Raw genomic sequence first — 55,675 nt, 5'->3', positions numbered from 1 at the left:
GGGACCGGCGTCGTCGCCGAGGCGGCGCTTCTTGTCCTCTTCGTACTCGCGGTAGTTGCCCTGGAAGAACTCCACGTGCGAGTCGCCCTCGAAGGCGATGATGTGCGTGGCGATGCGGTCCAGGAACCAGCGGTCGTGCGAAATGACGAAGGTGTTGCCCGGGAACTCCAGCAGCGCGTCTTCCAGCGCGCGCAGGGTCTCGATGTCCAGGTCGTTGGACGGTTCGTCGAGCAGCAGCACGTTGCCGCCCTGCAGCAGGGTCTTGGCCATGTGCAGGCGGCCGCGCTCACCGCCGGACAGCGAGCCGACCATCTTCTGCTGGTCCTGGCCCTTGAAGTTGAAGCGGCCGATGTAGGCGCGCGACTGGATCTCGACACCGTTGATGTTGAGGATGTCCAGGCCGCCAGCGATTTCCTGGAACACGTTGTGGTTGCCCGTCAGCGCGTCGCGGCTCTGGTCCACGTACGACAGCTTGACGGTCGGGCCGACCACGATCTCGCCCGAATCCGGCTTTTCCTGGCCGGTGATCATCTTGAACAGGGTCGACTTGCCGGCACCGTTCGGGCCGATGATGCCGACGATGGCGCCCGGCGGGATGATCATCGACAGGTTGTCGATCAGCAGGCGCTCGCCGAACTTCTTGGAGACGTTCTTGAACTCCATCACCGAGTTGCCCAGGCGCTCGCCCGGCGGGATGAAGATTTCATTGGTCTCGTTGCGCTTCTGGTAGTCGACGCTCTGCAGCTCTTCCAGGCGGGCCAGACGGGCCTTGCCCTTGGTGCGGCCACCCTTGGCGTTCTGCCGCGACCACTCCAGTTCCTTCTGGATCGCCTTCTGGCGGGCCTTTTCCTGGTTGTCTTCCTGTTTCAGGCGCTCGTCCTTCTGCATCAGCCATTCGGTGTAGTTGCCCTTCCACGGAATGCCGCGGCCGCGGTCCAGTTCCAGGATCCACTCGGCGGCGTTGTCCAGGAAGTAGCGGTCGTGGGTGACGGCCACCACGGTGCCGGTGTAGCGCGCCAGGAACTGCTCCAGCCATTCCACCGACTCGGCGTCCAGGTGGTTGGTCGGTTCGTCGAGCAGCAGCATGTCCGGCTTCTGCAGCAGCAGGCGGCACAGGGCCACGCGGCGCTTCTCGCCACCGGACAGGTTGCCGATCACCGCATCCCACGGCGGCAGGCGCAGCGCGTCGGCGGCCACGTCCAGCTGGTTCTCCAGGGTGTGGGCGTCGCCGGCGGCGAGGATCGCCTCCAGCCGTTCCTGTTCCTTGGCCAGCGCGTCGAAATCGGCGCCTTCCTCGGCATAGGCGTCGTAGATCTTGTCCAGCGCGGCCTGGGCCTGGAGCACTTCGCCCACGCCTTCCTCGACCGCTTCACGCACGGTCTGGGCCGGGTCCAGGCGCGGCTCCTGCTCCAGGTAGCCGACCTTGATGCCGGCCTGCGGGCGGGCCTCGCCCTCGAAATCGGTGTCCACGCCGGCCATGATCTTCAGGACGGTGGACTTGCCGGCGCCATTCAGGCCCAACAGGCCGATCTTGGCGCCCGGGAAGAACGACAGCGAGATGTCCTTGATGATCTGCCGCTTGGGCGGGACCACCTTGCTGACGCGGTTCATGGTGTAGATGTATTGCGAGGACATGAAGTCTCCGTAGCGCACGCCCGCGCCCGGTCCGCGAATGCAGACGGGCCCGTGGTTGAGGGAATGGGCGATTATAGCGGGAAGCGGCCCGGCGCCGGCGGTGGGCCGCGGCTGGCCGCCGGATGAATGGCGCCGGCGGTAACCGTTTCCAGCCGGAAACCGTTCAGATCGCGTGAGCATGATGGAAAGCGTCCATCAACACCGCGAGGGCCACCATGAAGATGCACCGACTTGCAGTCGCCGCGATGACCACCCTGCTGGCCTTCGGCGCCACCGCCCCGGCTTTCGCCGCCGGCGACCGGGACCACGATGACCGCGGCCGCCATGGCTGGGACGATCGCGGCCGCGGGCATGGCCATGACCGCCGCGACTGGCGGGATGACCGCCGCGACGACCGCCGGCATTACAGCGCCGGTTACCGCGAGGGCTACCGCGACGCCCGCCACAACGACCGCCGCTACTACGCCCCGCCGCCGCGCGTGGCCTACCGGCCGTATGGTTTCGAGCGCGGCTACCGTTACAACAACTACTACGGCGGCCCGGTCTACGTGGTCAACGACTACGACCGCTACCACCTGCGCCGCCCGCCGCACGGCCACCGCTGGATCCGCGACGACCGCGGCAACCTGCTGATGGTGGCCATCGCCACCGGCATCATCGCCGACATCGTGTTCAACCACTGAGCCGGCTGCGGTTGCGGAAAAGGCAGGGCGCCCATGGGGCGCCCTTGCTTTTTCCGGGCGCGGCGCGGGCCGGCCGGGGTGGGGCGGTGACGGAAGCGCTACAATCGGCCCTTCCCCCGCCCACCCTTCCAGGAGCCGAGATGTTCCCGCGTGACGCCCGTATCGAGTCCTACGACCCCGAGTTGGCCAAGGCCATCGCCGCCGAATGCCAGCGCCAGGAAGACCATGTCGAGCTGATCGCCAGCGAGAACTACGCCAGCCCGATGGTGATGGAGGCGCAGGGCAGCCAGCTGACCAACAAGTACGCCGAAGGCTACCCGGGCAAGCGCTACTACGGTGGCTGCGAGTACGTGGACATCGCCGAGAAGCTGGCCATCGACCGCCTGAAGCAGCTGTTCGGCGCCGATTACGCCAACGTGCAGCCGCACAGCGGCTCGCAGGCCAACCAGGCCGTGTACTTCGCGCTGCTGCAGCCGGGCGACACCATCCTGGGCATGAGCCTGGCCCACGGCGGCCACCTGACCCACGGCGCCAAGGTCAACGCCTCCGGCAAGATCTTCAACGCCGTCCAGTACGGCGTGAACGAGCAGGGCCTGATCGATTACGACGAAGTCGAGCGGCTGGCGCTGGAACACAAGCCGAAGATGGTCGTCGCCGGCTTCTCGGCCTATTCGCAGATCGTCGACTGGGCGCGCTTCCGCGCCATCGCCGACAAGGTCGGCGCCTACCTGTTCGTGGACATGGCGCACGTGGCCGGCCTGGTCGCCGCCGGCGTCTACCCGAACCCGATCGAGCACGCCCATGTGGTCACCTCGACCACCCACAAGACCCTGCGCGGCCCGCGCGGCGGCATCATCATCGCCAAGGGCGCCGGCGAGGAGATCGAGAAGAAGCTGCAGTCGATCGTGTTCCCGGGCATCCAGGGCGGCCCGCTGATGCACGTCATCGCCGCCAAGGCCGTGGCCTTCAAGGAAGCGCTGGAGCCGGAGTTCAAGGCCTACCAGCAGCAGGTGGTGAAGAACGCGCAGGCGATGGCCGATACGCTGATCTCGCGCGGCTACAAGATCGTCTCCGGCGGCACGCAGAACCACCTGATGCTGGTGGACATGATCGGCAAGGACGTGTCCGGCAAGGATGCGGAAGCCGCGCTGGGCAAGGCCCACATCACCGTCAACAAGAACTCGGTGCCGAACGACCCGCGTTCGCCGTTCGTGACCTCGGGCCTGCGCCTGGGCACCCCGGCCATCACCACCCGCGGCTACAGGGAACCGGACTGCGTGGCGCTGGCCAACTGGATCGCCGACGTGCTGGACAACCCGAACGACGACAACGTCATCGTCGGCGTGCGCGAAAACGTCACCCTGCAGTGCAGGCAGTTCCCGGTCTACGGATAAGTGCGGATGGCCAGCGACCGGTGGCACCGCAGGGTGTTCCTGGTGCTGATCCTGGTATTGGGCCTGCCCACGCTGGTCGTGGGCGGCCTGCTGGCCGTATTGAGTGCCGGCATGGGCACCGCCTTCTGGGCGATGGGAAGCATCGAGGCCAGTGACGGTGCTTTCTTGACGGCCTGGGGTGGTCTGGGTGCAGCGGGACTGCTCGGTGGCGCGCGGCTGTCCGCAGCGATGGTGGCCGGGAGTGTCGCCGCCCTGTCGCGCGTCCGCTGGCCGTGGTGGTCGATGCTGGTTGCAGGCATCGTCGCGGCATTGCCGTTGGCCGTACTGCTGGTCTATCTGACCTGGACAGGCGAATTTTCCACCGGTTTTCCGTGGCCTGCGCTGTTTGTCGGGCCATTGATGCTTGTCCCTGCGCTGCATCTGCTGTATCTGCGTATTACCTGCCATCGCCGGATCGCGCCTGGTACGCCCGAAAAGGCCTGACGTCCAAGGTTGTTCGAATGCACTGCCCTTTCTGCCAGCACACCGACACCCGCGTGATCGACTCGCGCGTTTCCGAGGATGGGGCGACCATCCGCCGCCGGCGTGGCTGCGAGGCCTGCGGCGAGCGCTTTTCCACGCTGGAGACCATCGAGCTCAAGCTGCCGGTCATCGTCAAGAGCGATGGCGGGCGGGAGGCGTTCGACGCGCGCAAGCTGCGGGTCGGTTTCGACCGCGCGCTGCAGAAGCGGCCGGTGCCGGAGGAGCGGATCGAGGCGGCGGTGCGCGCGGTGGTGCACCAGCTGCGGATGAGCGGCGAGCGTGAAGTGGCGTCGATCCGCGTCGGCGAATTCGTGATGGACGAACTGCGCAAGCTCGACCACGTCGGCTATGTGCGCTTCGCCTCGGTCTACCGCAGCTTCGAGGACGTGGCCGATTTCCGCGATGAGATCGAGAAGCTCGAGCGCGACCATCCGGCCGGCGACGGCCAGTTGCCGCTGCTGGACGCCGGCGTCGAGCGCCGCGAGCGCAAGGCGCCGCGCTGAAGCCGTTGCGCTTCGCCGGACTGCAGGCGCGGCCCGCGCTGGTCTCCGAGCTGGCGCAGGCGCATGTGCAGGCGTTCGGCGCGCTGCTGCCGGAGTGGACCGTCGAACAGGCCGAAGCCGAGCTGCGTGCGCAGCGCGACGGCGCCATTCCCTGCACCTGGGTGGCGGAGGACGATGCGGGTTGGCTGGGGTCAGTCAGCCTGCTGCACGACGACCACGAGCAGATCCGCGGCTGGTCGCCGTGGCTGGCGTCGCTGTACGTGCGGCCCGAGGTGCGTGGGCATGGCGTGGGCGAGCGGCTGGTCGGGCATTGCGTGGCGCGCGCCGCGCAGCTGGGCGTGCCGCGCCTGTATCTTTACTGCGAGGCGGCGATGGTGCCGTGGTACCGCGCACTGGGCTGGGAAGCGCATGCCCGGCTGCAGCTCGGGCCGCTGGCCGTCACCGTGATGCGGGTCGATCCGCCGCCGCCCTGAGAGCGCGGCACCTGTTTTCCAAGAGGTTCTGCATGCAGGAATTCACCGCCACCGACCACCAGATGATGGCGCGCGCGCTGCGCCTGGCCGAACGCGGGGCATGGACCACGCGGCCCAATCCGATGGTTGGCTGCGTCCTGGCCCACGGCGACGAGGTTGTCGGCGAAGGTTTCCACCAGCGTGCCGGCGGCCCGCATGCAGAGGTGTTCGCGCTGCGCGCAGCGGGCGGACGCGCACGCGGCGCCACCGCTTACGTCACCCTGGAGCCCTGCGCGCACTATGGGCGCACGCCGCCCTGCGCGCTGGCGCTGATCGAGGCCGGCGTGGCGCGGGTGGTGGCGGCGATGGGCGATCCGTTCCCGGATGTCGACGGCGGTGGTTTCGCGCTGTTGCGGCAGGCCGGGATCGAGGTGGCGGTGGGGCTGATGGCGGACAAGGCGCGCGACCTCAATCGCGGTTTTCTCTCTCGCGTCGAACGTGGCCGGCCGTTCGTGCGGGTGAAGCTGGCCGCGAGCCTGGACGGGCGCACGGCGATGGCCAGCGGCGAATCGAAGTGGATCACCGGGGCGGCCGCGCGCGCCGACGTGCAGCGCTGGCGCGCCCGTGCCGGCGCGATCCTGACCGGCGCGGCGACGGTGCTGGCCGACGACCCGGCGCTGACCGCGCGCCCGGAGGCGGGCGATTTCCTGCCGCCGCTGCGGGTGGTGCTCGATGCGCGGTTGCGCACGTTGTCCTGCGCGCGGGTGCGTGAAGGCGACGCCCCCACGCTGTACCTGCACGATCCTGCGTTGACGCCGCCGGTGCTGGAGGGCGCGGAATTCGCCGCCGTGCCGCTGCAGGCCGATGGCCGTTTCGATCTGGCGGCAGTGCTGGCGATGCTGGCCGGGCGTGGTGTCAACGAGGTCCACGTCGAGGCCGGGCCGACCCTGTGCGGGGCGCTGCTGCATGCCGGCCTGGCCGACGAACTGCTGCTGTACATGGCACCGCTGCTGATGGGCGAGGGCGCCCGCCCGCTGTTGGCCGGGCTGGGAATCGAGGCGATGGCGCAGGCGCGGCCGCTGGAGGTGTGCGACCTGCGCATGGTCGGCAAGGACCTGCGCCTGCTGCTGCGTCCTGTCGCCCCGTAGAGCGGAGCGCAGCCCCGCTGGAGCATTACCGGGCCAGCCCCGCCGGGCGCTGCAGCCCCCCGCCACCTTGTAGAGCGGGGCAACGCCCCGCTGGGGTTTTCCCGGCAATGCACCGGCAGAGGCGATGCCGCGCTCCACGGAACACTGCCATCCATCCGCCAGACAGGTCCGCCGGGAGCCGGCTGGTACAATGCGCGGGCCGGTTCGCCGGCAACCACGAACGTCTTCAGGGCGGGGTGTAATTCCCCACCGGCGGTAGGTGCGCGGTTCCCCCGGGAACCTGCACGAGCCCGCGAGCGCCGAGGCCGATACGCGAGTCCGCCCGCAGGAATGCGCGCCATGCGGATTCCAACAGCCGAGGGTCAGCAGATCCGGTCCGATGCCGGAGCCGACGGTTGGCGACGCCGCGAACGCGGTGCCGCCTAGAGTCCGGATGAAAGAAGACGGCCCGCGCGCGGCCCCGCCGTGCGTGAGCCTGTTTGCCTTGTGGCGTTTTTCGCTCTCCAACCGCGGGAAACGTTCATGAAAACCCTCTCCATCTTCCTGCCGGTCTCCCGGCCCACCTCCACGACGGAGGTGGGCTGATGTTCACCGGCATCATCGAAGGCGTCGGCCGCCTGGCCGCGCATGAGCCCGTCGGCGGCGATGTCCGCTTCACCTTCGAGGTCGGCAGCCTGCCGTTCGACAACGTGCAGCTGGGCGAGAGCATCGCGGTCAACGGCGTGTGCCTGACCGTGATCGCGTTCGACGCCGCCTCGTTCCAGGCCGATGCCTCGACCGAGACCCTGGGCCTGACCACGCTCGGCCAGCTCGCCGCGGGCGCGGCGATCAACCTCGAACGCGCCATGCGCCCGACCGACCGCCTCGGCGGCCACCTGGTCAGCGGCCATGTCGACGGCATCGGCCGGGTACTGTCGATCGTCGATGACGCCCGCGCGCAGCGCTGGCGCTTCGCCGCGCCGACGCCCTTGCTGAAGTACATCGCGAAGAAGGGCTCGATCTGCGTCGACGGCGTCAGCCTCACCGTCAACGAGGCCGACGACAAGGGCTTCGAGGTGGCGCTGATCCCGCACACCGTCACCCATACCCGTTTCGCCCATACCGGCGTCGGCGACGCCGTCAATCTGGAAATCGACCTGGTGGCGCGCTATGTCGAGCGCCTGCTGGGCCAGGGAGCTGCCGCATGAACTTCGCCCCCGTCCCCGAACTGCTGGAAGAAATCCGCGCCGGCCGCATGGTGGTGATCGTCGACGACGAGGACCGCGAGAACGAAGGCGACCTGATCATGGCTGCCGAGCTGGTCAAGCCGTCGGACATCAATTTCATGGTCACCCATGCGCGCGGACTGGTGTGCCTGTCGGTCAACCGCGAGCGCGCCGGCCAGCTCGGGCTGGCGCCGATGGTGCGCAACAACACCGCGCAGTTCCAGACCAATTTCACCGTCAGCATCGAAGCCGCCGAGGGCGTGACCACCGGCATTTCCGCCTATGACCGCGCCCACACCATCCGTACCGCGGTGAAGCCGGATGCGAAATCGTCCGACCTCACCCAGCCCGGGCACATCTTTCCGCTGATCGCCCAGCCCGGCGGCGTGCTGACCCGCGCCGGCCACACCGAAGCGGCATCCGACCTGGCCATGCTGGCGGGCATGGAGCCGGCCGGCGTGCTGGTGGAAGTGCTCAACGCCGACGGCACCATGGCGCGGCGCCCGGAACTGGAAGTGTTCGCGCGCGAGCACGGGTTGAAGATCGGTTCCATTGCCGACCTGATCGCCTGGCGGCTGGCCACCGAACATACCGTCGAACGCATCGACGAGCGTGAGATCGACACCGAGTTCGGGGCGTTCAAGCTGGTCACCTACCGCGACCGCATCGCCCACGACCTGCATTTCGCGCTGGTCAAGGGCCAGCCGGACAAGGCCACGCCCACCCTGGTGCGCGTGCAGGTGGAAAATCCGCTGGCCGACCTGCTGCACTGGCGCCGCGACGATTTCGGCGTGGCCGCCACCGATGCGCTGCGCGTCATCGCCGCCGAAGGCCAGGGCGTGATGGTGGTGCTGTCGGCCCCGCGCGATTCCGACGCGCTGCTGGCGCGCCTGCGCCGCGAGCCGGAGCTGCGCCCGGCGGGCAAGGACAAGGACGTGGGCCAGTGGCGCCGCAACGGCGCCGGCGCACAGATCCTGGCCGATCTGGGCCTGGGCAGGCTGCGCGTGCTCGGTACCCCGCGCCGCCAGATCGGGCTGGCCGGCTATGGCCTGGAAATCGTCGAGACCGTCCAGCCCTGAGCGCCGGAGCGGGTGCGGGGTCGTCCCGCGCCCGCCGCGTCGCCGTCGTGCGCGGGGCAAGCCCCGCACCTAACACGGTAAACTGACCCACCTTTTGGATCGCTACGCCCCATGAGCCACTACGAAGGCGACCTCCGCCCGGCCGGAACGGCCCGTTTCGTCATCATCGCCAGCCGCTGGAACGCCCGCATCACCGATGTGCTGGTGGCCGGCGCGCGGCAGAGCCTGGCCGGCAATGGCATCGGCGAGGACGCCGTCGACGTGGTGCGCGTGCCCGGCGCCTGGGAGATCCCGCTGGTCGCCGCCCGCCTGGCCGCCGCCGGCCGGCACGCGGCCATCATCACCCTGGGCTGCGTGATCCGTGGGGACACCCGGCATTACGAGCACGTGGCCGACCGCTGCGCCGAAGGCCTGATGCGCGCGCAGCTGGATTTCGGCGTGCCGGTGCTCAACGGGGTGCTGGCGGTCGAACGCGTGGAGGATGCCGAGGCCCGCGCCGGTGGCAGCCACGGCAACAAGGGCGAGGAAGCCGCGCTGGCGGCGTTGGAAATGGTCAATCTTCTGGAGCAGCTGCCATGAGCAACAAGAACCACGGTAAGCCTGCCGGCAAGCCCTTCCGCCGCGACGGCGTCGACCCGGTGCTGCGTTCGCGCGCGCGCCGCCGCGCGCTGCAGGCGATCTACGCCTGGCAGATTTCCGGTGGCAACGCCGAGTCACTGCTGGCCCAGTTCGCCCACGAGCAGGCGCATGAAGTGGCCGACCTGGCCTACTTCGAGAGCCTGCTGCGCGGCGTGCTCGACCACCGCCGCGAACTGGACGAGGCACTGCTGCCGTTCCTCGACCGCCCAGTGGAAGAGGTCGATGCGATCGAGCGCGCGGTGCTGCGCGTGGCCGCCTACGAACTGCGCCACCGCATGGACGTGCCGTACCGCGTGGTGATCAACGAGGCCATCGAGACCGCCAAGCGGTTCGGCTCCGAGCATGGCCACACCTACGTCAACGGCGTGCTGGACCGTGCCGCCGTGGAATGGCGCAAGGTCGAATCGGGCCTGTGACAGCGCCACCGGCGCGCGACCGCGCCGGCCGGATCCACCGCGACGCCGGGGCCGGCTGCATCGGCACCGGCGTTTTCGTTCCAGGAATGCCTGCGCATGAGCCTTGACGAGTTCGCCCTGATCGACCGTATCGCCCGCCGCACCCATGCGCGCGCCGACATCGCGTTGGGCATCGGCGACGACGCGGCCCTGCTGCGGCCGGCGCCGGAGCAGCAGCTGGCGGTCACCGCCGACACGCTCAATGCCGGCGTGCATTTCCCCGTCGAGAGCGCGCCGGCCGACATCGGCTGGAAGGCGCTGGCGGTCAATCTCTCCGACCTCGCGGCGATGGGCGCGGCGCCGGCGTGGTGCACGCTGTCGTTGTCCCTGCCGCAGGCCGAAGCCGCCTGGCTGGATGCGTTCGCCGACGGGCTGTTCGCGCTGGCCGATGCCAGCGGCATCGCCGTGGTTGGCGGCGACACCACGCGCGGGCCGCTGTCGATCTCGATCACCGCGATGGGGCAGGTGCCGGCGGGGCAGGCGCTGCGCCGCGACGGTGCGCGGGCAGGCGACGACATCTGGATCAGCGGCCATCCGGGCGAAGCCGCCGGTGCGCTGCGGCTCTGGCAGCAGGGCCGGCTGGACGTGCGCGGCGCCGCGGCCGATGCCGATTGCGAACGACTGCGCCAGCGGCTGCAGCGTCCGACGCCGCGGCAGCAGCTGGGGCTGGCGCTGCGCGGACTGGCGCATGCGGCGGCCGACGTGTCCGATGGCCTGCTGGCCGACCTCGGCCATATCGCGGCGCGCAGTGGCGTGGCCGCAGTGGTGCAGGCCGACGCAGTGCCGCTGTCGTCCGCACTGTGCGCAGCGCTCGGAGCAGATGCCGCACGCGACTGCGCACTGCGCGGCGGCGACGACTACGAGCTGTGCTTCACCGCCGCGCCGGAACGGCGCGAAGCCGTGGAAGCCTTGTCGTCGCGCCTTGCGCTGCCGCTGGCGCGCATCGGCGCGATCGTCGAAGGCCATGGCGTCCGCTGCGAAGGCGATGCGGGCGGGGACCGCGCTGGCGGCTACCGCCACTTCGCCGGATAGCCGGCCGCCACGCCGCCATGTGCGCGGCGGCACCGGTCAGCGCGCGCCGGTCGGGTTGTGCGCGTCGGCCGGATAGGTGCCGTGGCCCTCGATCACCCGGTCGCCTGAAAAGCGCAGTACCTCGCTCACCCGCACGCCTTTCTGGTTGCTGTAGGTGATGACCAGGGTATCGACGCCGGCGAATACCGCCTCGACCTGGAAGCGCAGGTCGGGAATACGCGCCAATCCCGCGCTCCAGTAGGCGCGGATGGCGGCCTTGCCGCGCAGCACGCCGCCGGTTCCGGGCAGGAGCTGGCGGGCGAAGGGCGAGGTGAACACCGCTTCGTCATGGAAATGCGCCAGCACCGCTTCCACGTCATGCGCGTTCCATGCCGCGGCCCAGCGCGCGGCGAACTGGGAGGGGGCGATGTCCATGGTCGGTTGCTCGCGTGGTGGGGGGCTATGCGGCGGGCAGCACCTTGCCCGGATTGAGGATGCCGTCCGGGTCCAGCGCCTGCTTGATCGCGCGCATCGCCGCCAGCGTGGCGGGAGTGAAGGCCTGCGCCATGAAGTCGCGCTTGGCCAGGCCGATGCCGTGTTCGCCGGACAGCGTGCCGCCCAGCGCGAGCGTCAGCGCGAACACTTCCGGCAGCGCCGCATGCGCGCGCGCGTTCTCGCCGGCGTCGTCGGGGTGGTAGAGGATGTTCACGTGCAGGTTGCCGTTGCCGGCATGGCCGAAGGTGACGATGGGCAGCGCGAAGCGCGCCGACAGCGCCTGCACGCCGGCCACCAGGTCGGGAATGCGCGACACCGGCACCACCACGTCCTCGTTGATCTTGCCCGGCGCGATGCTCTTCAGCGCTGGCGACAATGCGCGCCGCGCCGCCCACAGCTGCTCGCGCGCGCTGCCGTCCATCGCCACGTCCAGCGCCAGCAGGCCCTCGCCCTCGGCGGCCTGGGCCAGCGCATGCAGCACGTTGGGCAGGGTGTCGTCGTCGCCATCGGCGTCGATCAGCAGCATCGCGCCGGCGTCGGGCACCTGTGCGCCATTGCGGCGCAGCAGTTCCAGGCTGCGTGCGTCCATGAATTCCAGCGTGGTCGGCGTGGCCGGTTGTGTCATCACCCGCGATACCGCCGCGGCGGCACTCTCCGCGTCGCGGTACAGCACGCGCAGCCCGGCCTGCGCGCGCGGGCGCGGCGCCAGCTTGAGCGTGGCTTCGACGATCAGCGCCAGCGTGCCTTCGCTGCCGACGATCAGGTGGGTGAGATCGTAGCCGGTGGCGTCCTTGGTCCACGGGCCGCCGCATTCGATGAGCTCGCCGGTGCCGGTTACCGCCACCAGTCCGAGCACGTTGTCGCGGCTGGTGCCGTACTTCACCGCGCGCGGGCCGCCGGCATTGGTGGCCAGGTTGCCGCCGATGCTGCAGATCTCGAAGCTGGACGGGTCCGGTGGCCAGAACAGGCCGTGCGGCTGCAGCGCCTGCTGCAGGTCGCCGTTCAGTACGCCCGGCTCGACCACCGCGCAGCGGTCGCCGGGCCGCAGCGCGAGGATGCGGTTCATGCGTGCGAACGACAGCACGATGCCGCCGGCGGCGGGTACTGCCGCGCCGGTGGTGCCGGTGCCGGCGCCGCGCCCGACCAGCGGCACGCCATGCGCGCGGCACGCCCGCACGATGGCCTGCACCTGTTCGCGGCTTTCCGGCAGCGCCACGCCCAAGGGCAGCGCGTACCGCCAGGAGTTGTCCTGGGCATGTGCGGCCAGCGCGGCGTCGTCAGTGCGCCAGTGCGCGCCGAGCAGCTCGGAAAGCGTCTGGTGGAAAGCGGCGGGGAGAGTGCGGTCCATCACCGCATTCTAGGGCGATGGCGCGTTGCTGGCCGGCCGGCTGCGGACCTCGTCGGGCAGCAGGGCGACGATTTCCTCCATGAAGCCGGGCAGCGCATCTACCGAATAGCCTACGTGGATCGAGGCGATGCGGCCCTCGCGGTCGAGCACGAGCATGCGCGGCACCGCACGCACGCCGTAGCGCGCGGCGGTTTCGCCCTTGCCGTCGAACACGTATTCCAGGTCGAGCTTGCCGTTGCGGCGGGCAAAGGCGACCACGTCCGCGCGCGGCTCGCCCCAGTTCACCGCGATTACTTCCAGCGCGTCCTTGCCCACCACCTTCTGCAACTGCGCCAGGATCGGCAGTTCGCGCATGCACGGCCCGCACCAGCTGGCCCAGAAGGTCACCACCACGATCCTGCCGCGGCGCTGTTCCAGATCGACCAACTGGCCCTGGCGGTTGCTGCCCAGCAGGGGCGGCGGGAATTCGCCCACCTGCGTTGCGGCGGGCGCTTCGTCGGCAGCGTGGGAAAGCGGTGCCAGCAGCGGCAGCAGGCAGCACAGCAGCAGCCCGAAGGGCCGCCGATCGCGACGTTCCATGAGTCTTCTCCCGTGCGGCTCAATCCGGGGCGCGGCCGCTTGCGCCTGCGGGCGATTGGATCATCCGCCAACCCAGTACCGCCAGTGCCAGCGGCAGCCACACCCAGCGCAGTTCGGACAGCACGGTCTGCAGGCCGCGCGCGCTGAAGAAGGCGTTGGCGAAGGGCGAAACCCGGATCGGCCGCCAGGGTGCGAACAGGCGCGCGTCGCTCCACGGCCACCACAGCGCCACGCCGAGGCCGCCGGAGGTGAGGGCGTCGAGCAGCGGATGCGAGAGCGCGCAGGCGAAGACGAAGGCCAGCGCCTGCCGTCTTCCCGCATGCAACTGCCGGTGCAGCAGCAGGGCAAGCATCGCCAGCATTCCGGCGAACAGCAGCGAATGGCTTGCGCCGCGATGGCCGAAGGCATCGGCATAGGGCACATGCAGGGCGAAGGCCAGCACGTCGGCGTCGGGCAGCATCGCGGCGGCGATGCCGGCGCCGAGCAGGCGTGTGGACACGCGGCCGCGCTCGCTGGCGCACCACAGCGCCAACGGGACGGCGGCGTGGGTGAAGACGCTGGGCATCAGTCGTCGGCGCGGAAGGCGTCGCGCAACCAGTGCAGTTGCGGTGGCTCGCCGCTGGCCTCGACCACGTCGAAGCGGCAGGGCGCCTGCGCGTGCAGGGGATGCGCCGAAAGATAGAGCTGCGCGGCCAGCAGCAGGCGGCGGCGCTTTCCGGCATCGACCGAAGCGGCGCCGCCACCGAACGCGGCGTCGCGGCGGTAGCGCACTTCCACGAAGACGAGGCTGCCGGCGGCTGGATCGAACATCACCAGATCGAGTTCGCCGCCGCGGTAGCGGACGTTGCCGGCCAGCCAGCGCAGGCCGGCACCTTCCAGGTGACGGCGCGCGGCGGCTTCCACCGCCGCGCCGCGTGCGGCCTTGTCAGCGGCCATCACCGGTCGGCACCGGCTGGCCACCGCTGAAGGTGGACCACGCCGGCGTGCGCAGCACGTTGCCGAAGCCGTCCAGGTGCAGGGTGCCGGTGGCGCCGGCCAGGCCGCCCTGGGTGCTGTTGGCCAGTTTTTCCAGGTAGGCGGTGATTTTCCAGGCGTCGAAGCCGAAGGCGAACAGGCGCGCGGCGCCGCCGCGCGCGGTCGGCAGGGTGGTGGCCAGTTCGCTGGCCGTGGGCAGGCCCGGGGCGCCGCGCACGGACCATGCTTCGCTTGGGAAGGCGATGCCGTCCAGTGCCATGTCCTCGTCGGCCTTGCCGGTGCCGGATACCAGCTGCGAGGTACCCACGCGGGTGGCGCCGCCCATGCCCGCCAGCGCCAGTTGCGGTGCCAGCGTGCGTGCCTGCGAACCCTTGACCGCGAGGAACACCGCATCGACCACGCCGGCCTGGCGCAGGCGTGCGCTCACGTCGCCGGGTGCGTCGCCGACGCTGAGGCTGGCGGCGACCTTGCCGCCACGCTCGGCGAAACGCTCGCGGAAGGCGGCGGTGGCGCGGCGGCCGGTGTCGTCGCTGCTGCCGATCACCAGCACGTTGCCGCGCTCGCGGGCCAGCAGGTATTCGGCGGCCATGATGCCGTCGTCCTCCGGCGCCAGCGAGAAACCGGCGCTGCCGGCCGGCGGCGTGTCCTTGCCGCGGTTGAGCGCCAGCAGCGGCACCTGCAGCTGCTCGCGGCCGAACAGCGCATCGACTTCGTCGCGGCCCAGCGGGCCGACCACGAAATCGGCGCCGCCGGCCACGGCCTTGTCATAGGCGGCGATGGCGCCGGCCGGGGTGCCGCGGGTGTCGATGAAGTCGACCTGCGGGCGGCGGCGGTATTCGGCGTAGTAGCCGGCGAGCAGGCCATCGCGCACCGGCGCGGCGGCCGTGGCGAGGTTGCCGGACAGCGGCAGCAGCACCGCCATCTTCACTGGCGGCCGATAGCCGTCGGCGTCGGCCGGCGGGCGCTTGCCGGTATCCAGCTGCCAGGCGGCATCGCGGTCGAACGGGCGCGGCAGCGGCAGGCCGCGGCCGATCAGGGCGCGGCCCGCGTGGTTGTAGAGCGGGTCGCCGGCCGGCAGCGCGGCGCTGCGGTTGGCGAGGGTGGCATCGTCCAGCCCCGCCAGCAGGCGGGTGATGGCGCGCTGGTTGTCGGTGCGGGCGCTGCCGGACAGCAGCACGCCGGCGCGGGCGCGGGCGCCGGCCGCGGCGAAGGCATCGCCATTGGCTTCCAGCGCCTGGCCGCGGGCCAGGTGCCAACGGGCCTGCTGGGCGGCGGGCAGCTGGTCGGGCTGCTGCGTGCCCAGCGCCTGCAGCACGGCGGCCGGCTGCTTGTCGGCCAGCGCCAGTTCCGCGGCCAGCAGCGCATGGCGCTGGCGGCTGGCGCCGGCCAGCTGGCGCGCCTGCACCTGCGGCAGCAGCATGCGCGCGCGGGCGTCGTCGTTGGCTTCGTGCCAGGCGAAAGCGGCGTCGGCCAGCAGCTGCGATTTGGCGGCACCGCGCGCCAGCGCGGCTTCGGCTTCCAGCTGCTGCGCGGCTTCGCGCGGCTTGCCCTGTTCGAGCAGGGCGATGGCGGCCTGCTGCCCCGGCGACGTGGTTGGCGCCATGCCGGTGGTGGCGCAACCGGCGAACAGCAGGAGCGACAGTGACAGGACGGTGATCCGTGCGGCGGGATTGTTCATTCGGGATCCGTTCAACGGCATGCGGCGGCGCCGGGTGGGGGACACGGTAGGATTCTAACCTTGCCCATGGAAAAGCCGATGATGCCCGCTGCCCCCGCCACCCTGTACGTCGTCGCCACGCCGATCGGCAACCTGTCCGACCTGAGCCCGCGCGCGCAGGAGGTGCTGCGCACGGTGGCGGCGATCTGCGCCGAGGACACGCGCCACACCGGCCAGCTGCTGTCGCATTTCGGCATCAGCCGGCCGCTGGTGGCCCTGCACGACCACAACGAGGAAGCGATGGCCGAGCGCGTGGTGGCGCGGCTGCTGGGTGGCGAATCGATGGCGGTGGTGAGCGATGCAGGCACGCCGCTGGTCAGCGACCCCGGTTTCCGGCTGGTGCGCGCGGCGCGCGCGGCGGGGGTGAAGGTGAGCCCGGTACCCGGCGCCTGCGCTGCGATCGCGGCGTTGAGCGTGGCCGGCCTGCCCAGCGACCGTTTCGTGTTCGAAGGTTTCCTGCCGGCCAAGGGTGCGGCGCGGCGCGAGCGCCTGCAGCGGCTGGCCGGCGAGACCGGTACCCTGGTGTTCTACGAGTCCTCGCACCGCATCGCCGAATCGCTGGTGGACATGGCCGCGGCGTTCGGCGCGTCGCGCCCGGCGGTGGTCGCGCGCGAGCTGACCAAACTGTTCGAGACCGTGCTCGACGGCAGCCTGGAACAACTGCTCGCCGTGGTGCAGGCCGACGACAACCAGCGCAAGGGCGAGTTCGTGGTGATGGTGCAGGGCGCCGCCGACGACGAGGAAGCGAAGATCGCCGAAGGCCGCCGGCTCTACACCAGACTCAACGAACACCTGCCGCCGTCCACCGCCGCCAAACTCGCGGCCGAACTCAGCGGTGCGCCGCGCAAGGCGTTGTACGGGCAATGACTTCCAGTGCCGCCATCATGGCGGCACCGATCATCCGACGCGGGGTTTCCGCACAGGGGGATGCATGAAACGCCTAGTCGTCCTGTTTCTGCTGTCCGTCGCGTGTTTTCCAGCAGGGGCGGAAACGCCTCCGCCCCCAAGGGTCGAGACCATCGCCGGCGGTGCGGGCCAGCCGATGCAGGTGCTGGTGTATGCGCCGGAAGCGGCGATGCAGGCACCGCGCGCGGCGATCGTGCTGTTCCATGGTGGCGGCTGGACGGTCGGCGAGGCGCGCTGGATCGAACCGACCGCGCGGCTGATGGCCGAAGCCGGGCTGGTCGCGGTGGCGGTCGAGTACAGGCTGGCCGACCAGGCCGCGGTGACGCCCTACGACAGCGTCGCCGATGCGCGTGCGGCACTGCGCTGGGTGCGGCGCGACGCGGCGGAGCTGGGCATTGATCCCCGCCGGATCGCGGCCGGTGGCATCTCCGCCGGTGGACACCTGGCCGCCGCGACCGCCGTGTTCGACGAACCGTCCGGCGACGACGTGTCCGCACGACCGGATGCGCTGGTGCTGTGGTCGGCGGCGGTCGCGGTCGGCAACGATGGCTGGTTCGGGAAACTGAGCGGCGGCCCGGCGCGCGCGGCGGCGCTGTCGCCGGACCGGCATGTCCGTCCCGGCCTGCCACCGACGGTGATGCTGCAGGGCGCGGAGGACAGCGTGACGCCCGCGGCGGGCGCGGAACGCTTCTGCGCGCGGATGCGGGCGTCGGGAAACCGCTGCGAACTGACCGTGTACCCGGGCGTTGGCCATCTGTTCACGCGCAACCTGCGGCAGCAGGAAGAGCCCGACTACAAGGCGATCGACCTGCGGATCGATGCCGATGCGGACCACAAGGCGATCGCCTTCCTGCGGGAGATCGGCTTCGCCGCGAAGTGATTTTCCGCGTCGGGTGCCCCGTCGGCAGGGCCGGACGTGCGACAATGCGCGCGGCGGAGTCGGCCGGACAGTCGCGTCGTTCCTTCGGGAACGCCGAGGAAAGTCCGGGCTCCACAGGGCAAGGTGCCAGGTAACGCCTGGGCGGCGCGAGCCGACGGAAAGTGCAACAGAAAGATACCGCCTACGTCTCTTTCGGGAGGCCGGTAAGGGTGAAATGGTGCGGTAAGAGCGCACCGCGAGTCCGGCAACGGACCGGCACGGCAAACCCCACCTGGAGCAAGACCAAATAGGGACCTAATGGCGTGGCCCGCGTCGGGTCCGGGTAGGTTGCTTGAGCGTCACGGTGACGTGGCGCCTAGAAGAATGACTGTCCACGACAGAACCCGGCTTACAGGCCGGCTCCGCCGCTTTTTCCGCCTGCTGGGCGGGAAAAGCCCCATTGTTTTGTACCGCTGGGGCGGTACAAAACAATGGGCCCCAGGCCCTTTGCCTGCCAGAACCCCGCGCCTGTCGGCGCGCCCCCTTTACTAAAGGGGGCTCTTCTCCGGATGGATGGCTTTGCTCGCTTCGCATCGTACTTGGAGATGAAGGTCGCTCTTTCGACCATTCCTCAAGGTGCTTGCTGTTTTCCTATATTGGCCTGCGTGGTTGCGGGAACGGCAGGCTCGGTCGTTGATGACGTCTCCGCACGCCTGCGGCCGAACAGCAATGGCAGGACCAGCAGGTTGGTGGCGGCGCCCACGGCCCAGACCAGACCGGGCCAGAGACCCTGGCCGAGTGCGTACAGGGTGGTGACCACCAGTGGGCCGGCGATGCCGATCAGGCTGGTGATGCTGGTCAGCGTTCCCTGCAGTTCGCCTTGCTGGTGATCGTCGATCCGGCGCGTGAGCAGCGACTGCAGGGCCGGGGCGGCCAGGCCGCCGGCGGCGAACAGCGGCAGCAGCAGGAACGGCACCCAGCCAGACACGGCGACGGACAGCAGCAACAGTCCCAGCGAATCGCCGGCCAGTCCGAGCAGCAGGGCGCGGCGTTCGCCCAGGCGCGATACCAGCGGGGCGATCGCGAATGCCTGGGTCAGGGCGTGGCACAGGCCATAGCCGGCCAGTGACAGGCCGCCGATCCACATGCTCCAGCCGAAGCGCTGCTGTCCATAGAGGATCCACAGTGTTGCCGGCCATTGCCCGACCAGGGTGACGATGGCGTATACCCCCACCAGCGGCAGCAGGCCTGGCCTGCCCTGCAGACGGTGCAGGGCGGCGAAGGCGTTCAGGCTGACCTTGCGGCGTCCGGGGCCGCGCGCCGGGCGCGATTCGGGCAGCAGCCGCCAGGTCAGCAGCAGGTTGAGGCCGTTGAGCACCGCGGCGAGCATGAACGGCGCGCGCAGCAGCCATTCGCCGAGCAGGCCGCCCAGCACCGGGCCGGCGATGAAGCCGATGCCGATGGCCGCGCCCATCTGCCCGAAACGGGCCGCGCGCTGGTTCTCGGGCGTGATGTCGGTGAGGTAGGCCGCGGCCACCGCCATGTTGGCGCCGGTGACGCCGGCCAGTGCGCGGCCGAGATACAGCCAGGGCAGGGTCGGCGCGAACGCCATCAACAGGTAATCCAGCGCCGCGCCCGCCAGCGAGACCAGCAGTACGCGGCGGCGGCCCAGGCGGTCGCTCAGCGCTCCGAGTACCGGCGCGCACAGGAACTGCATCAGGGCGTACACCGACAGCAGTGCACCGTAATGGAAGCTGTTGGCGGCGCGGTCGCCGGTCAGGCTCTGCAGCAGGCCCGGCAGGATGGGCATGATCAGGCCGAAGCCGATGGTGTCGATCAGCAGGATCGCGAGCAGGACGAACAGCGGTTTGCGCATGATCTGCCGGGCTTCCGTGTCGGCGGCGGAGAGGGGCGGATTCTTCCACAGTCCGGCCGTGCGCTCGACCGGCCGGCCTGTCAGGGCTGGATGTCCACCCGGCTCTGCCCCAGGAACACGCCCTGCGGACCGAAGCGGCGTTCGACGATGAAGCCATGGCCGCCGTGGTCGATCGCCACCAGGGTGCTGGCGCGGGTGCCGTAATCCTCGCCGCGGATGAAGGCGGCCGACAGATGCCGTTCCAGCGGCAGCGCGATGCCGGTCGCCGGCAGGTCGGCGTCGGCCGGCCGCCAGTCGTCGGCGAGGGCGGCCCACAGGGCATCCAGCGGCGGATCGTCCTGCGCCAGCCAGGCTTCCAGGGCAGTCATCAACCGGCGCGTCTTCGGCCAGGGCGCGTCGAGGGCGCCGTTGGACATGCCGTGCACGCCCGGCGACAGCGCCTGCCGGGCAAAGGGGCGGTTGCCCAGGTAGTGGCAGCCGTCCGCATCGGCCAGCAGCAGGTTGAACGGGGCGTAGTCGCCGGCATGGGGCGACAGCCGATCGATCTGCTCCGCCGCGGAGGCGCCGGCGCCGGCCAGGTAATCGGCGACCAGGGCACCGCGCGATGGCCCGCCGCTGGCGGCGGTCGGGTCGCGCACGTTGGTGATCACCGCGGCGCGCCCCTTGTCATCGACCCCCATCCAGGTGCCGCCAGAACGCAGGTCGCGGCCGGCGATCACGTCACCCTGCGGCGGCGCCCAGCGCTCCAGCGCCGCGCTGGGGCGGGCGTGGAATTCATCGCGGTTTCCCGCCATGAACAGGCGCCAGCGGGGGTGGGACTTCCAGGCGAGAGCGACGAGGCACATGTCCGTCAGTGTGCCCGCCTGCGCGGGTGGCGGCCATGCCCGGCTGAATGGCGGCGGGGTCGGACTGTTGTTTTCACGTCTCCTCTACACGGCTGAATTTCATTGAAATCTCAAAATTTGAGATGAAACAGCAACTTGTGGATAAAGCTTGAACAAGTCTCTAAAGATTGGCGCAAGCCCTTGATGCGAATGACGATTTTGCCCGCCAAAAACTGTTGACAAGCCTTCGCCCGCTGCTAAGGTGGTCATCCGAGGGAAAACCGGGTTTTTTGTGGTTTTCCGTGGTTCAATGACCGCCCAGCGACATCAGGCACTGACAGGTAGAGACGGCGTGTTCCAAGGCGAGACGGCCATCACGGTTGACGACAAGGGACGCATGGCGGTGCCCACCGCCCATCGCGACCTGGTCGCGCGCGTGAGCGGCAATCGCCTGGTGCTGACCTACAACCCGTTCGAAGCCGGTTGCCTGTGGCTGTACGCCGAGAAGGAATGGGAGCGGGTGCGCGACGACGTGATGGCCAAGCCCAACACCCAGCGCGTGGTGCGCACCCTGCAGCAGAAACTCGTCGGCTCGGCCGCCCATCTGGAACTGGATGGCAATGGCCGCATCAGCCTGCCGTCCAGCCACCGCAATGCGGTCGGCATCGAGAAGAAGGCGGTGCTGATGGGCATGGGCGACAAGTTCGAACTATGGAGCGAGCAAGCGCATCGCGCACTGATCCAGCAGACATTGTCTGACGAGGATCTGGGCGATGGGTTGCTCGATCTGAAGTTGTGAGCCGGGGTGCCCGGGTGCGCGGTCAAGCGCAGGCCGGTCACCCTCCGGTGTCGCAGCCGCCGGCGGCTCACCTGCCGGTGCTGTACACCCAGGTCCTGCAGGGCCTGAGGGTGATCGAGGACGGTACCTATCTGGACGGCACGTTCGGCCGCGGTGGCCATGCCGGCGGCGTGCTGCGCCAGCTCGGCCCGCACGGCCGCCTGCTGGTGATGGACAAGGACCCGGAAGCCATCGCCGTGGCGCAACGCGATTTCGCGCCGGACCCGCGCGTGGCGATCTACCGCGGCAGCTTCGCCGACCTGCTGGACTGGAGCGAGACCGCCGCCGGCCTGGACGGCGTGCTGTTCGACCTGGGCGTGTCCTCGCCGCAGTTGGACGTGGCCGAGCGCGGTTTCAGCTTCGGCAAGGACGGCCCGCTGGACATGCGCATGGACCCGGAGTCGGGCGAAAGCGCGGCGCAGTGGCTCAACCGCGCCGAGGAGCGCGAGATCGCCGACGTGCTGTGGACCTACGGCGAAGAACGCCAGAGCCGCCGCATCGCCCGTGCCATCCTTGCCCGCCGCGCCAGCCAGCCGTTCGCGCGCACCGCCGAACTGGCCGAACTGATCGCCTCGGTGATGCCGCGCGGCAAGGACAAGATCCATCCGGCCACGCGCAGCTTCCAGGCCATCCGCATCCACATTAACCGCGAACTGGCCGACCTCGAGGCCGGGCTGGACGCGGCGATGGCCCGGCTCAAGCCCGGCGGCCGGCTGGCGGTGATCAGCTTCCATTCGCTGGAAGACCGCATCGTCAAGCAGTTCATGAACCGCCACGCCAAGGCGCCGCCGGCCAATCGCCGTTTTCCCGAGGCGACGGTGTTCGTGCCGACGCTGGAGTTGATTGGCGGCGCGATCAAGGCGGAGGACGACGAACTGGCGGTCAATCCGCGTTCGCGCAGCGCCGTGCTGCGCGTCGCCGAGAAGCGCGGGGTGGCCGCATGAGCCGCCTGCTGCTGGTGGTGCTGCTGGCCTGCACGATCGCCTCGGCGATCGGCGTGGTGTTCATGCGCCACCGCCATCGCCAGCTGTTCGTCGAGCTGTCGCGACTGGAGCACGCCCGCGACGAACTGAACATCGAGTTCGGCCGCCTGCAGCTGGAGCAGGCCACGCTGGCGCAGGCCACGCGCGTGGATCAGGAAGCGCGCGGCCGCCTGGGCATGAAGTTCCCGGAAGCCGGCGACATCGTGGTGGTGCGGCCATGACGAAGCGGCAGGACAGACGTTTTGCACGGCGACGCCGCCCGCAGGGTGGCGCACATGGCGGTGCGCCATGAACACGCCCCGCCGCAACCGCAACCGCAGCCAGTTCAACCTGCGCAACCGCATGCTGATGGTGGGTGCGGGGCTGGGTCTGTGCGCGGTGACGCTGGTGGGCCGCGCGGCCTACGTGCAGCTGATCAACAGTGACTTCTACCAGCGCCAGGGCGAGGCGCGCTACCTGCGCGAAGTGCCCATCGCCACTTCGCGCGGCATGATCACCGACCGCAATGGCGAGCCGGTGGCGGTGTCCACGCCGGTGGCCTCGATCTGGGTCAATCCGCAGGAACTGCTGCGCGCGCCCGGGCGCATTCCCGAGCTGGCGCAGGCGCTGTCGCTGCCGGTGGACGAGCTGACTTCGAAGCTGACGCAGAAGGCCGACAAGGAATTCATGTACCTGCGCCGCCGGATGAATCCGGACGTGGCCGAGCAGATCGTCGCGCTGAAGATTCCCGGCGTGTTCGCGCAGCGCGAGTTCCGCCGCTACTACCCGCAGGGCGAGGCGATGGCCCACGTGCTGGGCTTCACCAACATCGACGACCACGGCCAGGAAGGCCTGGAGCTGGCCTTCGACGAATGGCTGCGCGGCAAGCCCGGCGCCAAGAAGGTGATCCGCGACCGCAAGGGCGCGATCGTGGAGAGCATCGACCTGGTGCATCCGGCCGAGCCGGGCAAGGACCTGACCCTCAGCATCGACCGCCGCATCCAGTTCCTGGCCATGCGCGAGCTGCGCAACGCGGTCACCGCGAACCAGGCCGCCGGCGGTTCCATCGTGATCATGGATGTGGCCACCGGCGAAGTGATGGCCATGGCCAACCTTCCGACCTACAACCCGAATTCGGTCAGCGGTGCCACCCCGGATGCGCGCCGCAACCGCGCCGTGACCGACCTGGTCGAGCCCGGTTCGACGATGAAGCCGCTGACCATCGCCACCGCGCTGCAGAACCATGTGGTCACCCCGGACACCATCATCGACACCAATCCCGGCTACCTGACGCTGGGCCGCTACACCATCCGCGACGTGCCGCGGAACAATGGCGTGCTCAACGTCACCGGCGTGATCACCCGCAGCTCCAACATCGGCGCGGCCAAGATCGTGGCGCGCCTGCCGGACCAGACCTTCTATAATTCGGTGCGCGCCTTCGGCTATGGCGTCGCGCCGCACAGCGGCTTCCCGGGCGAATCGGTTGGCGTGGTGCCGTCGCCGGGCAGCCCGGGCTGGTACGGCACCACCAAGACCACCATGTCCTACGGCTACGGCCTGTCGGTGACGCCGCTGCAGATCGCGCAGGCGTACTCGGCGCTGGCCAACGGCGGGCGCGTGATCCAGCCGACCTTCGTCAAGGGCCAGCACAACGAAGCGCGTCAGGTCATCGACCCGGCGGTCGCGCAGGAAGTGGTGCGGATGATGGAGACGGTGGTGACCCAGGGCGGCGCCAAGCAGGCTGCGATCCTGGGCTACCACGTCGCCGGCAAGACCGGCACGGCGCGAAAGAACGGCCCCAACGGCTACGAACGCGGCCACTACAACCTGCTGTTCGCCGGCGTGGTGCCGGCCACCAACCCGCGCTTCGCCGCGGTGATCGTGGTCAACGACCCGCGCGGTGCGCTGCAGTACGGCGGCCTGGTATCCGCGCCGGTGTTCCACCACGTGATGGAAGGCACCCTGCGGTTGATGGACGTGCCGCCGGACGACATCCAGTCGTGGCTGGCGGCGCAGGCGGCCGGCAAGGTCGGCGGAAACCCGGTCAACAACCCGGCGGTGCTGCCGGTTCCGCAGGATCCGGCCGAGCCCAACATCGACGCCGAATTCGACGCCGCCATGCCGACCGCCATCGCGCCGCAGCCGGCCGCGCCGGAGGTGCGCCAGTGACCCGCACGATGAAATTGTCGCAGTTGCTGCCGGATCTGGCGCTGGCTTCCGATCCGCAGATCGGCGGGTTGGTGCTGGACTCGCGCCAGGTGCGCCCGGGCGACGCCTTCGTCGCCATTGCCGGTTTCGGCGCGCATGGGCTGGGCTTCGTCGAGCAGGCCAAGGCCGCCGGCGCCAGCGCCATCCTGTTCGATCCGCCGGCACCGGCGGAACTGCCGGCACCGGCCGACGCCATCGCCGTGCCTGGCCTGCGCCAGCGCATGGGCGCGATGGCCGACCAGTTCCACGGCCATCCTTCGTACGCGATGACGATGGTCGGCGTGACCGGCACCAACGGCAAGACCTCGACCGTGCAGTTGCTGGCCCAGGCCTGGCACCTGCTGGGCAGCCGCAGCGGCAGCATCGGCACGCTCGGCGTCGGCCTGTATGGCGACGTGGTGCCGACTGGTTTCACCACGCCGCTGGTGCTGCAGATGCATGAAGTGCTGGCGCAGCTGCGCGATGCGGACGCGCAGGCGGTGGCGATGGAAGTCAGCTCGCATGCGCTGGACCAGGGCCGCGTCGATGCCGTGCACTACGACGTGGCGGTGTTCACCAATCTCACCCGCGATCATCTCGATTACCACGGTGACATGGCCAGCTACGGCGCGGCCAAGGCGCGCCTGTTCCATCGCGACGGCCTGAAGGCCGCAGTCGTGAATCTGGACGATGCGTTTGGCCGTGAGCTGATCGCCACGCTGGCGGCGGATGTCCAGGCCATCGGCCTGAGTTCGGCCGGGCAGGCGGGCGCCGTGGTGCGCGCCGAGACGCTGGTGCTGGACGGGCAGGGTATCGGTTTCGACCTGGTGATCGGCGACGAGCGCCATCCGCTGCGTTCGCCGCTGCTGGGCCGCTTCAACGTCGACAACCTGCTGGCCGTGGCCGGCGCGCTGCATGCGCTGGGCCAGCCGACGGCGACCATCGCCGACGTGCTGGGCCGGCTGCAGCCGATCCGCGGCCGCATGAACCGCCTCGGCGGGCAGGGCGAGCCGACCGTGGTCATCGACTATGCGCATACGCCCGACGCGCTGGAGCAGGCGCTGCGCAGCCTGCACGGCCATCTCGACGGCCGGCTGCTGTGCGTGTTCGGCTGCGGCGGCGAACGCGACACCGGCAAGCGCCCGCAGATGGCGGCCATCGCCGAGAAATCCGCCGACGTGGTGTTCGTCACCGACGACAATCCGCGCGGCGAGGATGGCGACACGATCGTCGCCGACATCATGGCCGGTTTCGCCGCGCCGTCGCGGGTGAACGTGCAGCGCGACCGCGCGCGCGCCATCGGCGCGGCCATCGCCCAGGCCGGCCCCGGCGACATCGTGCTGGTCGCCGGCAAGGGCCACGAGCCCTATCAGGAGATCGCAGGCATCAAGCATCCCTTCGACGACACCGAAGTCGCCTCGCGCGCGCTGGCCAGCCGGCAGGGAGGCGCACCCGCCGCGCATGGATGCGCAAGTGGTGCGGCCGCAGGATGTGGAGGAGCAGCATGAAGCGCACTCCGTTGTCGCTGATCGCGCACTGGGCCGGCGGCGAGCTCCATGGCGATGACGCGAGCATCGATGCCATCGGCAACGACACCCGCACGCTCGCGCCCGGCAGCCTGTACCTGGCCCTGCGCGGCGAGCGTTTCGATGGCCACGACTTCGCCGCCAGCGCGGCGGCAAACGGCGCCAGCGCACTGCTGGTCGAACGCCTGCTGCCGCTGGACGTACCGCAGGTGCTGGTCGCCGACGCCGAGCGGGCGCTGGCGAAGATCGCCACCGCGATGCAGCGCGACCGCGCCACGCGCGTGTTCGCCATCACCGGCAGCAACGGCAAGACCAGCGTGAAGACGCTGCTGCTGGCGATCCTGCAGCACGTGGCGATGGTCGAGGGCCGCCAGGTCTACGCCACGCCGGGCAACCGCAACAACGAGATCGGCATGCCGCTGGCGGTGATCGACGCGCCGGAAGACGCCGACTTCGCCATCTACGAGATGGGTACTGGCAAGCCGGGTGACATCGCCTACCTCACCGCCATCGCCGCGCCGGACGTGGCCCTGGTCAACAACGTCGCGCCCGCCCACCTGGAGCGCATGGGCAGCCTGCTGGAGATCGCCAACACCAAGGCGGCGGTCTACGACGATCTGCGCGAAGGCGGCGTGGCCGTGGTCAACGCCGATGACGCGTTCGCCCCGTTCTTCGCCGACCGCGCCGGCGCCCACCGCGTGATCCGCTTCGGCCTGGAAGCCAGCGCCGAGGTCACTGCCACCGGCATCGCGCTGGTCGAAGCCGGCTCGCGCTTCCGCCTGCGCACGCCGCAGGGCGAAGCCGAGGTGGCGCTGCAGCTGCCGGGCCGGCACAACGTGCTCAACGCGCTGGCCGCCGCGTCGCTGGCGCTGGCCGCGGGCATCGCCTTGGCGCGGGTCGCCGAAGGCCTGGCGCAGGCGCGCCCGGTCGCCGGCCGCCAGGTCGCGCACGTGCTGCCCAACGGCGCGGTGCTGGTCGACGACAGCTACAACGCCAATCCGGGCTCGCTGGCCGCGGCGATCGCCGCGCTGGCCGCCGGCAGGGAAGAGGGCTGGCTGGTGCTGGGCGACATGCGCGAACTCGGCCCCGATGCGCAGGCGCTGCATGCGCAGGCCGGCATGCGCGCGCGCGAGGCCGGGCTCAAGCGCCTGTACGCGCTCGGGCCGCTGAGCGCCGCCGCCGCTGCCGCGTTCGGCGAGGGCGGAAGCCACTTCGACAGCCACGCCGCGCTCGCCGCCGCGCTGGACGCCGACCTTCATGCTGGCGTGCGTTGCCTGGTCAAGGGCTCGCGCGGCAGCGCCATGGACAAGATCGTGACCGCGCTGCTCAAGCGCGGCGAGGACACACCGCATGTTGCTTGAACTGGCCCGCTGGCTGCAGCAGCTGGACGACCTGTTCCGGTTGTTCAACTACCTCACCTTCCGCGGCATCCTCGCCGCGCTGACCGCGCTCGGCCTGTCGCTGTGGCTGGGGCCGGCGGCGATCCGCCGCCTGGCCCAGCTCAAGGGCGGCCAGCCGATCCGCAAGGACGGTCCGCAATCGCACTTCTCCAAGGCCGGCACCCCGACCATGGGCGGCGGCCTGATCCTGCTGTCGGTGTTGATGGCGGTGCTGCTGTGGGGCGACCTGCGCAACCGCTACGTGTGGTTGGTGATGGCGGTGATGCTGTGCTTCGGCGCCATCGGCTGGTACGACGACTGGATCAAGATCGCCCGGCGCGACCCCAATGGCCTGAAATCGCGCTGGAAGTACCTGCTGCAGTCGATCTTCGGCCTCGGTGCCGGCCTGTTCCTGTTCTACACCGCCGACGTGCCGGCGGCGCTGACCCTGTACATCCCGATGTTCAAGGCCATCGCGCTGCCGCTGGCCGGGATCAGCTTCGTGGCCATCGCCTATTTCTGGATCGTCGGCTTCTCCAACGCGGTCAACCTGACCGATGGCCTGGACGGCCTGGCGATCATGCCGACCGTGCTGGTCGCCTGCGCGCTGGGCGTGTTCGCTTACGCCTCGGGCAACGCAGTGTTCTCCAGCTACCTGCAGATCCCGCAGATTCCGGGCGCGGGCGAGCTGGTCATCATCTGCGCGGCGATCGCCGGCGCCGGCCTCGGGTTCCTGTGGTTCAACACCTATCCGGCGATGGTGTTCATGGGCGACGTCGGTGCGCTGGCGCTGGGCGCGGTGCTGGGCACCATCGCGGTGATCGTGCGCCAGGAGCTGGTGCTGGTGGTGATGGGCGGCGTGTTCGTGATCGAGACGCTGTCGGTGATGATCCAGGTGGCCAGCTTCAAGCTGACCGGCAAGCGCGTGTTCCGCATGGCGCCGATCCACCACCACTTCGAACTCAAGGGCTGGCCCGAGCCGCGGGTGATCGTGCGCTTCTGGATCATCTCGGTGGTGCTGGTGCTGATCGGCCTGGCGACGCTGAAGGTGCGCTGATGGACGATACCGCGCGCCAGGCAACCCGGCTCGAAGCGATCGGCGGCCACTACGACAAGTGGCTGCTGGGCGCGGCCGTGGCGCTGGCGTCGCTGGGCATCGTGATGGTGGCGTCCAGCTCCATCGCGCTGACCCAGAGCCCGTTCTACTACCTGACCCGCCACCTGGTGTTCATCGGCATCGGCCTGGTGCTGGCGGCGGTGGCGATGCGCGTGGAACTGCGCGAGGTCGAGAAGTACAACCACCTGCTGCTGCTGGGCTGCTTCGCGCTGCTGGTGGTGGTGTTCGTGCCCGGCCTGGGCAGCACCGTCAACGGCGCGCGCCGCTGGATCAACCTGGGCGTGGCCAAGTTCCAGACGGTCGAGGCAGTGAAGGTGTTGTACATCGTCTGGCTGTCCAGCTACCTGGTGCGCTTCCGCGACGAGGTCAACGCCACCTGGCAGGCGATGCTCAAGCCGGTGGGCGTGGTCGGCGTGCTGGTCGTCCTGCTGCTGCTGCAGCCGGACTTCGGTTCGTCGATGCTGCTGCTGGGCATCACCACCTGCATGCTGGTACTGGGCGGCGCGCAGCTCAAGCGCATCATCCTGCCGGTGCTGCTGATGCTGCCGGCGCTGGTGCTGCTGGTGATCTTCGAGCCCTACCGCATGCGCCGCGTCACCTCGTTCATGGATCCGTGGGAGGACCAGCTGGGTTCGGGCTACCAGCTGTCCAACGCGCTGATGGCGATCGGCCGCGGCGAATGGACCGGCGTGGGCCTGGGCGCGTCGATCCAGAAGCTCAACTACCTGCCCGAGTCGCATACCGACTTCATCTTCTCGGTGATCGCCGAGGAGCTGGGCTTCGCCGGCGTGTGCACCATCGTCGCGCTGTACGCGCTGCTGGTCGGCCGTGCGTTCTGGCTGGGCATGCGCTGCATCGAGATGCGCCGCCATTTCTCCGGTTACATCGCTTTTGGCGTCGGCCTGTGGATCGGCCTGCAGACCTTCGTCTCGATCGGTGTGAACCTGGGCATGCTGCCGACCAAGGGCCTGACCCTGCCGCTGATTTCCTCGGGCGGTTCCAGCGTGATGATGACCTGCGTGGCGGTCGGCGTGCTGCTGCGCGTGTCGTGGGAATACAACCGCGCGGTGCGCCGCCAGGAAGTGCGCGAGGACGCCGACGTGGCCGACGCACCGGCCGCCGATGCAGCGCAGCCGGTCGAGCCGGCCACTGCCTCCGCGATCGCCGCGGCCATGCAGGGGGGCGCCGCGCGCGGCACCAGCCGCATGCAGCAGCGCGTCGAGCCGACGTTCGGGAGGATTGCGTAATGGCGAATCCCTCGCAGAAGCCGGCACATCCCTGTGCCGGGATTCAACAGGAAAACGTCTCCACGCCGAACGACAACGCGCGCCCGGTGCTGATCATGGCCGGCGGTACCGGCGGCCACATCTTCCCCGGGCTGGCGGTCGCCAGGGTGCTGCGCGAACGCGGCGTTCCGGTGACCTGGCTCGGTGCCGACGGCGCGATGGAAACACGGCTGGTGCCGCAGCACGGCATCGCCATCGACACGCTGGCCATCTCCGGCCTGCGCGGCAAGGGCAGGCTGGCGCTGCTGGGCGCGCCGCTGCGGGTGCTGCGCGCGATCCGCGCCGCCGGTTTCGTCCTGCGTGACCGCAATCCGCGCGCGGTGGTGGCCTTCGGCGGCTTCGCTTCCGGTCCCGGTGGCATGGCCGCGCGCCTGCACGGTTTTCCACTGCTGGTGCACGAACAGAACCGCGCGCCGGGCATGACCAACCGCATCCTGTCGCGTTTTGCGCGGCGCCTGCTGACCGGTTTCCCCGGCAGCTTCGCCGGCGGCCGCGAAGAAGCGGTCGGCAACCCGGTGCGCGCCGAGATCGCCGCGCTGCCGGCGCCGGAGCAGCGCCTGGCCGGCCGTAACGGTCCGATGCGGGTGCTGGTGCTGGGCGGCAGCCAGGGCGCACGCGCGCTCAACAATGCCGTGCCCAAGGCGCTGGCCGCGCTGGGTGGCGGCGTCGCCATCGAAGTCTGGCACCAGTGCGGCGAGAAGCTGCACGGCGAGGCGCAGCTGGCCTACCGCGATGCCGGCGTCGAAGGCCGCGTCGATGCCTTCATCACCGACATGGCCGCCGCCTATGCCTGGGCCGACCTGGTGGTGTGCCGCTCCGGCGCCTCCACCCTGGCCGAGCTGTGCGCGGTGGGCATCGGCAGCGTGCTGGTGCCGTTCGCCGCGGCGGTGGACGACCACCAGACCCGCAACGCCGAATACCTGGTGGAGCGTGGCGCCGCCGAACTGCTGAAGCAGGACGACGCGCTGGCCACCAATCTGGAAGGCGTGCTGCGCGCGCTTGCCCACACCCCCGCCCGCCGCATGCAGATGGCGCAGGCCGCGCGTGCGCTGGCCAAGGTCGATGCGGCCGAGCGCATCGCCGACATCATCCTCGAGGAAGCAGCATGAACACGGCACCGCGCACGCGCGCCCATTCCACTGGAGGCCGCGCATGATCCGCCGCCTCCACGACACCACCGATCTGGTCCGCGCCTTTCCGCGCGTGCACTTCGTCGGCATCGGCGGCACCGGCATGAGCGGTATCGCCGAGGTGATGCTGACCCTGGGCTATGAGGTCTCCGGTTCGGACAACGCCGACAACGCCGCCACCCGCCGCCTGGCGCGGCTGGGCGCGCGGGTGATGCGCGGGCATTCGGCCGCAAACGTACTCGGCACCGACTGCGTGGTGGTATCCAGCGCGATCCGCGAGGACAACCCGGAACTGATGGAAGCGCGCAGCCAGCGCATCCCGATCATGCCGCGCGCGGCGATGCTGGCCGAGCTGATGCGCTTCCGCCGCGGCATCGCCGTGGCCGGCACCCACGGCAAGACCACCACCACCTCGCTGACCGCCGCGGTGCTCAGCGAAGGCGGGCTGGACCCGACCTTCGTGATCGGCGGGCAGCTGCTGGCCGCCGGCGCCAACGCCAAACTCGGCGGCGGGCAGTGGCTGGTGGCCGAGGCCGACGAGAGCGACGGCAGCTTCCTGCGCCTGAACCCGCTGGTGGCGGTGATCACCAATATCGATGCCGACCACCTGGAAAACTACGGCAACGACTTCGCCCGCGTGCAGGCGGCATTCGCCGAGTTTCTGCAGCGCCTGCCGTTCTACGGCCTGGCGGTGCTGTGCATCGACGACCCGGAAGTGGCCGCGCTGGCCACGCAGACGCCGCGCCACGTCATGACCTACGGCATGAGCGGCCACGCCGACGTGCGCGCCGAGGACGTGGAGCAGGACGGCGCGCGCATGCGCTTCACCCTGCGCCTGCCCGAAGGCAGCAGCGTGCCGGTGACGCTGGCGCTGCCGGGCCGCCACAACGTACTCAACGCGCTGGCCGCCGCCGCCATCGGCTGGCAGCTGGGCGTCGCGCCGGAAACCATTGCCGTCGCGCTGGAGAAGTTCGAAGGCGTGGGCCGCCGCTTCAACGACCTGGGCGTGGTCACCACCGCCAAGGGCGCGAAGGTGCGGCTCATCGACGACTACGGCCACCACCCGCGCGAACTGGCAGCGGTGTTCGCCGCCGCCCGCGGCGGCTGGCCGGAACAGCGGCTGGTGGTGGCGTTCCAGCCGCACCGCTACAGCCGTACCCGCGATCAGTTCGATGCGTTCGCGGCGGTGCTGTCGGAAGTCGACGCGCTGGTGCTGAGCGAGGTGTACCCGGCCGGCGAAGCGCCGATTCCCGGCGCCGACTCGAAGTCGCTGGCCCGCGCCATCCGCGCGCGTGGCCGCAGCGAGCCGGTTGTGGTCGGCCATGCCCATGACCTGGTATCGGTGCTGCCGGACGTGCTGCGCGACGGCGACCTGCTGCTGATGATGGGGGCCGGCGACATCGGCCATGTCGCCCAGCAGATCGCCACCGGCGGGTTCCAGGGGGCGCAGGACGAATGAAGGCCTGCCTGCTTCCACTGACGCGCACCCCGACCATGACCGGTACCGGCCATGGCGCGGCGGCGTCGTGCGGAACCGCCCGGGCCGGCGGGAGGCGCGCATGAGCGCGGTGCTGCGCATCCTCGCCTGGCTGCTGGCCATCGCGCTGGTGGTGCTGCCGGTGGTCGCGGTGCTCAACGGCTGGGTCGGCGCCGAGCGCTGGCCGCTGGCCAAACTGCGCGTGCACGGCGAATTCAAGCGCGTACCCGGCGAGGACCTGCGCAAGGCGCTGCTGCCGTATGCGCGTGCCGGCTACTTCGCGGTGAAGCTGCAGGACGCGCAGCACGCGGTGGAACAGCTGCCGTGGGTGGAGAGCGCGCAGGTGCGCAAGCAGTGGCCGGACGTGCTGGAAGTCAGCATCGTCGAACACAAGCCGTTCGCGCGCTGGGGCAAGGACCGGCTGCTGTCCGAGCAGGGCCGGCTGTTCGCCACCCCGCACGGGTTGGAGAACGCGCCGCTGCCGGAACTCGACGGCCCGGACAGCAAGACCGCCGAGGTGGTCGAGCTCTACAACGATTCGCGCGCGCTGTTCGCGCCTGCCGGCGTGGATGTGCGCGCGCTGGCGATGGACGCGCGCGGCAGCTGGTCGCTGGCGCTGGACAACGGCACCGAGGTCATCGTCGGCCGCGACGACGCGCGCTCGCGGCTGGGTCGCTTCGTGCGCGTGCTGCCGCAGCTCACCCGCACCCAGGTGCCGATCGTGCGCGCCGATCTCCGCTACACCAACGGTTTCACGCTGAGCTGGGGAACCCCGCCGCCGGCAGCAAAGCAGACGCAGGACAGGACATGAATCGCAAGGGTGACAAATCGCTGATCGTCGGCCTCGACATCGGCACCTCCAAGGTGGTGGCGCTGGTGGGCGAATATTCGCCGGGCAGCCCGATCGAGGTGATCGGCATCGGCTCGCACGAATCACGCGGTCTCAAGCGCGGCGTGGTGGTGGACATCGAATCGACGGTGCAGTCGATCCAGCGCGCCATCGAGGAGGCCGAGCTGATGGCCGGCTGTGAGATCCGCTCGGTCTACGCCTCGATTTCCGGCAACCACGTGCAGTGCCGCAACTCTCAGGGCATCACCCCGATCCGCGAGGGCGAGGTGACCTGGGGCGACCTGGACCGCGTGCTGGAAGCGGCCAAGGCGGTGGCGATCCCGGCCGACCAGAAGATCCTGCACGCGATCCCGCGCGAGTACGTGCTGGACGATTCGCAGGAAGGCATCCGCAACCCGGTCGGCATGACCGGCGTGCGCCTGGAGGTGCACGCGCACCTAGTGGTGTGCGCGCAGTCGGCCGCGGCCAACATCAGCAAGTGCGTGCAGCGCTGCGGCCTGCAGGTGGACGACCTGGTGCTGTCCTCGCTGGCTTCGTCGGTGGCGGTGCTGACCGCCGACGAGCGCGAGCTGGGCGTGGTGATGGTGGACATCGGCGCCGGCACCACCGACATCGCGGTGTTCGTTCAGGGCGCGATCTGCCATACCGCCTCGCTACCGATCGCCGGCGACCACGTCACCAACGACATCGCGCACATGCTGCGCACGCCGACCCCGGAAGCCGAGCAGATCAAGGTGCGCTATGCCTGCGCGCTGGCGCAGCTGGCCACCGCCGAGGAAAGCATCCAGGTGCCGTCGGTCGGCGACCGCCCGCCGCGGCGCATGCCGCGCGCCTCGCTGGCGCAGGCGGTGCAGGGCCGCTACGAGGAGATCTTCGAGATGGTGCAGGCCGAACTGCGCCGCTCGGGCTTCGAGGAGATGGTGCGCGCCGGCATGGTGCTCACCGGCGGCGCCTCGAAGATGGAAGGCGTGGTCGAACTGGCCGAGGAAATGCTGCAGATGCCGGTGCGCGTGGGCATTCCGCAGCACGTCACCGGGCTGGGCGAAGTGGTCGGCAATCCCGTGCACGCCACCGGCGTCGGCCTGCTGCTGATGGGCAGCCAGATCGAACACCCGCGGCGTCCGTCGCTGCCCACCGGGCGCGCCGGCACGCTGTTCAACAAATTGAAGAACTGGTTCCGCGGCGAGTTCTGACGCGGAGCAGGCGGTAGCGCCGGCAGGCGGCCGGCGATTGATGTAGCGCGGTACCCCGGAGTGGCGCAGGCCACGAAGGATTCCAACGACAACTGCCGCAACGGCGGCGCGGTACGCAAGGGCAGGACGCCTGCACGGCCACGCCGACGGAAGCGGTTATAACGAGGACATGGACATGGCACATTTCGAATTGATCGAGAAGATGGCACCCAATGCGGTGATCAAGGTGGTGGGCGTGGGCGGCGGCGGCGGCAACGCCGTGGCGCACATGGTCAACTCCAGCGTGGACGGCGTTGAATTCATTACCGCCAACACCGACTCGCAGGCCATCAAGAACTGCGGCGCCAAGCTGCAGCTGCAGCTGGGCACCAACGTCACCAAGGGCCTGGGCGCCGGCGCCAACCCGGAAGTCGGCCGCCAGGCCGCGCTGGAAGACCGCGAGCGCATCATGGATGCCCTGCAGGGCGCGGACATGGTGTTCATCACCGCCGGCATGGGTGGCGGCACCGGTACCGGCGCCGCGCCGGTGGTGGCGCAGCTGGCCAAGGAGATGGGCATCCTGACCGTGGCCGTGGTCACCAAGCCGTTCCCGTTCGAAGGCCGTCGCCGCATGCAGGTGGCGCTGAAGGGCATCGAGGAGCTGAGCCAGCATGTCGACTCGCTGATCACCATCCCGAACGAGAAGCTGATCACCGTGCTCGGCCGCAACGCCACCATGGTGCAGGCGTTCCGCGCCGCCAACGACGTGCTGCAGGGCGCGGTGCAGGGCATCGCCGACCTGATCGTGCGTCCGGGCCTGATCAACGTCGACTTCGCCGACGTGCGCACCGTGATGTCGGAAATGGGCTTGGCCATGATGGGTACCGGCACCGCCCGCGGCGACGACCGCGCCCAGGCCGCCGCCGAAGCCGCCATCCAGAACCCGCTGCTGGACGACGTGAACCTGGCCGGCGCCAACGGCATCCTGGTCAACATCACCGCCGGCCCGGACTTCACCATGAGCGAGTTCGACGAGATCGGCCGCACCATCGACGGCTTCGCCTCGGAAGACGCCACCGTCGTGGTGGGCACCGTGCTCGACCCGGACATGCAGGACGAAGTGCGCGTGACCGTGGTGGCCACCGGCCTGAACCGCGCCGTCGCCAAGAACGCGCAGCGTCCGGGCGAGCGTGCGCCGATCAAGCTGGTGCGCAACGCCACCACCGGCCAGGCCGAGTTCGGCGGCGACTACGAGAGCCCGGCCGACGCCGTGGCCAAGGCAGTGGGCAGCTCGCTGGGCATGGGCCTGCGCCGTCCGAGCTCGGACACCGTGGCCGCTTCGGCCCCGGCGGCCGCGCCGGCTGCCGCGGAGCTGCCGAGCGACTACCTGGACATCCCGGCGTTCCTGCGCCGCCAGGCCGACTGACCGGCTGGTCGCCGTTCCGGCGGGCGCCCTGGGCAGGGCACCCGCGACGGGCGGTGTGCCGGACGGGTCGTGAGTTGTAGACGCCGGGGTTGTCCTCCCCGGTGGCGGCATCCATGTCCTTGCTGCCGGGCCAGGATCGGCCCGGCAGCATCTTCGCCTCCCCGGGGAGGCGGGGCGGCCGCGCGCCAGGGCGGGATGTTGATGCGTGTTATTCTTGTTTGGCTATGGCCGCGCTCCGGGCGGGCCCCTCCAGAACCTATTCCGATGATCCAGCAGCGCACCCTCAAGAACACGATCCGCGCCACCGGCGTCGGCCTGCACAGCGGCGACAAGGTCTATATGACCCTGCGCCCGGCTCCGGTCGACCATGGCATCGTGTTCCGGCGCGTGGACCTGGACCCGGTGGTGGACGTGCCTGCGCGCGCCGACCTGGTCACCGAAGTGACCCTGTGCACCGGCCTGACCTGCGAAGGCGCCAAGATCCAGACCGTCGAGCACCTGATGTCGGCCATGGCCGGCCTGGGCGTGGACAACGCCATCGTCGAGCTGTCCTCGGCCGAACTGCCGATCATGGACGGCTCCTCGGGCCCGTTCGTATTCCTGCTGCAGTCGGCGGGCATCGCCGAACAGCCCGCGCCCAAGCGTTTCCTGCGCATCCTCAAGACCGTGGAAGTGCGCGACGGCGACAAGATCGCCCGTTTCGAACCGCATGAAGGCTACCGGCTGGGCTTCACCATCCAGTTCGACCACCCGATGATCCCGGCCAAGCAGTCGCGCGTGGAGATCGACTTCTCCACCGCCGCCTACGTCAAGGAAATCTCCCGCGCGCGCACCTTCGGCTTCATGCGCGACCTGGAGTACATGCGCGAGCGCAACCTGGGGCTGGGCGGTTCGATGGACAACGCCATCGTGCTGGATGAGTTCCGCGTGCTCAACGACGACGGCCTGCGCTACGCCGACGAGTTCGTGCGCCACAAGATCCTCGACGCGATCGGCGACCTGTACCTGGCCGGCGGCCCGGTCCTGGGCGCCTACGAAGGCTACAAATCCGGCCATGCGCTCAACAACAAGCTGGTCCGCGCGCTGCTCGCCGACGCCAGCGCCTGGGAGTGGGCGAGCTTCGATTCGCCGGCCGCCGCCGACCCCGTCGTTTACGGCGCGGTCGCCTACGCCTGAATGGGTGTTGCCCGGCGGGGCGTGCAGGTTTTGTGAATCCAGACGCGATTCCAGTCTGAATTTAACCAATAATTAACAAAACACTAACTCCTGCACAGCAAGTCGCGGCTAGGATTCCTGCCGGCTTGGTGCTGGAGTCCTTCGGGATGTCCGGATGCGGTGGAGGATCTCCACCCGCATTCAGGAACGGGTGCCCTTTACATCCGCCAGGCAAGCCAGGGCGTCGCGCAGGCCTTTGTGCGTGGCGGCCGTTACTGCGTGAGTGCTGCGCTGGTCGTTGCGCACCGGGGAGGGTGCAGGCGCGGTTGCAGTCTTGACGGTCACCCGGGTGGCCTTCAGCCCGATGGATCGGGCCGCGTCGAGCAACTGGTCTTCGGCAAGCCTGACCTTGGCGTGCCAGACCGGCGATTCGACGAGAAAAACGAGGTGTTCGCCGTCCACATTGGCCAACCGGCAACGGTTGCCCAGCGCAGGCGGCAGATGGGGGCGCAACTGCCGGTCCAGCGCATCGAGCCACAGGGCTCGCCGCAACGGGTTTCCCGCTTTGTCCGCCATGACCGCTTCCAGCGCCTGTTTCGGCGCGGTGCGGGAACGAACACTGGATTTCGGCTCAGACATAAGAATTCTTCGATGGCATTCAAAAAGATCGTAATCAAAACACGGGGGCAGCAGGCGAAAACGCCGTTGGCACGCCTGCAGGTGTTTTTCGAGGATAGGCCAAAGGCCCTGCTCGGCACCGTGATGGCGCTGGGCTGCCTGGTCGGCGTGGGGCTCACACTGGGCACCGGCGCGGCGGGCGACTCGGCGCTGCGCGCCAAGGTCGAGCGCCAGGAGCGGGAGCTGGCCAGGGTGCAGGCCGACGCGCAGACCCAGGTCAACGCGCTGGCGGCGCGGCTGGGCGAGCTGCAGGCCCAGGCCACGCGCCTGAACGCGCTGGGCGAGCGCCTGACCCAGATGGGCAAGCTCGAGGACGGCGAATTCGATTTCAACGAGACGCCCGGCCTGGGTGACGGCGATGCCGGCCCGGCCCAGGACATCCCGCTGAGCGCGGTCAACAGCGACTTACAGATGCTGGAGCAGCGCTTCGCTGCTTCAGGCCGCCAGTTGTCGGTGCTCGAATCGCTGCTGTTCGACCACCAGCTGGAGCAGAACGCTGTGCCCTCGCGCATGCCGATCCGCAACAGCTACGTGACCTCCGGTTTCGGCACCCGCGCCGACCCGTTCGGCCGCGGCGCCGCCACCCACAAGGGCATGGACTTCCACGCCCGCGTCGGCGACCCGGTGATGGCGGTGGCCGAGGGCGTGGTCAGCTTCTCCGGGGTCAAGGGCGGCTACGGCAACGTGGTCGAGGTCGATCACGGCAATGGCTACAAGACCCTGTACGCGCACAACTCGCGCCTGAGCGTGCGCGAGGGCGACCTGGTCCGCATCGGCCAGGAAGTGGCCAAGGCCGGCTCCACCGGACGCTCGACCGGCGCGCACGTGCATTTCGAGGTGTGGCAGGACGGCCGCGTGGTCAACCCGCGCAAGTTCCTCGGCGACGGCGGCAACACCCCGGTGGGCCGCGTCGGACGTGGCTGACGGCCGCGGATGGGCGCTTGAATCGCCAGGCGCCCGCCCCAAGCTACAATAGGCGTTGCCATCGACAGGGCGCATTGCGCCCTGTTTCGTTTGTGCCCGGCTGGTCCCGCTTGGGGTGGGGTCCGCGCACGGCATTCCATTCAAACCGGTTCCTTCAATGATCAACAGCCTGCTTACCCGCGTTTTTGGCAGCCGCAACGAGCGCCAGCTCCGCCAGCTCAACCGTATCGTCGCCAAGATCAATGCCTTGGAGCCGGAAATCCAGAAGCTTTCCGACGACCAGCTGAAGGCCAAGACCCCCGAGTTCCGCGAGCGTATCGCCGCCGGCGAGGCGCTGGACAAGGTGCTGCCGGAAGCGTTCGCGGTCTGCCGCGAGGCCTCGCAGCGCGTGCTGGGCATGCGCCACTACGACGTGCAGCTGATCGGCGGCATGGTGCTGCACCTGGGCAAGATCGCCGAAATGCGCACCGGCGAAGGCAAGACCCTGGTCGCGACCCTGCCGGTGTACCTCAATGCCCTGGAAGGCAAGGGCGTGCACGTGGTCACCGTCAACGACTACCTGGCGCGCCGCGACGCCGCGCAGATGGGCCGGCTGTACAACTGGCTGGGGCTGAGCGTGGGCGTGGTCTACCCGGGCATGCCGCATGGCGACAAGCGCGAGGCCTATGCCGCCGACATCACCTACGGCACCAACAACGAGTTCGGCTTCGACTACCTGCGCGACAACATGGCGCTGACCCGCGCCGACCGTTACCAGCGCGGCCTGCACTACGCCATCGTCGACGAAGTGGACTCGATCCTGATCGACGAGGCGCGTACCCCGCTGATCATCTCCGGCCCGGCCGATGATTCGCCGGAGCTGTACATCCGCGTCAACCGCGTGGTGCCGCAGCTGGTCAAGCAGGAGACCGAGGAAGGCGAGGGCGATTTCTGGGTCGACGAGAAGGGCAAGCAGGTGCACCTGTCCGAAGCGGGCATGGAGCACGCCGAAGACCTGCTGCGCCAGGCCGGCATCATCGACGCCGACAACGACGGCGGCCTGTACGCCGCGCAGAACCTGACCGTGGTCCACCACCTCAACGCCGCCCTGCGCGCGCACGCGATCTACCAGCGCGACGTGGACTACATCGTGCGCGATGGCGAAGTGGTGATCGTCGACGAATTCACCGGTCGTACCCTGGCCGGCCGCCGCTGGTCCGACGGCCTGCACCAGGCGGTGGAAGCGAAGGAAGGCGTGCCGGTGCAGCGCGAGAACCAGACGCTGGCCAGCATCACCTTCCAGAACCTGTTCCGCATGTACAGGAAGCTGTCCGGCATGACCGGCACGGCCGACACGGAAGCCTACGAATTCCAGAGCATCTACGGCCTGGAAGTGGTGGTGATCCCGACCAACAAGCCCACCATCCGCAAGGACCACCCTGACCAGGTGTTCCTCAACCGCAAGGGCAAGTTCAACGCGGTGCTGGCCGACATCGAGGAATGCGCCAAGCGCGGCCAGCCGGTGCTGGTCGGCACCACCTCGATCGAAACCTCGGAAATGCTGTCCGAGCACCTGCGCAAGGCCGGCGTGCAGCACGAGGTGCTCAACGCCAAGCAGCACGACCGCGAGGCGACCATCGTCGCCAACGCCGGCCGCCCGGGTTCGGTGACCATTGCCACCAACATGGCCGGCCGCGGTACCGACATCGTGCTCGGCGGTTCGCTGGAAACGGAAATCCACGAGCTGGGCGAAGAGGCCAGCGCCGAGCAGAAGGCCGCGCTCAAGGCCGCATGGCAGGAGCGCCACGACGCGGTCAAGGCCGCCGGCGGCCTGCACATCGTCGGTACCGAGCGCCACGAATCGCGCCGCATCGACAACCAGCTGCGCGGCCGCTCCGGCCGCCAGGGCGATCCGGGGTCGTCCCGCTTCTACCTGTCGCTGGAAGACAATCTGATGCGCATCTTCGCCTCGGACTGGGTGCAGAAGGCGATGCGCCTGATGGGCATGAAGGAAGACGACGTCATCGAGGACCGCCTGGTCAGCCGCCAGATCGAGAAGGCGCAGCGCAAGGTCGAGGCGCACAACTTCGACATCCGCAAGAACCTGCTGGACTTCGACGACGTCAACAACGACCAGCGCAAGGTGATCTACGCCCAGCGCGACGAGCTGCTGGACGCCGAATCGGTCAAGGACAACATCGACGGTATCCGCGGCGACGTGATCTACGACCTGGTGATCCGCTTCGTGCCGCCGAACTCGGTGGACGAGCAGTGGGACCTGCCGGGCCTGCAGGCCACGCTGGAATCGGACCTGGGCGTGCAGATGGACCTGGTCGGGCTGTTCAAGCAGCACGAGGAACTGGACGCCGAGGGCATCGCCCAGGCCGTGGCCGACCACCTGGACCAGCACTTCGCGCAGAAGGAAGCCGCCGTTGGCGGCGAGACCATGCGCGCGCTGGAGAAGCACGTGATGCTGACCGTGCTGGACCAGAGCTGGAAGGAGCACCTGGCGCGCATGGACTACCTGCGCCAGGGCATCTACCTGCGCGGCTACGCGCAGAAGCAGCCCAAGCAGGAATACAAGAAGGAAGCCTTCGAGCTGTTCTCGGAGATGCTGGAGAACGTCAAGCGCGAAGTGATCCACCTGCTCGCGCGCGTGCGCATCCGCAGCGAAGAGGAAGTGGCGGCGATGGAGGCGCTGGAGCGCCAGCAGGCCGAAGCGCGCCTGCAGATGTCGCAGTTCCAGCACCAGGACAACGGCGGCTACGGCGCCGACGAGGAAGCGGCCGACGTGCAGGCCGCGCTCGCCGAGCCCAAGGTCGGCCGCAACGATCCGTGCCCCTGCGGCAGCGGCAAGAAGTACAAGCACTGCCACGGTCAACTCAACTGAAAGTCGAGTTGACCGTGGTGCGGCCTGCGTAGCGGGCCGCACACCCCACGTCCGCCATGCGGACCTGGGGTTCACGGCGTTACTTCCGATCCCCACGCCTTCGGCGCGCCCCCTTGCCAAGGGGGCTTTCCTCCAGACGAATTTCGATAGTCCCGGCCGATGGCCGTGACACGCCGTCGCTGTGGACTGTCATCCTGCGGCTTGCGCCGTACTGGCAAGGCAGAGTCATGGCATTGCGCGGCGGTACAGAGGCGCGTGGCGACGCGCCAACCTGGACTGGTGCCCAGATGCCGTTGCGGCGCCCCGTTCCTTGCTTGCCACACCTCGGTGTCTTTGGCGCATCCCCTGCCTCAGGGAGCGTCCTCCAGAGGCGATCCCGGTGGGTACCGACCATTGGTTGGTAGTGCCGTGCGTGCTCCGACTCACGGCATGAGCGTAGGTGCGGAGCTTGCCCGCATGGGCTTTTCCAATGAAGGCCCATGCCGGGAAAGCACGAGCGCAAACGATTGCGCGATCCCCCGGATTTTCGGCATTCTCGGCGCATGACCTCTCCCTTGCGTTCCATCCATGTCGTGGCCGCCGTCATCACCGACGCGCGTGGCCGCATCCTGCTCAACCGCCGGACCGGCAACAGCGACATGGCCGGGCTGTGGGAGTTCCCGGGGGGCAAGCGCGAGCCGGGGGAGACGTCCGAGCAGGCGCTGGTGCGCGAGCTGCGCGAGGAGCTCGGCATCGAGGCCGAGATCGGCGAGTGGGTGATGGAGGTACCGCAGCTGTATCCGGACAAGCGCCTGCGGCTGGAAGTGCGGCGGGTGCAGCGCTGGAAAGGGGCGGCGCGGGGGCGCGAGGGTCAGGCCATCACCTGGGTGACGCCCGACAGGCTCTGCCGTTATTCGATGCCGCCGGCGGACCTGCCGGTGGTGGCTGCGCTGCGCCAGGCCGACCGCTACCTGGTCACGCCGGAACCCTTGGCCGGCGCCGCCGCCTGGCTGGATGGGCTGCAGGCCGCGATCGACGGGGGCATCCGCCGCGTGCAGCTGCGCACGCCCCAGGCCGGCGACCGCGGGGGGCTGGCGCGCGACGCGGTGGACCGCGTCGGCCGCCACGCCGAGCTGCTGCTCAACCGCGATATCGCGCTGGCGGCGGAACTGGGCGTGGGCGTGCACCTGGGTAGCGAGCAACTGCTGCAGCTGGAGCGCCGCCCGATGCCCGAAAGCGTGCTGGTCGGCGCTTCCTGCCACGATCTGCCGCAACTGCAGGCCGCGCAGCGCCTGGGCTGCGATTTCGCGGTGCTCGGGCCGGTGCAGGCCACCGCCAGCCATCCCGGCGCGACGCCGCTGGGATGGGATGCATTCGAACGCCTGCGCGAGCAGGTGTCGTTGCCGATCTACGCCATCGGCGGCCTGGCCGCGGTGGACATCGGTACCGCGCGCCGGCATGGCGCGCTGGGCGTGGCCGCGATCCGTGCGCTGTGGCCCCAGTCGCCTACAGGCTGATCCAGAAGCAGTTGTACTGCCGGCGCAGCTTCAGCAGCGTGCGCGAGGGCGTGCCGCTGCGGCCCAGCGATTGTTCCAGCCGCAGCGCGACCGGGCGTGGCGGCGTGGCCGGCATGTTGGTGATCAGGATCGGGCCATTGCCGGCCTCCGCGCCGGTATCGTCCGCCGGCTCCAGCTCCGGGTCGCGCGGGAACACCGGCGCGATGTCGACCAGCGGGCGCTGCACGATCGCATCCAGCCGGTCCATCACCCGCGTGGCCTCGGCGCTGGACAGCCCGCTCCAGGAATAGATGCCGGACAGGCGGTTGGCGTCGCGCGCATCCACCGCCGAGCGGATCTGCGCCACCACCTCACTGAGCCGGCGTGCGCAGGTGTCGCGGTACAGGCCGCTGCCGCCGGCGGCGCGTGCCTCGGGCAGCAGGCGCGCATGCGCGCCCATGGCCTCGCAGGACTTGTCGCCGTACACCGTCCGGCCCTGCGCATCGGTGCAGCGGTTGACCTGCTGCGCATGCGCGGCGCCGGCCCACAGGGCGGTGGAGAGGAGGAGAAGCGGCAGGCATCGCATCGGCCAAGCCTAACCGGTGGAGCGCATATTGGTGCGAGAAGGCACTTGTGCGGATCCTTCCGCAACTGCCCACGTATCCATGTGCGTGCGCAGGCCCATCGCGCGCGACGGTGCGCGCCTGCATGCGCCGCGATCAGCCGCGGCCGATCCGCTGCAGCACCGCGCTGGTCGGCTTGGCCAGGTTGAGCGTGTAGAAGTGCAGCGACGGCGCGCCGCCGGCGATCAGCCGCTCGCACAGGGCCGCCACCACGTCGGCGCCGAACGCGCGCACCGACTCGGCGTCGTCGCCATAGGCCTGCATGCGTTTGGCGATCCAGCGCGGGATCTCCGCGCCGCACTGTTCGGAGAAGCGGCGCAGCTGGCTGAAGTTGGAGATCGGCATCACCCCGGGGATGATCGGCACGTCCACGCCCAGCCTGCGCGTGGCATCGACGAAATGGAAGTAGGCGTCGGCGTTGTAGAAGTACTGGGTGATGGCCGCGTCGGCGCCGGCATCGATCTTGGCCTTGAAATGGCGCAGGTCGGCCAGCGCGTCGCTGGCCTGCGGGTGCGTCTCCGGGTAGGCGCCGACTTCGATGCGGAAGGCGTCGCCGTGTTCGGCGCGGATGAAAGCGATCAGCTCCGAGGCGTAGCGCAGGTCGCCGGGAAAGCCCATGCCCGAGGGCAGGTCGCCGCGCAGGGCGACGATGCGCTGTACGCCGATGGCGCGGTACAGCTTGAGCAGTTCGCGGATTTCCTCGCGGGTGCCGCCCACGCAGGACAGGTGCGGCGCGGCCTGCAGGCCATGGTGCTGGTTGAGGTGGCGCACCGTCTCGGAGGTGTAGCTCAGGGTCGAGCCACCGGCGCCGAAGGTACAGGACACGTACTCGGGCGCATGCGCCTTGAGCCTGCTCGCGGTGCGGTCCAGCTGCGCGCGCTGGTCATCGGTCTTGGGCGGATAGAACTCGAAGCTGAGCGCGGTCATGGCGGGCCGTGGGATGGGTTCGGTCCGGATTATATCTCTCCATCAAGATGGATGTGCAATTGTTTCGGCTGTGACCGGGCGTCGACCATGCGCGGCGCCTTCAATGCGCCTGCCGCGCCGCCCGCTGCGGCAGCAGGGCGATGCAGGCGACGATCGCCACCAGCAGCACCAGCGAGGCGGTGTAGCGGCTCAGCGCCAGCCCGCCGTGGTCGAGCGGCTTGTCGAGGAAATCGCCGACCACCGCGCCCAGCGGCCGGGTGAGGATGAAGGCCGCCCAGAACAGCAGGGTCTTCGACAACCGGGTGCTGAAGTGCAGCGCCGCGACCAGCGCCAGCAGGCCGCCGAACAGGACAATGCCGCCGCCATAGCCCAGGCCCTGGGTATCGGCTGCCCAGTCGCCCAGCGCGGTGCCCAGGGTCTGCGAGAAGGTGATGGTCAACCAGTAGAACAGCTCGCTGCGGCGCGAAGTGATGTCGGCCACCGAGACCGTGCCGGTGCTGCGCTGCCAGCAGAACAGCGTACCCAGCAGCAGCGCCAGCAGCAGGCTGGTGCCGCCGCTGTAGCCGATGCCCAGCGAGCGGTCCACGTAGTCGGCCAGGGTGGTGCCGACCGTGGTGCTGGCGATGATCGCCGCCCAGTACAGCCAGGGACGGAAGCCGCTGGCGCGGATCTGCGCCGCCACGGCGACGGCGAACACGGCGGCGAACAGCAGGGTGCCGACCAGGTAGCCCAGGTCCATCGACATGGTGACCGCATCGCCGCCGACCTCGCCGAGCGTGGTGGCGAGGATCTTGGTGATCCAGAAGGCGAGGGTGACTTCGGGAACCTTGCTGTCGCGCAGGGTGGCGCTGAGGGTCATGGCGGTGATCCGATCCGGGAGGGGCGCCGCCACGATGCGGAGCCGCTGGTCGGAGGCATGTCGGAAACGCGTCCCCGCCCGGCAGTGGTGCACCATCCGCTGGATCGCCGTTCAGCCGGCGGCTGCGCGCACCACGGCGCTTACAGCGCCTTGTCGTCGAACAGCGCCACCCGGCAACGTGTGGCCCGATCGGCCAGGTAGCGCTGCACGTTGGGGCCGAAGGCGATGCCCTTGACGATGGTCAGCGAGCGCAGCGCCGGGAACAGGCGGAAATCGCTGGCGTCGAGCGCATCCGCAGGGCCGGCAGCCAGCAGCGTTTCCAGTTCGTCCAGCTGCGGCTGCAGCCGGGCGAGCAGATCCGCGGTGCCGTCCCACAACACCTGCAGGTCGCCGAAGGCGGTGGTCTCGCGCGCGACGAAGGCGGCACGCGCCGCATCGGTGGCCAGTTCGCGGAAGTCGGCGCGGGTGAAGCGCGGCACGCACAGGCGCAGCATCAGCGGCCAGACGCGCTCGACCCAGGCGTCGATGGCGGCGTTGCTGCCGGCGCCGATGAGCGTCGGCGCGGAGGCCTGGTCCAGGTAATGCACGATGTCCATGCTCTCGGGCATGAAGCTGCCGTCGTCCCTGCGCAGGATCGGCACGACCTTGCGGCCGACCATGCGGGTGGGCGTCTCCGCGTCGCCTTCCATGATGATGCCGATGGCCACGTCAAGCTGCTTGAGGCCGATGATCATCTGCGGCCGGCAACAGAACGGGCAGTGTTCGTAGATGAAAAGTTCCATGCAGTGCGGCCATGCGGAAGGTGGCGCATCATCGCGTCGCCACGGAAGGCCGGCAACCACGGCGGCGCAACGAAACGTGGCGGAAAATGCGGCTTGACGCATCCCTGCCACGGTGCCTTCACGCCCCCGCGTGCCATAGGTTGGGCTGACAGCCGGATCCCGTGCCGTCACCCTCGTTCCCGTGCCGACCGCCGGCACGCTCTCTGCCGGAGCCAGCATGAATCCTCCCAGCGCCATCCGCCGCGACGTCGGCCCCATCGCCCTGATGCTGACCGGGCTGGGCTCCATCATCGGTTCGGGCTGGCTGTTCGGCGCCTGGCGCGCGGCCGGCCTGGCCGGACCCGGGGCGATCTGGGCCTGGGTGCTGGGAGCGGCCATCATCCTCACCATCGCCCTGACCTATGCCGAGCTGGGCGCGATGTTTCCCGAATCCGGCGGCATGGTGCGCTACAGCCACTATTCGCACGGCTCGCTGGTGGGCTTCATCGCCGCCTGGGCCAACTGGATCGCGATCGTCTCGGTGATTCCGGTGGAAGCCGAGGCTTCGGTGCAGTACATGGCCTCGTGGCCATGGCAGTGGGCGCAGGACCTGTACGTGCAGGCGCCGGGCGGCCATGGCGAGCTGACCGCACCGGGGCTGGGCATCTCCGCCCTGCTGGTGGTGGTGTACTTCCTGGTCAACTACTGGAGCGTGAAACTGTTCGCGCGCTCCAACAGCACCATCACCGTGTTCAAGCTGGTGGTGCCGGCGCTGACCGCAGTGGCGCTGATCGCCAGCGGCTTCCATGCGCAGAACTTCTCGGTGGGCCTGCATGGCGCCGGCAGCCCGGTGCTCGACTTCTCCGCGATCCTCACCGCGATCGCCACCGCCGGCATCGTCTTCAGCTTCAACGGTTTCCAGAGCCCGGTGAACCTCGCTGGCGAGGCCCGCAACCCCGGGCGCAGCATCCCGCTGGCGGTGGTTGGCTCGATCCTGCTGGCGACGGTGATCTACGTGCTGCTGCAGGTGGCCTACCTGGGTGCGGTGCCGCCGCACATGCTGGAACAGGCTGGCTGGCACGGCATCGATTTCCGCTCGCCATTCGCGCAATTGGCGATCATCGTCAACCTGCACTGGCTGGCGATGCTGCTCTACGTCGATGCCTTCGTCAGCCCCAGCGGTACCGGCATGACCTATACCGCCACCACCGCGCGCATGATCTACGGCATGCAGCGCAACGGCACCGCGCCGGACATCCTCGGCCGCGTGCACGCGCACTGGGGCGTGCCGCGTCCGGCGATGTGGCTGAACCTGGCGGTGTCGTTCCTGTTCCTGTTCTTCTTCCGCGGCTGGGGCACGCTGGCGGCGGTGATCTCGGTGGCAACGGTGATCTCGTACATGACCGGCCCGGTCAGCGCGATGTCGCTGCGCCGCACCGCGCCCGGCCTGCATCGGCCACTGCGGGTGAAGGCGCTGCCGCTGCTGGCCGGCGCCGCCTTCGTGATGGCCACCGAACTGCTCTATTGGGCGCGCTGGCCGCTTACCGGCCAGATCATCCTGCTGATGCTGGTCGCGCTGCCGATCTATTTCTACTACCAGGCCAGATCCGGCTGGCATGATTTCGGCCGCCAGTTGAAAGGTGCGTGGTGGCTGGTCTGCTACCTGCCGACGCTGGCGCTGGTGTCGTGGCTGGGCAGCAGCACCTTCGGCGGCCGCGGCTACCTGGGCTACGGCTGGGATCTGGTGGTGGTGGCGGCGCTCGGCATCGCGTTCTACGTGTGGGGCGTGCAGGCGGGCTGGCGCACGCCATCGGTGGAGCAGGCCGAACGCATTCCGCATCCGGAGCAGGCGCAGGCCTGAGGCCGGCGTGCGCCGGCATGGCGCGATGGCCGACAATGGCCGGGTTTTCCGAACGACCCGGCCATGTCCATCTTCCTCACGCCCTTTGCCCGCACCCGCCTGTTCCCGCGCACGCCGCGCCCGAACACGATCCGCGACTGCACGCCCGAGCAGTTCGAGCGCCACCTCAACGAGAACGCACCGCTGCAGGTGCTCGACGGCTACGCGCCATTCTGCAAGCTGCATGTGCATCGCAACTGGACGTCCACCCGTTGCCTGACCGTGCCGGTCACCGACGGCAACCGCCACCTGCTGCGTTCGGCCTACGAGGCGCGCACGCGCGAGGAACTGCCGGTGCTGGTGCGCTGGTTCGAAGGCGTGGAGCCGCCGGCAGCCGATTACCTGGTCGTCATCCTCTACAGCCGCGAGCAGTTGGCCAGGGAGGGCTCGCCCATCGACGCCGACTGGGGCGTGGTCGGCTGCCTGTACACCGCCGAGCCGGCGGAAATCCCGATGGCGCCGATCACCATGATGCGCAACGCGCTCGGCGTGGAGGAAGGCGGCTCGGGCGTGCCCATCGACCGTGATGCCTACCGGCGTGCGGTGGAGTTCTGGGAAGCGAACGCGAACTGGCGGTAAGCGCGATCAGCCTTCCTGCCGATAGTCGATGGCCAGGCGCAGCATGTCCCGGTGCTGGATGCCGTCCTCGATGATCGCTTCGTCGTAGTTGCGCTGGAAGAAATCGCGGTCGACCTGGAATACACGCAAGCCGTGCCGCTGGTAGAACGCGAGCTGGTAGCCGAAGGCGCCGGTGCCGACTTCCAGCCGCGCCGCGCCTTCGCGCCGGTAGGTATCGATCACGTGGGCCAGCAGCCGCGCGCCGACGCCGCGCTGCTGCCGCGCCGGATCGACGGCGATGTTCATCAGCTCATGGCTGCCCTGCACGCGCGGCACCACCGCGCAGACGCCGGTGATGCTGCCGTCCACCAGGGCGGCGAAGCAGCGCGAGGCGGGAAGATAGGCGCGTACCTTGCGCTCCGAGGGATCGGCCAACAGGAGCAGCGCCAGTGGCGCTTCGGCCGGCGGTATTTCGTGGATCGATGTGGACATGCGTCGTGGGCTTCCTGCGGCCGATTCCGATTGGCGGGCGAGCGGGCACTGGACGGATCAGTGCTCGCCGTCGCCGGAAGCGGGCGCCGCCGGATACATGCGCTCGATCGCCATGGTTTCCAGCGCGGTATAGATGGTGTCGTGGCGCAGGTCCGGGCGCGGCATGGCCTGCCAATGCAGATCGGGCAGGGCGGCGCGCTTCACCGTGTCCGACAGCGCTTGCGCGTGCGGGCCGATGTTGTCCTCGTCGCCCCAGGCCAGCAGCATGCGGCCCTTCAGCCCGGGCATGCCCCGCAGCCGTTCGCCGGCGCCGCGGGTGAGCATCGCATCGTTCCACCACAGGCTCGGGCTGAAGGCGATCCAGGTGTCGAACAGCGCCGGCTGCTCGAACAGGGTTTCGACGATGAACAGCCCGGCCAGCGATTCGCCGATGATGCCGCGCGACTCCGTGGTGCGGTAACGGCGCTCGATCTCGGGAACCAGTTCCTCGGCGATGAAGGCGCGGAACGCGGCCGAGCCGCCGACCACCGGCGCGATGCGGCGGTCGCTGTCCACGCCGGTCGGACCGGTCATGTCGCGACGGCGCTGGGTGTTCTCGATGCCGACCACCAGCAGCGGCGCGATCCGGCCGGCGAGGATGCCGGCATCGACCGTTGCGGCCACGTGCGGGAAATCCTCGGCGACGCCGCCATCGGGCATGTACAGCACCGGATGCGCTGGCGCCGCGTCGGCCGGCGGCAGGTAGACGTTGATGGTGCGTGCTTCCTGCAGCCGCTGCGACTGGATGACGAAGCTGTCGTGCGCGGGTGTCGCCGGCTGCGCGCGGGCGGTGCCGGACAGGGTCGCAAGCAGCAGGGCCGCGATTGTCGGAAGCATTGGTTTCATCGTGGTCTTCAGGATCGAACCGGGACAGGGGTGCGCAGCGTAGCAAGCGCGCATGCGGCGAACGAGAGCCGGGTTCCGATCCTGGTCCTGTTCCCGCGGAGGAAACGCGACGGGCGCCTCACGGCGCCCGTCGTCGTGCTTCATGCAGTGACCAGCAGGCCGATCAGTAGCGGTAGTGCTCCGGCTTGAACGGGCCTTCCACAGGCACGCCGAGGTAGTCGGCCTGTTCCTGGGTCAGGGTGGTCAGCTTCACGCCGATCTTCTCCAGGTGCAGGCGCGCCACTTCCTCGTCCAGCTTCTTCGGCAGGCGGTAGACGTCGGCCTTGTAGCTGTCCTTGTTGGCCCACAGGTCGATCTGCGCCAGGGTCTGGTTGGCAAAACTGTTCGACATCACGAAACTCGGGTGGCCGGTGGCGCAGCCCAGGTTGACCAGGCGGCCCTCGGCCAGCAGGAAGATCGCGTTCCCGTTCGGGAACACGTACTTGTCCACCTGCGGCTTGATGTTGATGTGCTGCACGCCCGGGAACTTCACCAGCGCATCGACCTGGATCTCGTTGTCGAAGTGGCCGATGTTGCAGACGATGGCTTGGTCCTTCATCGCGCTCAGGTGCTCGATGCGGATGATGTCCTTGTTGCCGGTGGTGGTGACGTAGATGTCGCCACGGCCCAGGGTGGACTCGATGGTGTTGACCTCGAAGCCTTCCATCGCCGCCTGCAGCGCGCAGATCGGGTCGATCTCGGTGACGATGACGCGCGCGCCGTAGGCGCGCAGCGAGTGGGCCGAGCCCTTGCCGACGTCACCGTAGCCGCAGACCACGGCGACCTTGCCGGCCAGCATCACGTCCATGGCGCGCTTCAGGCCATCGGCCAGCGACTCGCGGCAGCCGTACAGGTTGTCGAATTTGCTCTTGGTGACCGAGTCGTTGACGTTGATCGCCGGCACCAGCAGGGTGCCGGCTTCGGCCAGCTGGTACAGGCGGTGCACGCCGGTGGTGGTTTCCTCGGAGACGCCCTTCCAGTCCTTGACCACGCGGGTCCAGTAACCCGGGCGCTCGGCGTGCACGCGCTTGAGCAGGTTCTTGATGACCTGCTCCTCGTGCGAGCCCGACGCGCTGTTCACCCAGTCGCTGCCGTTTTCCAGCTCGTAGCCCTTGTGGATCAGCAGGGTGACGTCGCCGCCGTCGTCGACCACCAGTTCCGGGCCGAGCAGGGTGCCGTCGGCGGCCTTGAAGGTCAGCGCTTCCAGCGTGCAGTCCCAGTATTCCTCAAGGGTCTCGCCCTTCCATGCGAACACCGGGGTGCCGGTGGCGGCGATGGCGGCGGCGGCCTGGTCCTGGGTGGAGAAGATGTTGCACGAGGCCCAGCGCACGTCGCCGCCGATGTCCTTCAGCGTCTCGATCAGTACCGCGGTCTGGATGGTCATGTGCAGCGAGCCGGTCACGCGCACGCCCTTGAGCGGCTTGGCCGCGGCGTACTTGCGGCGGATCGACATCAGGCCGGGCATCTCGTGCTCGGCGATGTCCAGTTCCTTGCGGCCCCAGTCGGCCAGCGTGATGTCGCGGATCTTGTAGTCGCCTTCGGTGGAGAAGGTCTTGGCAACAGCGTTCATGTAGAGCTCCGGTGTGGTGCGAGCAGGCTCGCGTTCGCCGGGCGCCGTTGTTGCATGCGATGCCGTCCGAGCCTGGCCGCCGTGCCGGTCCAGCCCTTGCGGGGGACTTCGCATGGCGGTCGCAGCGCCCCTCGGACGGGCCGGCGATTATATCGCGGGGCGGTCTGGCCCAACCAAAGGCAGGGGAGCCGGGCGCCGGAGCTTGTTAACGTGGGCCGTTGATTCAGCCACGAGGATTGCCATGACGATGTTCGCTTCCCGCCCCGCCCGACGGGCTTCCGCGGCGCTGGTGCTGTGCGCCGGCCTGCTGCTGGCGGTGCCGCCGCTGCTGGCGGCCGCCCCGGCCGCCAACGCCCCCGCCGGCGATGCGCAGGGCTACCGCCTGCCGTCGGCGGCGCTGCAGGCGGTAGTGGACGCCCCGCGCGCGCCCAGCCTGCGCCTGTCGCCGCGCCGCGACCTGGCGGCGATGCTGCAGACCCCGCCGCTGCCGTCCATCGCCCAGGTGGCGCAGCCGGAGCTGAAACTGGCCGGCCTGCGCATCAGCCCGAAGACCTTTTCCGACAGCCGCTTTTCCTTCGGCAGCAGGCTGTGGCTGGTTTCCACCGTGGATGGCGCGCAGCGCCAGATCAGCGGCCTGCCGCAGCCGCTGTCGGTGGCCTCGCTGGCCTGGTCGCCGGACCAGAAGTACCTGGCCTTCAACCAGGTGGACCCGGCCAGCGGCAGCAACGAGCTGTGGCTGGTGGACGTGGCCGCCGGCAGCGCGCACCGCGTGGCCGAACGGCTGAACTCCGTGGCCGGCAATGGCTACGCCTGGTTGCCGGGCGGCGATGCGCTGCTGGTGATGCAGCGCCCGGCCGGGCAGGGAGCCGCGCCGGTGGGCGACGGCATCCCGACCGGTCCGGCGGTGCAGCAGACCGAGGCGGGCAAGGGCGTGCGCTCGGTGCGCACCTACCAGGACCTGCTGAAGAACGAACATGACGCGCGCCTGTTCGAGTACTACCTGCAGGCGCAGCCGGTGCGGGTGGCGATCAACGGGCAGAGCAAGCCGCTGGGCATGGCCGGCTTCTACCTGGGGCTGTCGTCCTCGCCGGACGGCAATTACCTGCTCAGCCAGCGCGTGGAGCGGCCGTTCTCCTATGCCGTGCCGGTGAGCAGCTTCCCGCGCCGCATCGAGGTGCTGGACGCGCAGGGCAGGGTCGCGCACACGGTGGCGAAGCTGCCGCTGGTCGAAGGCCTGCCGACCGGCAACGACGCGGTACCGACCGGCGTGCGTTCGATCTCCTGGCGCGCCGACGCGCCAGCCACCCTGGTCTGGGCCGAGGCCCAGGACGGTGGTGATCCGGCGCGCGAGGCGACGATCCGCGACGCGGTGCTGGTGCAGGCCGCGCCGTTCGACAAGCCGCCGATGACGCTGGCGCGGCTGGGCTCGCGCTACGCCGGCATCACCTGGGGCCGTGGCGATGTCGCCCTGCTGGGCGAATACTGGTGGAAGACCCGCCAGGTGAAGGAATGGAAGATCGCCCCGGACCAGCCGGAGCAGGCGCCGCAGCTGCTGTCCGAGCGTTCGGAAGACGACCGCTACGCCGACCCCGGCGAGCCGCTGCTGCAAGTCGACGACGCGGGCCGTGCGCGCCTGCAGTTCACCGCCGACGGCCATGGTTTCTATCGCATCGGCGATGGCGCTTCGCCGGAAGGCGACCGCCCGTTCCTCGACCGCGTCGATCTGGACAGCGGCAAAAGCGAGCGCCTGTTCCATTCGCAGGCGCCGTACTACGAAGCGCCGGTGGCAGTGATCGATGGCGCCGCGCCGCGCGTGCTGTACAACCGCGAGTCCAACGACGAGCCGTCCAACCTGTACGCGCGCGCGCTCGGCGGCGAAGCGGCGCCGGTCGCCCTGACCCGCAACGCGCATCCGCTGCCGCAGCTGCGCGGGGTGAGGAAGGAGCAGATCCGCTACAAGCGCAACGACGGCGTCGAACTCACCGCCGACCTGTTGCTGCCGCCCGGCTACGACCCGAAGAAGGACGGCCCGCGCCCGGTGCTGATGTGGGCTTACCCGGCCGAGTTCAAATCCGCCGCCGACGCCAGCCAGGTCAGCGGTTCGCCGCATCGTTTCAACGCGATCAGCTACTGGGGCCCGCAGGCCTTCCTGGCCAAGGGCTACGTGGTGCTCAACAACCCGACCATGCCGATCGTCGGCGAAGGCGATGCCGAACCCAACGACACCTATGTGCAGCAGCTGGTGGCCAGCGCGCAGGCGGCGGTGGACGAGGTAGTGCGCCGTGGCGTGGCCGACCGCGGGCGCATTGCCGTCGGCGGGCATTCCTACGGTGCGTTCATGACCGCCAACCTGCTCGCGCACACGCGCCTGTTCAAGGCGGGCATCGCCCGCTCTGGCGCCTACAACCGCACGCTGACCCCGTTCGGCTTCCAGGCCGAGGAGCGCAATTACTGGCAGGCGCAGGACATCTATTTGAAGATGTCGCCGTTCAACTATGCCGGCGACATCAAGGACGCGATCCTGTTCATCCATGGCGTGGACGACAACAACTCCGGCACGTTCCCGATGCAGAGCGAGCGAATGTTCGCCGCGGTCAAGGGCCTGGGCGGCAATGCGCGGCTGGTGATGCTGCCCAACGAATCGCACGCCTACCGCGCGCGCGAATCGATCATGACCATGCTCGCCGAGAGCGAGGACTGGCTGGACCGCTGGCTGGCGGCCCCGGCGAAGGACGGCAAGCGGTAGTACCGGCACGCGCCATCGCTGCGCGCTTTCGCCCCACGGTTTGCGGCGCAAACCGTGGGGCCTGCCATGCTCCCGCCTTTGGTGCCTCCTCTGACTCAAGGCTTGCGATATTCCTTGTAGGCGTGCATCTGTAGGAGCGCACTTCAGTGCGCGATGGCGCTTTCCCGGTGAAGCCTCATCGCGCACTGAAGTGCGCTCCTGCAGTGCGTTCCTGCAAATGCGCTCCTGAAACATCGCCGGGATCGCACGTCACGACATGTCCATCGCGGGGCGTTCGCATCCCCATCTGCATGTCTGCAAAGACAGCCACTGGACAACATGCAGATGCAACCATTTTCCCTGTTGGTGCACTGCAAAAATCGCGGGATTTTTCGGTTAGGCTTGGGGCGTTTCCGCTCTTCAGGTCCCGCTTCCCGGATGAACGAGTACCGCAGCAGCGTCGTCTTCGCCACGCCCGATCTGCCCCTGCGCGACGATGTCCGTCGCCTCGGCGCGATGGTCGGCGATCTTCTTTCCGAACAGGTTTCGCCCGCGTTCCTCGATGAAGTGGAGGACGTGCGCACCGCAGCGATCGCGCGCCGCGAGAGCCAGGCGCCGCTGGCCACGCTCAGCGCGCAATTGGCCGGGCGTACGCCGCGCCAGGCCGAGGCGCTGGTGCGTGCGTTCAGCACCTATTTCCAGGTGGTGAATATCGCCGAGCGCGTGCACCGCATCCGCCGCCGCCGCGATTACCAGCGTGCCGGCACCAAACGCCCGCAGCCCGAGGGCCTGCAGGACGCGCTGCAGCAGCTCAAGGCGCAGGGCGTGACGCTGGAAGAACTGATGCAGTGGCTGCCGCGCATCGATATCGAACCGGTGTTCACCGCCCATCCCACCGAGGCCGTGCGCCGCGCGCTGCTGGAAAAAGAACAGCTGATGGTGGCCAGCCTGGTGGACAACCTCGACGGCCAGCGCACACCGGGCGAACAGGCCGCCGACACCGCGCGCCTGCGCATGGCGCTCACCGCGTCGTGGCAGACCGCCGATTCCTCGCCGGTGCGGCCGAGCGTGGAGGACGAGCGCGAGCACGTCGGCTTCTATCTCACCCGCGTGCTGTACCGGGTGATGCCGGTGTTCTACGAATCGCTGGAACAGGCGCTGCTCGACACCTGGGGGCGCACGCTGCCGCTGCCGCGGCTGGTGCGCTTCGGTACCTGGGTGGGCGGCGACATGGACGGCAACCCCAACGTCGATGCAACCACCATCGCCGCCACCTTGAACGCGCAGCGCGATGCAGTGCTGGAGCTGTACCAGAAGGACCTGCTCAAGCTCGCCAGCCTGCTCAGCCAGTCCACCGAACAGGTGGCGGTGAGCGACGCGGTGCGCGCGCGGGTGGAGGAATACCGCGCACTGCTGCCGCAGGTGCGCTCGCGGCCGCGCCACGCCGACATGCCCTACCGCCTGCTCAACGACCGCATGCGCGCGCGCCTGCAGGCCACGCTCGACGACGCGCCGGGCGCGTACGCCTCGCCGGAGGAGCTGATCGGCGACATCCAGCTGATCCTCGACAGCCTGGATGC

General features: G+C 69.4%; 52 protein-coding genes, 1 other RNA gene and 2 riboswitches (2 of these 55 only partly in view). Of the genes, 35 read left to right on the top strand and 18 right to left on the bottom strand.

Going from position 1 to position 55,675, the window contains the following annotated elements; all coding sequences use genetic code 11:
* On the bottom strand, window positions 1–1,635 hold the 5' portion of the coding sequence (gene ettA, locus AC1DGW_RS06865; protein ID WP_313317166.1) for an energy-dependent translational throttle protein EttA. Its footprint begins 30 nt before the window's first position; the window shows 1,635 of its 1,665 coding nt (coding positions 1–1,635); the start codon lies at window positions 1,633–1,635; its stop codon lies beyond the left edge, outside the window.
* 215 nt (window positions 1,636–1,850) lie between these two features.
* Here ettA and AC1DGW_RS06860 point away from each other — a divergent pair, with 215 nt between their 5' ends.
* From AC1DGW_RS06860 to thiL, 11 genes are all read left to right on the top strand, one after another.
* Window positions 1,851–2,318, top strand: coding sequence for an RcnB family protein (locus AC1DGW_RS06860; RefSeq protein ID WP_478020908.1), 468 nt, complete (start codon window positions 1,851–1,853; stop codon window positions 2,316–2,318).
* Between the two features lie 140 nt (window positions 2,319–2,458).
* The gene (gene glyA / locus AC1DGW_RS06855) at window positions 2,459–3,712 is read left to right on the top strand and encodes a serine hydroxymethyltransferase (RefSeq protein WP_478020906.1); all 1,254 of its coding nucleotides are present in this window, start codon (window positions 2,459–2,461) and stop codon (window positions 3,710–3,712) included.
* Between the two features lie 42 nt (window positions 3,713–3,754).
* Entirely contained in the window at window positions 3,755–4,195 is a 441-nt protein-coding gene (locus tag AC1DGW_RS06850) for a hypothetical protein (protein ID WP_478020904.1), read from the top strand.
* A 17-nt stretch (window positions 4,196–4,212) separates the two neighbouring features.
* Window positions 4,213–4,737, top strand: a complete 525-nt coding sequence (gene nrdR / locus AC1DGW_RS06845) for a transcriptional regulator NrdR (RefSeq protein WP_478020902.1) — start codon at window positions 4,213–4,215, stop codon at window positions 4,735–4,737.
* Between the two features lie 5 nt (window positions 4,738–4,742).
* Window positions 4,743–5,210 carry a GNAT family N-acetyltransferase gene (locus tag AC1DGW_RS06840; RefSeq protein WP_478020900.1) on the top strand — a complete coding sequence of 156 codons (468 nt, stop codon included), beginning with the start codon at window positions 4,743–4,745 and terminating at the stop codon, window positions 5,208–5,210.
* 32 nt (window positions 5,211–5,242) lie between these two features.
* Window positions 5,243–6,337, top strand: a complete 1,095-nt coding sequence (ribD, locus tag AC1DGW_RS06835; protein WP_478020898.1) for a bifunctional diaminohydroxyphosphoribosylaminopyrimidine deaminase/5-amino-6-(5-phosphoribosylamino)uracil reductase RibD — start codon at window positions 5,243–5,245, stop codon at window positions 6,335–6,337.
* A 218-nt stretch (window positions 6,338–6,555) separates the two neighbouring features.
* Window positions 6,556–6,786, top strand: a riboswitch (FMN riboswitch).
* A 135-nt stretch (window positions 6,787–6,921) separates the two neighbouring features.
* Window positions 6,922–7,524 (top strand): riboflavin synthase, encoded by a 603-nt coding sequence (locus AC1DGW_RS06830; protein WP_478020896.1) that lies wholly within the window; start codon window positions 6,922–6,924, stop codon window positions 7,522–7,524.
* Entirely contained in the window at window positions 7,521–8,621 is a 1,101-nt protein-coding gene (ribB, locus tag AC1DGW_RS06825) for a 3,4-dihydroxy-2-butanone-4-phosphate synthase (protein ID WP_478020894.1), read from the top strand. The genes AC1DGW_RS06830 and ribB overlap by 4 nt, the downstream gene beginning before the upstream one ends.
* Window positions 8,622–8,732: 111 nt before the next feature.
* The gene (gene ribH, locus AC1DGW_RS06820; protein WP_478020892.1) at window positions 8,733–9,200 is read left to right on the top strand and encodes a 6,7-dimethyl-8-ribityllumazine synthase; all 468 of its coding nucleotides are present in this window, start codon (window positions 8,733–8,735) and stop codon (window positions 9,198–9,200) included.
* Window positions 9,197–9,676: a transcription antitermination factor NusB gene (gene nusB / locus AC1DGW_RS06815; RefSeq protein ID WP_478020890.1), complete on the top strand. Its 480-nt coding sequence runs from the start codon at window positions 9,197–9,199 to the stop codon at window positions 9,674–9,676. The genes ribH and nusB overlap by 4 nt, the downstream gene beginning before the upstream one ends.
* Before the next feature lie 96 nt (window positions 9,677–9,772).
* A complete protein-coding gene (gene thiL, locus AC1DGW_RS06810) occupies window positions 9,773–10,747 on the top strand; it encodes a thiamine-phosphate kinase (protein WP_478020888.1) in 975 nt (324 codons plus the stop codon).
* A 36-nt stretch (window positions 10,748–10,783) separates the two neighbouring features.
* Here thiL and AC1DGW_RS06805 read toward each other — a convergent pair whose 3' ends face one another.
* From AC1DGW_RS06805 to AC1DGW_RS06780, 6 genes are read right to left on the bottom strand one after another with little or no spacing between them, the layout of a single operon-like run.
* Window positions 10,784–11,161 (bottom strand): nuclear transport factor 2 family protein, encoded by a 378-nt coding sequence (locus AC1DGW_RS06805; protein WP_478020886.1) that lies wholly within the window; start codon window positions 11,159–11,161, stop codon window positions 10,784–10,786.
* A gap of 25 nt (window positions 11,162–11,186) precedes the next feature.
* Window positions 11,187–12,569 carry an FAD-binding oxidoreductase gene (locus AC1DGW_RS06800; RefSeq protein ID WP_478020884.1) on the bottom strand — a complete coding sequence of 461 codons (1,383 nt, stop codon included), beginning with the start codon at window positions 12,567–12,569 and terminating at the stop codon, window positions 11,187–11,189.
* Window positions 12,570–12,578: 9 nt separating this feature from the next.
* Window positions 12,579–13,148, bottom strand: a complete 570-nt coding sequence (locus AC1DGW_RS06795) for a TlpA disulfide reductase family protein (protein ID WP_478020882.1) — start codon at window positions 13,146–13,148, stop codon at window positions 12,579–12,581.
* A gap of 19 nt (window positions 13,149–13,167) precedes the next feature.
* Window positions 13,168–13,713: a metal-dependent hydrolase gene (locus AC1DGW_RS06790; RefSeq protein WP_478020880.1), complete on the bottom strand. Its 546-nt coding sequence runs from the start codon at window positions 13,711–13,713 to the stop codon at window positions 13,168–13,170.
* Window positions 13,713–14,084, bottom strand: coding sequence for a YraN family protein (locus AC1DGW_RS06785; RefSeq protein ID WP_478020878.1), 372 nt, complete (start codon window positions 14,082–14,084; stop codon window positions 13,713–13,715). Before AC1DGW_RS06785 ends, AC1DGW_RS06790 begins: the two co-directional genes overlap by 1 nt.
* Complete coding sequence (locus tag AC1DGW_RS06780; RefSeq protein WP_478020876.1) at window positions 14,074–15,801, bottom strand: penicillin-binding protein activator; 1,728 nt, start codon at window positions 15,799–15,801, stop codon at window positions 14,074–14,076. Before AC1DGW_RS06780 ends, AC1DGW_RS06785 begins: the two co-directional genes overlap by 11 nt.
* Before the next feature lie 81 nt (window positions 15,802–15,882).
* Between AC1DGW_RS06780 and rsmI the strand changes: the two genes are divergently transcribed.
* The 3 genes from rsmI to rnpB all read left to right on the top strand — a co-directional run bounded on the left by rsmI (window position 15,883) and on the right by rnpB (window position 18,033).
* Window positions 15,883–16,707, top strand: coding sequence for a 16S rRNA (cytidine(1402)-2'-O)-methyltransferase (gene rsmI, locus AC1DGW_RS06775; protein ID WP_478020874.1), 825 nt, complete (start codon window positions 15,883–15,885; stop codon window positions 16,705–16,707).
* Between the two features lie 64 nt (window positions 16,708–16,771).
* Complete coding sequence (locus tag AC1DGW_RS06770) at window positions 16,772–17,626, top strand: alpha/beta hydrolase (protein ID WP_478020872.1); 855 nt, start codon at window positions 16,772–16,774, stop codon at window positions 17,624–17,626.
* Window positions 17,627–17,681: 55 nt separating this feature from the next.
* Window positions 17,682–18,033, top strand: an RNA gene (gene rnpB, locus AC1DGW_RS06765) — RNase P RNA component class A.
* A 203-nt stretch (window positions 18,034–18,236) separates the two neighbouring features.
* Here rnpB and tet read toward each other — a convergent pair.
* From tet to AC1DGW_RS06750, 3 genes are all read right to left on the bottom strand, one after another.
* On the bottom strand, window positions 18,237–19,481 hold the full coding sequence (tet, locus tag AC1DGW_RS06760; protein WP_478020870.1) for a Tet(A)/Tet(B)/Tet(C) family tetracycline efflux MFS transporter: 1,245 nt from the start codon (window positions 19,479–19,481) through the stop codon (window positions 18,237–18,239).
* A gap of 80 nt (window positions 19,482–19,561) precedes the next feature.
* Window positions 19,562–20,326: an NRDE family protein gene (locus AC1DGW_RS06755; RefSeq protein ID WP_478020868.1), complete on the bottom strand. Its 765-nt coding sequence runs from the start codon at window positions 20,324–20,326 to the stop codon at window positions 19,562–19,564.
* A 99-nt stretch (window positions 20,327–20,425) separates the two neighbouring features.
* Entirely contained in the window at window positions 20,426–20,575 is a 150-nt protein-coding gene (locus AC1DGW_RS06750; protein ID WP_478020866.1) for a hypothetical protein, read from the bottom strand.
* A gap of 40 nt (window positions 20,576–20,615) precedes the next feature.
* On the opposite strand from AC1DGW_RS06750, the gene mraZ reads away from it, so the two are divergent.
* The 14 genes from mraZ to lpxC all read left to right on the top strand — a co-directional run bounded on the left by mraZ (window position 20,616) and on the right by lpxC (window position 36,831).
* Window positions 20,616–21,104: a division/cell wall cluster transcriptional repressor MraZ gene (gene mraZ, locus AC1DGW_RS06745; RefSeq protein ID WP_478020864.1), complete on the top strand. Its 489-nt coding sequence runs from the start codon at window positions 20,616–20,618 to the stop codon at window positions 21,102–21,104.
* Between the two features lie 14 nt (window positions 21,105–21,118).
* On the top strand, window positions 21,119–22,087 hold the full coding sequence (gene rsmH, locus AC1DGW_RS06740; RefSeq protein WP_478021479.1) for a 16S rRNA (cytosine(1402)-N(4))-methyltransferase RsmH: 969 nt from the start codon (window positions 21,119–21,121) through the stop codon (window positions 22,085–22,087).
* Window positions 22,084–22,347, top strand: coding sequence for a cell division protein FtsL (gene ftsL / locus AC1DGW_RS06735; protein WP_054667605.1), 264 nt, complete (start codon window positions 22,084–22,086; stop codon window positions 22,345–22,347). Before rsmH ends, ftsL begins: the two co-directional genes overlap by 4 nt.
* Before the next feature lie 67 nt (window positions 22,348–22,414).
* Window positions 22,415–24,274 carry a peptidoglycan D,D-transpeptidase FtsI family protein gene (locus AC1DGW_RS06730; RefSeq protein WP_478020859.1) on the top strand — a complete coding sequence of 620 codons (1,860 nt, stop codon included), beginning with the start codon at window positions 22,415–22,417 and terminating at the stop codon, window positions 24,272–24,274.
* A gap of 8 nt (window positions 24,275–24,282) precedes the next feature.
* Window positions 24,283–25,800 carry a UDP-N-acetylmuramoyl-L-alanyl-D-glutamate--2,6-diaminopimelate ligase gene (locus AC1DGW_RS06725; RefSeq protein WP_478021474.1) on the top strand — a complete coding sequence of 506 codons (1,518 nt, stop codon included), beginning with the start codon at window positions 24,283–24,285 and terminating at the stop codon, window positions 25,798–25,800.
* A complete protein-coding gene (locus AC1DGW_RS06720) occupies window positions 25,797–27,179 on the top strand; it encodes a UDP-N-acetylmuramoyl-tripeptide--D-alanyl-D-alanine ligase (protein ID WP_478020857.1) in 1,383 nt (460 codons plus the stop codon). The genes AC1DGW_RS06725 and AC1DGW_RS06720 overlap by 4 nt, the downstream gene beginning before the upstream one ends.
* The gene (gene mraY / locus AC1DGW_RS06715) at window positions 27,169–28,254 is read left to right on the top strand and encodes a phospho-N-acetylmuramoyl-pentapeptide-transferase (protein ID WP_055765901.1); all 1,086 of its coding nucleotides are present in this window, start codon (window positions 27,169–27,171) and stop codon (window positions 28,252–28,254) included. The genes AC1DGW_RS06720 and mraY overlap by 11 nt, the downstream gene beginning before the upstream one ends.
* On the top strand, window positions 28,254–29,561 hold the full coding sequence (gene ftsW, locus AC1DGW_RS06710) for a putative lipid II flippase FtsW (RefSeq protein WP_478020855.1): 1,308 nt from the start codon (window positions 28,254–28,256) through the stop codon (window positions 29,559–29,561). The genes mraY and ftsW overlap by 1 nt, the downstream gene beginning before the upstream one ends.
* Window positions 29,561–30,709, top strand: a complete 1,149-nt coding sequence (gene murG / locus AC1DGW_RS06705) for an undecaprenyldiphospho-muramoylpentapeptide beta-N-acetylglucosaminyltransferase (protein WP_478020853.1) — start codon at window positions 29,561–29,563, stop codon at window positions 30,707–30,709. Before ftsW ends, murG begins: the two co-directional genes overlap by 1 nt.
* Before the next feature lie 43 nt (window positions 30,710–30,752).
* On the top strand, window positions 30,753–32,189 hold the full coding sequence (gene murC, locus AC1DGW_RS06700; protein WP_478020850.1) for a UDP-N-acetylmuramate--L-alanine ligase: 1,437 nt from the start codon (window positions 30,753–30,755) through the stop codon (window positions 32,187–32,189).
* 100 nt (window positions 32,190–32,289) lie between these two features.
* Window positions 32,290–33,018, top strand: coding sequence for a cell division protein FtsQ/DivIB (locus AC1DGW_RS06695; RefSeq protein WP_478020848.1), 729 nt, complete (start codon window positions 32,290–32,292; stop codon window positions 33,016–33,018).
* On the top strand, window positions 33,015–34,250 hold the full coding sequence (ftsA, locus tag AC1DGW_RS06690) for a cell division protein FtsA (protein ID WP_054667596.1): 1,236 nt from the start codon (window positions 33,015–33,017) through the stop codon (window positions 34,248–34,250). The genes AC1DGW_RS06695 and ftsA overlap by 4 nt, the downstream gene beginning before the upstream one ends.
* Window positions 34,251–34,425: 175 nt before the next feature.
* Window positions 34,426–35,655: a cell division protein FtsZ gene (gene ftsZ / locus AC1DGW_RS06685; RefSeq protein ID WP_277434843.1), complete on the top strand. Its 1,230-nt coding sequence runs from the start codon at window positions 34,426–34,428 to the stop codon at window positions 35,653–35,655.
* Between the two features lie 264 nt (window positions 35,656–35,919).
* A complete protein-coding gene (lpxC, locus tag AC1DGW_RS06680) occupies window positions 35,920–36,831 on the top strand; it encodes a UDP-3-O-acyl-N-acetylglucosamine deacetylase (RefSeq protein WP_478020845.1) in 912 nt (303 codons plus the stop codon).
* Between the two features lie 180 nt (window positions 36,832–37,011).
* Here the strand turns inward: lpxC and AC1DGW_RS06675 are convergent, their stop codons facing one another.
* Window positions 37,012–37,449, bottom strand: a complete 438-nt coding sequence (locus AC1DGW_RS06675; protein WP_055765880.1) for a DciA family protein — start codon at window positions 37,447–37,449, stop codon at window positions 37,012–37,014.
* A 12-nt stretch (window positions 37,450–37,461) separates the two neighbouring features.
* Between AC1DGW_RS06675 and AC1DGW_RS06670 the strand changes: the two genes are divergently transcribed.
* The 3 genes from AC1DGW_RS06670 (at window position 37,462) to AC1DGW_RS06660 (ending at window position 42,777) form a co-directional block, all read left to right on the top strand.
* A complete protein-coding gene (locus AC1DGW_RS06670) occupies window positions 37,462–38,412 on the top strand; it encodes a M23 family metallopeptidase (protein ID WP_478020843.1) in 951 nt (316 codons plus the stop codon).
* A 157-nt stretch (window positions 38,413–38,569) separates the two neighbouring features.
* Window positions 38,570–41,281 (top strand): preprotein translocase subunit SecA, encoded by a 2,712-nt coding sequence (gene secA, locus AC1DGW_RS06665; RefSeq protein WP_478020841.1) that lies wholly within the window; start codon window positions 38,570–38,572, stop codon window positions 41,279–41,281.
* Window positions 41,282–41,823: 542 nt separating this feature from the next.
* Entirely contained in the window at window positions 41,824–42,777 is a 954-nt protein-coding gene (locus AC1DGW_RS06660) for a Nudix family hydrolase (RefSeq protein ID WP_478020839.1), read from the top strand.
* Here the strand turns inward: AC1DGW_RS06660 and AC1DGW_RS06655 are convergent.
* The 4 genes from AC1DGW_RS06655 to grxB all read right to left on the bottom strand — a co-directional run bounded on the left by AC1DGW_RS06655 (window position 42,767) and on the right by grxB (window position 45,947).
* Window positions 42,767–43,342 carry a DUF4124 domain-containing protein gene (locus AC1DGW_RS06655; RefSeq protein ID WP_478020837.1) on the bottom strand — a complete coding sequence of 192 codons (576 nt, stop codon included), beginning with the start codon at window positions 43,340–43,342 and terminating at the stop codon, window positions 42,767–42,769. The genes AC1DGW_RS06660 and AC1DGW_RS06655 overlap by 11 nt on opposite strands.
* Before the next feature lie 133 nt (window positions 43,343–43,475).
* On the bottom strand, window positions 43,476–44,306 hold the full coding sequence (metF, locus tag AC1DGW_RS06650; RefSeq protein ID WP_478020835.1) for a methylenetetrahydrofolate reductase [NAD(P)H]: 831 nt from the start codon (window positions 44,304–44,306) through the stop codon (window positions 43,476–43,478).
* A 100-nt stretch (window positions 44,307–44,406) separates the two neighbouring features.
* On the bottom strand, window positions 44,407–45,165 hold the full coding sequence (locus AC1DGW_RS06645) for a COG4705 family protein (protein ID WP_478020833.1): 759 nt from the start codon (window positions 45,163–45,165) through the stop codon (window positions 44,407–44,409).
* Window positions 45,166–45,305: 140 nt separating this feature from the next.
* Entirely contained in the window at window positions 45,306–45,947 is a 642-nt protein-coding gene (gene grxB, locus AC1DGW_RS06640; RefSeq protein ID WP_478020830.1) for a glutaredoxin 2, read from the bottom strand.
* A gap of 217 nt (window positions 45,948–46,164) precedes the next feature.
* On the opposite strand from grxB, the gene AC1DGW_RS06635 reads away from it, so the two are divergent.
* A complete protein-coding gene (locus AC1DGW_RS06635) occupies window positions 46,165–47,787 on the top strand; it encodes an APC family permease (RefSeq protein ID WP_478020827.1) in 1,623 nt (540 codons plus the stop codon).
* Between the two features lie 63 nt (window positions 47,788–47,850).
* Window positions 47,851–48,405 (top strand): DUF3228 family protein, encoded by a 555-nt coding sequence (locus tag AC1DGW_RS06630; RefSeq protein ID WP_478020824.1) that lies wholly within the window; start codon window positions 47,851–47,853, stop codon window positions 48,403–48,405.
* Window positions 48,406–48,411: 6 nt separating this feature from the next.
* Here the strand turns inward: AC1DGW_RS06630 and AC1DGW_RS06625 are convergent, their stop codons facing one another.
* The 3 genes from AC1DGW_RS06625 to ahcY all read right to left on the bottom strand — a co-directional run bounded on the left by AC1DGW_RS06625 (window position 48,412) and on the right by ahcY (window position 51,370).
* Window positions 48,412–48,876 (bottom strand): GNAT family N-acetyltransferase, encoded by a 465-nt coding sequence (locus tag AC1DGW_RS06625; RefSeq protein ID WP_478020822.1) that lies wholly within the window; start codon window positions 48,874–48,876, stop codon window positions 48,412–48,414.
* Between the two features lie 57 nt (window positions 48,877–48,933).
* Window positions 48,934–49,761, bottom strand: coding sequence for an alpha/beta hydrolase (locus AC1DGW_RS06620; RefSeq protein ID WP_478020820.1), 828 nt, complete (start codon window positions 49,759–49,761; stop codon window positions 48,934–48,936).
* A gap of 163 nt (window positions 49,762–49,924) precedes the next feature.
* Window positions 49,925–51,370, bottom strand: a complete 1,446-nt coding sequence (ahcY, locus tag AC1DGW_RS06615) for an adenosylhomocysteinase (protein WP_478020818.1) — start codon at window positions 51,368–51,370, stop codon at window positions 49,925–49,927.
* Between the two features lie 32 nt (window positions 51,371–51,402).
* Window positions 51,403–51,509: riboswitch (S-adenosyl-L-homocysteine riboswitch) on the bottom strand.
* A 102-nt stretch (window positions 51,510–51,611) separates the two neighbouring features.
* Here ahcY and AC1DGW_RS06610 point away from each other — a divergent pair.
* Both AC1DGW_RS06610 and ppc read left to right on the top strand, forming a co-directional pair.
* On the top strand, window positions 51,612–54,116 hold the full coding sequence (locus AC1DGW_RS06610; RefSeq protein WP_478020816.1) for an alpha/beta hydrolase family protein: 2,505 nt from the start codon (window positions 51,612–51,614) through the stop codon (window positions 54,114–54,116).
* Between the two features lie 417 nt (window positions 54,117–54,533).
* On the top strand, window positions 54,534–55,675 hold the start of the coding sequence (gene ppc / locus AC1DGW_RS06605; RefSeq protein ID WP_478020814.1) for a phosphoenolpyruvate carboxylase. Its footprint extends 1,567 nt past the window's final position; 1,142 of the gene's 2,709 nt are visible here — the first part of the coding sequence; it begins with the start codon at window positions 54,534–54,536; its stop codon lies beyond the right edge, outside the window.

The sequence above is a fragment of the Stenotrophomonas sp. 05N423 genome (assembly GCF_056397145.1).
Note: the sequence above shows the minus strand (reverse complement) of the source record. Positions and strands in the feature narration are given on the sequence as shown.

Bases quoted from the DNA above. Each gene is read 5' to 3' on its own strand.
- AC1DGW_RS06770 (WP_478020872.1), top strand. From the start codon at position 16,772: ATGAAACGCCTAGTCGTCCTGTTTCTGCTGTCCGTCGCGTGTTTTCCA.
- AC1DGW_RS06620 (WP_478020820.1), bottom strand. From the start codon at position 49,761: ATGAAACCAATGCTTCCGACAATCGCGGCCCTGCTGCTTGCGACCCTG.
- AC1DGW_RS06670 (WP_478020843.1), top strand. From the start codon at position 37,462: ATGGCATTCAAAAAGATCGTAATCAAAACACGGGGGCAGCAGGCGAAA.
- AC1DGW_RS06790 (WP_478020880.1), bottom strand. From the start codon at position 13,713: ATGCCCAGCGTCTTCACCCACGCCGCCGTCCCGTTGGCGCTGTGGTGC.
- ftsW (WP_478020855.1), top strand. From the start codon at position 28,254: ATGGACGATACCGCGCGCCAGGCAACCCGGCTCGAAGCGATCGGCGGC.
- AC1DGW_RS06755 (WP_478020868.1), bottom strand. From the start codon at position 20,326: ATGTGCCTCGTCGCTCTCGCCTGGAAGTCCCACCCCCGCTGGCGCCTG.
- AC1DGW_RS06675 (WP_055765880.1), bottom strand. From the start codon at position 37,449: ATGTCTGAGCCGAAATCCAGTGTTCGTTCCCGCACCGCGCCGAAACAG.
- AC1DGW_RS06635 (WP_478020827.1), top strand. From the start codon at position 46,165: ATGAATCCTCCCAGCGCCATCCGCCGCGACGTCGGCCCCATCGCCCTG.
- murG (WP_478020853.1), top strand. From the start codon at position 29,561: ATGGCGAATCCCTCGCAGAAGCCGGCACATCCCTGTGCCGGGATTCAA.
- AC1DGW_RS06730 (WP_478020859.1), top strand. From the start codon at position 22,415: ATGAACACGCCCCGCCGCAACCGCAACCGCAGCCAGTTCAACCTGCGC.
- mraZ (WP_478020864.1), top strand. From the start codon at position 20,616: ATGACCGCCCAGCGACATCAGGCACTGACAGGTAGAGACGGCGTGTTC.
- AC1DGW_RS06660 (WP_478020839.1), top strand. From the start codon at position 41,824: ATGACCTCTCCCTTGCGTTCCATCCATGTCGTGGCCGCCGTCATCACC.
- rsmI (WP_478020874.1), top strand. From the start codon at position 15,883: ATGCCCGCTGCCCCCGCCACCCTGTACGTCGTCGCCACGCCGATCGGC.
- AC1DGW_RS06800 (WP_478020884.1), bottom strand. From the start codon at position 12,569: ATGGACCGCACTCTCCCCGCCGCTTTCCACCAGACGCTTTCCGAGCTG.
- AC1DGW_RS06655 (WP_478020837.1), bottom strand. From the start codon at position 43,342: ATGCGATGCCTGCCGCTTCTCCTCCTCTCCACCGCCCTGTGGGCCGGC.
- nusB (WP_478020890.1), top strand. From the start codon at position 9,197: ATGAGCAACAAGAACCACGGTAAGCCTGCCGGCAAGCCCTTCCGCCGC.
- AC1DGW_RS06720 (WP_478020857.1), top strand. From the start codon at position 25,797: ATGAAGCGCACTCCGTTGTCGCTGATCGCGCACTGGGCCGGCGGCGAG.
- tet (WP_478020870.1), bottom strand. From the start codon at position 19,481: ATGCGCAAACCGCTGTTCGTCCTGCTCGCGATCCTGCTGATCGACACC.
- AC1DGW_RS06750 (WP_478020866.1), bottom strand. From the start codon at position 20,575: ATGACCACCTTAGCAGCGGGCGAAGGCTTGTCAACAGTTTTTGGCGGG.
- ribH (WP_478020892.1), top strand. From the start codon at position 8,733: ATGAGCCACTACGAAGGCGACCTCCGCCCGGCCGGAACGGCCCGTTTC.
- AC1DGW_RS06795 (WP_478020882.1), bottom strand. From the start codon at position 13,148: ATGGAACGTCGCGATCGGCGGCCCTTCGGGCTGCTGCTGTGCTGCCTG.
- AC1DGW_RS06610 (WP_478020816.1), top strand. From the start codon at position 51,612: ATGACGATGTTCGCTTCCCGCCCCGCCCGACGGGCTTCCGCGGCGCTG.
- AC1DGW_RS06805 (WP_478020886.1), bottom strand. From the start codon at position 11,161: ATGGACATCGCCCCCTCCCAGTTCGCCGCGCGCTGGGCCGCGGCATGG.
- ftsA (WP_054667596.1), top strand. From the start codon at position 33,015: ATGAATCGCAAGGGTGACAAATCGCTGATCGTCGGCCTCGACATCGGC.
- AC1DGW_RS06725 (WP_478021474.1), top strand. From the start codon at position 24,283: ATGAAATTGTCGCAGTTGCTGCCGGATCTGGCGCTGGCTTCCGATCCG.
- thiL (WP_478020888.1), top strand. From the start codon at position 9,773: ATGAGCCTTGACGAGTTCGCCCTGATCGACCGTATCGCCCGCCGCACC.
- lpxC (WP_478020845.1), top strand. From the start codon at position 35,920: ATGATCCAGCAGCGCACCCTCAAGAACACGATCCGCGCCACCGGCGTC.
- ftsZ (WP_277434843.1), top strand. From the start codon at position 34,426: ATGGCACATTTCGAATTGATCGAGAAGATGGCACCCAATGCGGTGATC.
- AC1DGW_RS06860 (WP_478020908.1), top strand. From the start codon at position 1,851: ATGAAGATGCACCGACTTGCAGTCGCCGCGATGACCACCCTGCTGGCC.
- AC1DGW_RS06630 (WP_478020824.1), top strand. From the start codon at position 47,851: ATGTCCATCTTCCTCACGCCCTTTGCCCGCACCCGCCTGTTCCCGCGC.
- murC (WP_478020850.1), top strand. From the start codon at position 30,753: ATGATCCGCCGCCTCCACGACACCACCGATCTGGTCCGCGCCTTTCCG.
- secA (WP_478020841.1), top strand. From the start codon at position 38,570: ATGATCAACAGCCTGCTTACCCGCGTTTTTGGCAGCCGCAACGAGCGC.
- ftsL (WP_054667605.1), top strand. From the start codon at position 22,084: ATGAGCCGCCTGCTGCTGGTGGTGCTGCTGGCCTGCACGATCGCCTCG.
- glyA (WP_478020906.1), top strand. From the start codon at position 2,459: ATGTTCCCGCGTGACGCCCGTATCGAGTCCTACGACCCCGAGTTGGCC.
- AC1DGW_RS06830 (WP_478020896.1), top strand. From the start codon at position 6,922: ATGTTCACCGGCATCATCGAAGGCGTCGGCCGCCTGGCCGCGCATGAG.
- mraY (WP_055765901.1), top strand. From the start codon at position 27,169: ATGTTGCTTGAACTGGCCCGCTGGCTGCAGCAGCTGGACGACCTGTTC.
- AC1DGW_RS06780 (WP_478020876.1), bottom strand. From the start codon at position 15,801: ATGAACAATCCCGCCGCACGGATCACCGTCCTGTCACTGTCGCTCCTG.
- ribB (WP_478020894.1), top strand. From the start codon at position 7,521: ATGAACTTCGCCCCCGTCCCCGAACTGCTGGAAGAAATCCGCGCCGGC.
- AC1DGW_RS06785 (WP_478020878.1), bottom strand. From the start codon at position 14,084: ATGGCCGCTGACAAGGCCGCACGCGGCGCGGCGGTGGAAGCCGCCGCG.
- nrdR (WP_478020902.1), top strand. From the start codon at position 4,213: ATGCACTGCCCTTTCTGCCAGCACACCGACACCCGCGTGATCGACTCG.
- AC1DGW_RS06625 (WP_478020822.1), bottom strand. From the start codon at position 48,876: ATGTCCACATCGATCCACGAAATACCGCCGGCCGAAGCGCCACTGGCG.
- grxB (WP_478020830.1), bottom strand. From the start codon at position 45,947: ATGGAACTTTTCATCTACGAACACTGCCCGTTCTGTTGCCGGCCGCAG.
- ribD (WP_478020898.1), top strand. From the start codon at position 5,243: ATGCAGGAATTCACCGCCACCGACCACCAGATGATGGCGCGCGCGCTG.
- AC1DGW_RS06695 (WP_478020848.1), top strand. From the start codon at position 32,290: ATGAGCGCGGTGCTGCGCATCCTCGCCTGGCTGCTGGCCATCGCGCTG.
- AC1DGW_RS06645 (WP_478020833.1), bottom strand. From the start codon at position 45,165: ATGACCCTCAGCGCCACCCTGCGCGACAGCAAGGTTCCCGAAGTCACC.
- metF (WP_478020835.1), bottom strand. From the start codon at position 44,306: ATGACCGCGCTCAGCTTCGAGTTCTATCCGCCCAAGACCGATGACCAG.
- ahcY (WP_478020818.1), bottom strand. From the start codon at position 51,370: ATGAACGCTGTTGCCAAGACCTTCTCCACCGAAGGCGACTACAAGATC.